At 64.6% G+C, this 55637-nt stretch carries 56 protein-coding genes (1 of these 56 running past the window's edge); 21 read left to right on the top strand and 35 right to left on the bottom strand.

Annotation, left to right across the window (positions count from 1 at the left end):
• A protein-coding gene (locus IE100_RS00280) for a muconate/chloromuconate family cycloisomerase (protein WP_189372068.1) crosses the window boundary here: on the bottom strand, positions 1-281 show its beginning. 829 nt of this gene lie to the left of the window's left edge; only the first 281 of its 1110 coding nucleotides appear in the window; the start codon lies at positions 279-281; its stop codon lies off the left edge, out of view.
• 111 nt (positions 282-392) lie between these two features.
• Here IE100_RS00280 and IE100_RS00275 point away from each other — a divergent pair, with 111 nt between their 5' ends.
• Positions 393-1298, top strand: coding sequence for a LysR family transcriptional regulator (locus IE100_RS00275; RefSeq protein ID WP_189372067.1), 906 nt, complete (start codon positions 393-395; stop codon positions 1296-1298).
• Here IE100_RS00275 and IE100_RS00270 read toward each other — a convergent pair.
• The 6 genes from IE100_RS00270 to IE100_RS00245 form a co-directional block, all read right to left on the bottom strand.
• Positions 1292-1759 carry a hypothetical protein gene (locus IE100_RS00270; RefSeq protein ID WP_189372066.1) on the bottom strand — a complete coding sequence of 156 codons (468 nt, stop codon included), beginning with the start codon at positions 1757-1759 and terminating at the stop codon, positions 1292-1294. The two genes, IE100_RS00275 and IE100_RS00270, sit on opposite strands and share 7 nt — an antisense overlap.
• A gap of 141 nt (positions 1760-1900) precedes the next feature.
• Positions 1901-3280 (bottom strand): MFS transporter, encoded by a 1380-nt coding sequence (locus IE100_RS00265; RefSeq protein WP_189372065.1) that lies wholly within the window; start codon positions 3278-3280, stop codon positions 1901-1903.
• 315 nt (positions 3281-3595) lie between these two features.
• Entirely contained in the window at positions 3596-4375 is a 780-nt protein-coding gene (pcaD, locus tag IE100_RS00260; protein ID WP_189372064.1) for a 3-oxoadipate enol-lactonase, read from the bottom strand.
• Positions 4376-4461: 86 nt separating this feature from the next.
• A complete protein-coding gene (pcaF, locus tag IE100_RS00255; protein WP_189372063.1) occupies positions 4462-5664 on the bottom strand; it encodes a 3-oxoadipyl-CoA thiolase in 1203 nt (400 codons plus the stop codon).
• A 10-nt stretch (positions 5665-5674) separates the two neighbouring features.
• Positions 5675-6340 (bottom strand): 3-oxoacid CoA-transferase subunit B, encoded by a 666-nt coding sequence (locus IE100_RS00250; RefSeq protein ID WP_189372062.1) that lies wholly within the window; start codon positions 6338-6340, stop codon positions 5675-5677.
• A 12-nt stretch (positions 6341-6352) separates the two neighbouring features.
• Complete coding sequence (locus IE100_RS00245) at positions 6353-7039, bottom strand: 3-oxoacid CoA-transferase subunit A (RefSeq protein WP_189372061.1); 687 nt, start codon at positions 7037-7039, stop codon at positions 6353-6355.
• Between the two features lie 42 nt (positions 7040-7081).
• On the opposite strand from IE100_RS00245, the gene IE100_RS00240 reads away from it, so the two are divergent.
• Both IE100_RS00240 and IE100_RS00235 read left to right on the top strand, forming a co-directional pair.
• Positions 7082-7342, top strand: coding sequence for a hypothetical protein (locus IE100_RS00240; RefSeq protein WP_189372060.1), 261 nt, complete (start codon positions 7082-7084; stop codon positions 7340-7342).
• A 135-nt stretch (positions 7343-7477) separates the two neighbouring features.
• Positions 7478-8425: a GGDEF domain-containing protein gene (locus tag IE100_RS00235; protein WP_189372059.1), complete on the top strand. Its 948-nt coding sequence runs from the start codon at positions 7478-7480 to the stop codon at positions 8423-8425.
• A gap of 212 nt (positions 8426-8637) precedes the next feature.
• Here the strand turns inward: IE100_RS00235 and groL are convergent, their stop codons facing one another.
• Both groL and IE100_RS00225 read right to left on the bottom strand, forming a co-directional pair.
• Positions 8638-10245, bottom strand: a complete 1608-nt coding sequence (groL, locus tag IE100_RS00230; protein ID WP_189372058.1) for a chaperonin GroEL — start codon at positions 10243-10245, stop codon at positions 8638-8640.
• 584 nt (positions 10246-10829) lie between these two features.
• Positions 10830-11516: a LysE family translocator gene (locus tag IE100_RS00225; protein WP_229800154.1), complete on the bottom strand. Its 687-nt coding sequence runs from the start codon at positions 11514-11516 to the stop codon at positions 10830-10832.
• 120 nt (positions 11517-11636) lie between these two features.
• Between IE100_RS00225 and IE100_RS00220 the strand changes: the two genes are divergently transcribed.
• Positions 11637-12488 (top strand): LysR substrate-binding domain-containing protein, encoded by an 852-nt coding sequence (locus tag IE100_RS00220; protein ID WP_189372057.1) that lies wholly within the window; start codon positions 11637-11639, stop codon positions 12486-12488.
• 325 nt (positions 12489-12813) lie between these two features.
• Here IE100_RS00220 and IE100_RS00215 read toward each other — a convergent pair whose 3' ends face one another.
• From IE100_RS00215 to IE100_RS00205, 3 genes are all read right to left on the bottom strand, one after another.
• Complete coding sequence (locus IE100_RS00215) at positions 12814-13359, bottom strand: antibiotic biosynthesis monooxygenase (protein ID WP_189372056.1); 546 nt, start codon at positions 13357-13359, stop codon at positions 12814-12816.
• Between the two features lie 71 nt (positions 13360-13430).
• Positions 13431-14057, bottom strand: a complete 627-nt coding sequence (gene ycaC / locus IE100_RS00210) for an isochorismate family cysteine hydrolase YcaC (RefSeq protein WP_189372055.1) — start codon at positions 14055-14057, stop codon at positions 13431-13433.
• A gap of 217 nt (positions 14058-14274) precedes the next feature.
• The gene (locus IE100_RS00205) at positions 14275-15138 is read right to left on the bottom strand and encodes a pirin family protein (protein ID WP_189372054.1); all 864 of its coding nucleotides are present in this window, start codon (positions 15136-15138) and stop codon (positions 14275-14277) included.
• A 95-nt stretch (positions 15139-15233) separates the two neighbouring features.
• On the opposite strand from IE100_RS00205, the gene IE100_RS00200 reads away from it, so the two are divergent.
• The 8 genes from IE100_RS00200 (at position 15234) to glpD (ending at position 24531) form a co-directional block, all read left to right on the top strand.
• Positions 15234-16121 (top strand): LysR family transcriptional regulator, encoded by an 888-nt coding sequence (locus IE100_RS00200; protein WP_189372053.1) that lies wholly within the window; start codon positions 15234-15236, stop codon positions 16119-16121.
• 335 nt (positions 16122-16456) lie between these two features.
• Positions 16457-17062 (top strand): TetR/AcrR family transcriptional regulator, encoded by a 606-nt coding sequence (locus IE100_RS00195; protein WP_189372052.1) that lies wholly within the window; start codon positions 16457-16459, stop codon positions 17060-17062.
• A gap of 230 nt (positions 17063-17292) precedes the next feature.
• Entirely contained in the window at positions 17293-18387 is a 1095-nt protein-coding gene (locus tag IE100_RS00190) for an alkene reductase (protein WP_189372051.1), read from the top strand.
• 61 nt (positions 18388-18448) lie between these two features.
• Positions 18449-19132, top strand: coding sequence for a type 1 glutamine amidotransferase domain-containing protein (locus tag IE100_RS00185; RefSeq protein WP_189372050.1), 684 nt, complete (start codon positions 18449-18451; stop codon positions 19130-19132).
• 101 nt (positions 19133-19233) lie between these two features.
• On the top strand, positions 19234-20172 hold the full coding sequence (locus IE100_RS00180; protein WP_189372049.1) for a diacylglycerol/lipid kinase family protein: 939 nt from the start codon (positions 19234-19236) through the stop codon (positions 20170-20172).
• Positions 20173-20473: 301 nt separating this feature from the next.
• Complete coding sequence (glpK, locus tag IE100_RS00175; protein ID WP_189372048.1) at positions 20474-21976, top strand: glycerol kinase GlpK; 1503 nt, start codon at positions 20474-20476, stop codon at positions 21974-21976.
• A 106-nt stretch (positions 21977-22082) separates the two neighbouring features.
• A complete protein-coding gene (locus IE100_RS00170) occupies positions 22083-22787 on the top strand; it encodes an MIP/aquaporin family protein (protein WP_189353380.1) in 705 nt (234 codons plus the stop codon).
• 220 nt (positions 22788-23007) lie between these two features.
• Positions 23008-24531, top strand: a complete 1524-nt coding sequence (gene glpD, locus IE100_RS00165; RefSeq protein ID WP_189372047.1) for a glycerol-3-phosphate dehydrogenase — start codon at positions 23008-23010, stop codon at positions 24529-24531.
• A gap of 24 nt (positions 24532-24555) precedes the next feature.
• On the opposite strand, the gene IE100_RS00160 is transcribed toward glpD, so the two are convergent.
• The 13 genes from IE100_RS00160 to IE100_RS00100 all read right to left on the bottom strand — a co-directional run bounded on the left by IE100_RS00160 (position 24556) and on the right by IE100_RS00100 (position 36007).
• Entirely contained in the window at positions 24556-25194 is a 639-nt protein-coding gene (locus IE100_RS00160) for a LysE family translocator (protein WP_189372046.1), read from the bottom strand.
• Between the two features lie 58 nt (positions 25195-25252).
• Positions 25253-26056 (bottom strand): SDR family NAD(P)-dependent oxidoreductase, encoded by an 804-nt coding sequence (locus IE100_RS00155; RefSeq protein ID WP_189372045.1) that lies wholly within the window; start codon positions 26054-26056, stop codon positions 25253-25255.
• Positions 26057-26116: 60 nt separating this feature from the next.
• Complete coding sequence (locus IE100_RS00150) at positions 26117-26491, bottom strand: MerR family transcriptional regulator (protein ID WP_189372044.1); 375 nt, start codon at positions 26489-26491, stop codon at positions 26117-26119.
• The gene (locus IE100_RS00145; RefSeq protein ID WP_189372043.1) at positions 26491-27255 is read right to left on the bottom strand and encodes a DeoR/GlpR family DNA-binding transcription regulator; all 765 of its coding nucleotides are present in this window, start codon (positions 27253-27255) and stop codon (positions 26491-26493) included. The genes IE100_RS00150 and IE100_RS00145 overlap by 1 nt, the downstream gene beginning before the upstream one ends.
• Positions 27256-27385: 130 nt before the next feature.
• Entirely contained in the window at positions 27386-27775 is a 390-nt protein-coding gene (gloA, locus tag IE100_RS00140; protein ID WP_189372042.1) for a lactoylglutathione lyase, read from the bottom strand.
• A gap of 110 nt (positions 27776-27885) precedes the next feature.
• Positions 27886-28599: a M48 family metallopeptidase gene (locus IE100_RS00135; RefSeq protein ID WP_189372041.1), complete on the bottom strand. Its 714-nt coding sequence runs from the start codon at positions 28597-28599 to the stop codon at positions 27886-27888.
• On the bottom strand, positions 28574-29329 hold the full coding sequence (locus IE100_RS00130; protein ID WP_189372040.1) for a lysophospholipid acyltransferase family protein: 756 nt from the start codon (positions 29327-29329) through the stop codon (positions 28574-28576). Before IE100_RS00130 ends, IE100_RS00135 begins: the two co-directional genes overlap by 26 nt.
• Positions 29330-29336: 7 nt before the next feature.
• A complete protein-coding gene (gmhB, locus tag IE100_RS00125; RefSeq protein ID WP_189372039.1) occupies positions 29337-29879 on the bottom strand; it encodes a D-glycero-beta-D-manno-heptose 1,7-bisphosphate 7-phosphatase in 543 nt (180 codons plus the stop codon).
• A 168-nt stretch (positions 29880-30047) separates the two neighbouring features.
• On the bottom strand, positions 30048-32108 hold the full coding sequence (glyS, locus tag IE100_RS00120) for a glycine--tRNA ligase subunit beta (protein WP_373295285.1): 2061 nt from the start codon (positions 32106-32108) through the stop codon (positions 30048-30050).
• 2 nt (positions 32109-32110) lie between these two features.
• Positions 32111-32581 (bottom strand): hypothetical protein, encoded by a 471-nt coding sequence (locus tag IE100_RS00115; RefSeq protein WP_189372037.1) that lies wholly within the window; start codon positions 32579-32581, stop codon positions 32111-32113.
• 1 nt (position 32582) lies between these two features.
• On the bottom strand, positions 32583-33473 hold the full coding sequence (glyQ, locus tag IE100_RS00110) for a glycine--tRNA ligase subunit alpha (protein WP_189372036.1): 891 nt from the start codon (positions 33471-33473) through the stop codon (positions 32583-32585).
• A 116-nt stretch (positions 33474-33589) separates the two neighbouring features.
• Positions 33590-34615, bottom strand: a complete 1026-nt coding sequence (gene tdh, locus IE100_RS00105; RefSeq protein ID WP_189372035.1) for an L-threonine 3-dehydrogenase — start codon at positions 34613-34615, stop codon at positions 33590-33592.
• 192 nt (positions 34616-34807) lie between these two features.
• Positions 34808-36007: a glycine C-acetyltransferase gene (locus tag IE100_RS00100; protein ID WP_189372034.1), complete on the bottom strand. Its 1200-nt coding sequence runs from the start codon at positions 36005-36007 to the stop codon at positions 34808-34810.
• 207 nt (positions 36008-36214) lie between these two features.
• Here IE100_RS00100 and IE100_RS00095 point away from each other — a divergent pair, with 207 nt between their 5' ends.
• Entirely contained in the window at positions 36215-36403 is a 189-nt protein-coding gene (locus IE100_RS00095; RefSeq protein WP_189372033.1) for a hypothetical protein, read from the top strand.
• Positions 36404-36450: 47 nt separating this feature from the next.
• On the opposite strand, the gene hemB is transcribed toward IE100_RS00095, so the two are convergent.
• The 6 genes from hemB to grpE form a co-directional block, all read right to left on the bottom strand.
• Positions 36451-37449: a porphobilinogen synthase gene (gene hemB, locus IE100_RS00090; protein WP_189372032.1), complete on the bottom strand. Its 999-nt coding sequence runs from the start codon at positions 37447-37449 to the stop codon at positions 36451-36453.
• A 240-nt stretch (positions 37450-37689) separates the two neighbouring features.
• The gene (locus tag IE100_RS00085; RefSeq protein WP_189372031.1) at positions 37690-37875 is read right to left on the bottom strand and encodes a hypothetical protein; all 186 of its coding nucleotides are present in this window, start codon (positions 37873-37875) and stop codon (positions 37690-37692) included.
• Between the two features lie 70 nt (positions 37876-37945).
• On the bottom strand, positions 37946-39436 hold the full coding sequence (locus tag IE100_RS00080) for an alanine/glycine:cation symporter family protein (protein ID WP_189372030.1): 1491 nt from the start codon (positions 39434-39436) through the stop codon (positions 37946-37948).
• 280 nt (positions 39437-39716) lie between these two features.
• Complete coding sequence (dnaJ, locus tag IE100_RS00075) at positions 39717-40838, bottom strand: molecular chaperone DnaJ (RefSeq protein WP_189372029.1); 1122 nt, start codon at positions 40836-40838, stop codon at positions 39717-39719.
• A 106-nt stretch (positions 40839-40944) separates the two neighbouring features.
• Positions 40945-42861, bottom strand: a complete 1917-nt coding sequence (dnaK, locus tag IE100_RS00070; RefSeq protein WP_189372028.1) for a molecular chaperone DnaK — start codon at positions 42859-42861, stop codon at positions 40945-40947.
• A gap of 132 nt (positions 42862-42993) precedes the next feature.
• Entirely contained in the window at positions 42994-43524 is a 531-nt protein-coding gene (grpE, locus tag IE100_RS00065) for a nucleotide exchange factor GrpE (RefSeq protein ID WP_189372027.1), read from the bottom strand.
• A 230-nt stretch (positions 43525-43754) separates the two neighbouring features.
• Here grpE and IE100_RS00060 point away from each other — a divergent pair, with 230 nt between their 5' ends.
• Both IE100_RS00060 and aceA read left to right on the top strand, forming a co-directional pair.
• A complete protein-coding gene (locus IE100_RS00060; protein ID WP_189372026.1) occupies positions 43755-43946 on the top strand; it encodes a hypothetical protein in 192 nt (63 codons plus the stop codon).
• Positions 43943-45241, top strand: a complete 1299-nt coding sequence (aceA, locus tag IE100_RS00055) for an isocitrate lyase (RefSeq protein WP_189372025.1) — start codon at positions 43943-43945, stop codon at positions 45239-45241. The genes IE100_RS00060 and aceA overlap by 4 nt, the downstream gene beginning before the upstream one ends.
• A 243-nt stretch (positions 45242-45484) precedes the next feature.
• Here aceA and IE100_RS00050 read toward each other — a convergent pair whose 3' ends face one another.
• Together IE100_RS00050 and IE100_RS00045 are read right to left on the bottom strand one after the other, a co-directional pair.
• Entirely contained in the window at positions 45485-45775 is a 291-nt protein-coding gene (locus IE100_RS00050; protein ID WP_189372024.1) for an RnfH family protein, read from the bottom strand.
• Positions 45768-46205 (bottom strand): type II toxin-antitoxin system RatA family toxin, encoded by a 438-nt coding sequence (locus IE100_RS00045; RefSeq protein ID WP_189372023.1) that lies wholly within the window; start codon positions 46203-46205, stop codon positions 45768-45770. Before IE100_RS00045 ends, IE100_RS00050 begins: the two co-directional genes overlap by 8 nt.
• Positions 46206-46354: 149 nt before the next feature.
• On the opposite strand from IE100_RS00045, the gene smpB reads away from it, so the two are divergent.
• From smpB to IE100_RS00015, 6 genes are all read left to right on the top strand, one after another.
• A complete protein-coding gene (gene smpB / locus IE100_RS00040) occupies positions 46355-46801 on the top strand; it encodes an SsrA-binding protein SmpB (protein WP_047965770.1) in 447 nt (148 codons plus the stop codon).
• A 3-nt stretch (positions 46802-46804) separates the two neighbouring features.
• Positions 46805-47131: a hypothetical protein gene (locus tag IE100_RS00035; RefSeq protein WP_189372022.1), complete on the top strand. Its 327-nt coding sequence runs from the start codon at positions 46805-46807 to the stop codon at positions 47129-47131.
• Positions 47132-47218: 87 nt separating this feature from the next.
• Complete coding sequence (gene guaA / locus IE100_RS00030) at positions 47219-48796, top strand: glutamine-hydrolyzing GMP synthase (RefSeq protein ID WP_189372021.1); 1578 nt, start codon at positions 47219-47221, stop codon at positions 48794-48796.
• 389 nt (positions 48797-49185) lie between these two features.
• Positions 49186-50034, top strand: a complete 849-nt coding sequence (serB, locus tag IE100_RS00025; protein ID WP_189372020.1) for a phosphoserine phosphatase SerB — start codon at positions 49186-49188, stop codon at positions 50032-50034.
• A 17-nt stretch (positions 50035-50051) separates the two neighbouring features.
• Entirely contained in the window at positions 50052-50564 is a 513-nt protein-coding gene (locus IE100_RS00020) for a PilZ domain-containing protein (protein ID WP_189372019.1), read from the top strand.
• The gene (locus IE100_RS00015) at positions 50561-52426 is read left to right on the top strand and encodes a sensor domain-containing diguanylate cyclase (protein ID WP_189372018.1); all 1866 of its coding nucleotides are present in this window, start codon (positions 50561-50563) and stop codon (positions 52424-52426) included. The genes IE100_RS00020 and IE100_RS00015 overlap by 4 nt, the downstream gene beginning before the upstream one ends.
• A 45-nt stretch (positions 52427-52471) precedes the next feature.
• On the opposite strand, the gene mpl is transcribed toward IE100_RS00015, so the two are convergent.
• Together mpl and IE100_RS00005 are read right to left on the bottom strand one after the other, a co-directional pair.
• Positions 52472-53851, bottom strand: a complete 1380-nt coding sequence (gene mpl, locus IE100_RS00010; protein ID WP_189372017.1) for a UDP-N-acetylmuramate:L-alanyl-gamma-D-glutamyl-meso-diaminopimelate ligase — start codon at positions 53849-53851, stop codon at positions 52472-52474.
• A 96-nt stretch (positions 53852-53947) separates the two neighbouring features.
• Positions 53948-55342, bottom strand: coding sequence for a sodium:proton antiporter (locus IE100_RS00005; RefSeq protein ID WP_189372016.1), 1395 nt, complete (start codon positions 55340-55342; stop codon positions 53948-53950).
• Positions 55343-55637 lie beyond the last annotated feature (295 nt).

Below are 55637 nucleotides of genomic sequence, written 5' to 3'. Positions count from 1 at the left end.
ATCGCCTTGCGGATGCGGGCCATCACCAGCGCCACCTTGGCCGCGTCCATGCCGACGATCTGCGGCGCGATATGGGTGTCGATATTGGCCTTGATGCTCTCCGGGCTTTCCTCGCCGTAGCTCAGGCCACCGATGGTGGTCGCCTCGCCCCAACCCTCGATCCCGTCATCGCAAAGGACGCGGACCAGGACCAGCGTTTGGGTGCTCATCGTGGCCACCGACAGCTTGTGAGGGCGGATGGTGGGCACGTCTGCGAGTATGGTTTCAATTGAGCGGATCATGTTTTTTCGGTATAAAATTCGTGTTGGAAATCTCAAAATCAACAATACACGGCTAAAATTGCCGCGACCAACACCGATTTAGTATGTTTTTTATACCTTGGAGGTATGAACATGGATCTGCGCCATTTGCGCTATTTTGTGGTGGTCGCGGAGGAGGGAAACATCACCCGCGCCGCCGAACGCCTGCATATCGCGCAGCCGCCGCTGAGCCGGCAGATACAGCAGCTGGAAGAGGAACTGGGGGTGCCCTTGCTGGTGCGCGGTTCGCGACCGCTGACGCTGACCGAGGCTGGCCAGTTCTTCTATGCCCACGCCCGCCAGCTGCTGTCGCAGACCCGCGAGCTGGAGGCGATGACGCGCCGCATCGGCACCATCGAGCGCAAGCTGTCGATCGGTTTTGTCGGCTCCACCCTGTACGGCATGCTGCCCAAGGTGATCCGCCGCTTTCGCAGCGAACAGAACACCACCGAGCTGACGCTGCACGAGATGACCTCGATGGAACAGATCAGCGCGCTGAAGGAAGGCAAGATCGACGTCGGCTTCGGCCGCATCCGCCACGAGGACCCCAATGTGCGCCGCATCGTGCTGCGCGAGGAGCGCCTGGTCGCGGCGCTACCGTCGGGCCATGCGCTGACCGAGCGGCCGGTGATCAGCCTGCTGGATCTCGTCGACGACACGCTGATCGTGTTTCCGAAGGCGCCTAGGCCCAGCTTCGCCGACCAGATACTGGCCTCGTTCCACGACCGCGGCCTGGAGCCGAAAAAAGTGTACGAGGCGCGCGAGCTGCAGGTCGCCATCGGCCTGGTGGCCGCCGGCGAAGGCGTCGCCATCGTGCCCGCCAGCGTGCAGGGGCTGAAGCGCGAGGACGTGTGCTACCTGCCGCTGCAGGACCACAACATGGTCTCCCCCATCATCCTCAGCACCCGGCTGCTGGATGAGTCACGCGAGATCAAGCTGCTGATCGAGATGATCATCCGCATCTACGAAGAAGAGAAAATCGACTACATCCGCTACTGAGCCACGGCGCCGGCCGGCGTGGCCGCGGCCTGCGCCGGCGACAGGCTGCCGGACGACCTGGCGATACTGCTCGCCCGCTCCATGTCGTGCCACGACTGCGCCAGCAGCGCAGTCAGCTGCGCCGCATCGTCGGCCAGCTTGCCGGCCGCCTCGTCCGGCAGCACGGCCGGCGACGGCGGCGCGGGACGATCCTGCTCGCTGGCAGCCGGCTGTATCTCCGTCCGGAAGCGCAACGCCGGCAAGGCCATCGCCACCGGCGCTACTGCCGCCACCGCCGCCTGCCGCCGCCGTTCAGCGCGCTGTTGCCAGCCCCCGTGCAGCCATTGCGCCAGCGCCAGCACCCCGGCCAGCAACAGCGCGCCGCGCGCGACACCATCCCCGACCCAGAACTGCGCCACCACGCACAGCAGCAACTGCAGCGCCGGCCATACGCGCAAATAAGTCGCGCCCAGTCTTTCCATCGTGATTCCTCCCTTGCCTGTCGATTGCGAAGCCGCGGCCGGCGAACGCCAGCCGGGAAAACCGCGCGCCCGCGACCAACGTTGGCCGCGAGCGCGGGGCAAACCTTCCGCCGGCGACGGTTCGCGCCGCCCGGCTATTTCTTAGCTGGCGGAACGCACCAGTTCACCGCTGGCGGCGGCATCCGCCGCCGGGCGCCCGGTCCTGGCCGACAGCAGCCACAGCGCCAGCATCGCCAGCGCCGCCGGGATCGCCAGCAGCACCACGATCTGGCTGAACGGCAGCTTCATCGACAACAGTACGCCACCCAGCAGCGCACCACTGATACCGCCAAAGCGGCCGATGCCCAGCATCCACGCCATGCCGGTGGCGCGCGCGGCGGTCGGGTAAATCGGCGCCGCCAGTGCCGGCAGCGAGGCCTGGGCGCCGGTCACCATCACCCCGGCCAGGAAGATCAGCACCGCAAACACGGCCACGTTGTCCATGCTCTGCCCGACCGCAATCAGTAACAACGCGGCCAGCACGTAGACAACACTCAGCACCCGCCCTGGGTTGAACTTGTCCATCAGTACCCCGCTGACCAGGGTGCCGATGCCGCCGCCCAGCGGGAAGATCGCGGTCAGCAGCGCCGCCTTTTCGATCGAGAAGCCGGCATCCTTCATCATCAGCGGCATCCAGCTGGTCAGCAGGTAGAAGATCAGCAGGCCCATGAAATAGGTAACCCACAGCATCAGCGTGCTCAGCACATAGGAGCGCGACAGGATCAGGCGCAGCGAGGAGTCGCTGGCCTTGGCCGGCGCTTCCGCGAGCACGAACTGCTCTACGTGGCCCAGGTCGCAGCGGCAGATGCGCTCCAGCACCGCCCGGATGCGGGGCAGCGGATAGCCGCGCGCGGTCATGTAGGACACCGACTCCGGCAGCGAGCGGATCAGGAACGGCAGCAACATCAGTGGCAGTACGCCGCCGAGGATGAAGATGCCCTGCCAGCCGTAGTGCGGGATCAGCCACGCCGAGACAAAACCGCCCGCCGCCGCCCCCAACGGAAAGCCGACATAGACGGTATTGATCACGAAGGAGCGGCAGCGCGCCGGCGCCAGCTCCGCCATCAGCGTCACCGCATTGGGCATCGCCGCGCCCAGACCCAGCCCGGTCAGGAAGCGGATCAGCGCCAGGCTGGTAATGTCATGGGCCAGCGCGGTCAAGAGGCTGAACAGCGCGAAAAACACGGTCGCCACGATCAGCGTCACCTTGCGGCCAAAGCGGTCGGCACAGGGGCCGGCGGCCAGCGCGCCAAACGCCAGCCCGAACAGCGCGGCGCTCAGCGCCGGCGCCAGCGCGGAGCGCTCGATGCCCCACTCGGCCACCAGCAGCGGCGCGATATAGCCAACGGCGGCGGTATCCAGCCCGTCCAGCGCGAGGATGGAAAAACAGAAAAACAACACCAGCTTCTGGTAGCCGGACAATCCCTGCTCGTTGATCAAGGTCTGCACATTGACCGTTTTCTTGACGTGTTCCTGACTCATGACGCTCTCCGCGTGTAATGACAACAAACTGGTGAGAACGGGAAATCTCTTGCCGGATTTCTCCGCCACCTGAATAACCGGCACACCAAGCGGTGCCCGATATGGAAATCATGCTGCGGTCAAATAAAAACGGCGTCTAATACTGATTTAGTATCCGATAATACCCGCGCAGTATTCACGCGAGCGCGGCTGCCAATAAAACAAAATGAAAATAACAGACGTGCTTATTCGCCACTTTTATTTGAATAAATAAACATGGCGAATAAGCGCGAAACGGTTAACGGGCGGCGGGACCGGCCGGCGGCCGGCTCGGGGTCAGGCGTTCAGGAAGCGCAGCAGCACGTTGTTGAACGCCGCGGCGGCCTCGATGGAGGACAGGTGCGAGGCCAGCAGGTCGACGCGCTGTGCGCCTGCGATCCGGCCGGCGATGAAGTCGGCGTCGACCGGCGTCGTGACCGGGTCCTGCCGGCCGGCGATCACCAGCGTTGGCAGCGTGATGCCGGCGATGGCGTCGCGCAGGTCGGCCGTCGCCAGCGCGTCGCAACAGGCGGCGTAACCCGCCGCGTCGCACTCCGCCAGCTGCCGGATCAGGCCGGCCACCGCCGTCGCCTCGGCGGCGAGGTAGTCGGCGGTGAACCAGCGCGCGGCGGCGCCGGCGGCGACCTCGGCCATGCCGCTCTGCCGCACCAGCGCCGCGCGGCTGTGCCAGCCTTCGGCACTGCCGATGCGCGCCGCGGTATTGCACAACACCAGCTTGTGCAGGCGCTGCGGCGCGTGCACGCCCAGCCACTGCCCGGTCAGGCCGCCCATCGAGATGCCGCAGAAGTGCACGCGCTCGATGTCCAGCGCGTCCAGCAGCGCCAGCACGTCGCCGCCCAGCTGCGCGAGGCTGCAGGCGCCGTCGCCCAGGGTGGAGCCGCCGTGGCCGCGGGTGTCGTAGCGCAGCAGGCGATAGCGCTGGCCCAGCGCCGCCAGCTGCGGCTGCCACATGTCCAGGGTGGTGCCCAGCGAGTTGGACAACAGCAGCACCGGTGTGCCGGCCGTGCCGTCGAGGCGGTAGTGCAGGCGCCGGCCGTCAAGATCGAGATAAGGCAAGATGATGCTCCGGGTGGCGGCCCTGCCGGGTTGCGGCCAACCCTCATGTCACAAGGTTGGCCGCAACGGCCGGCGGGGCCGGTGGATTAAACGCGTTCGATGATCAGCGCGATGCCCTGCCCCACGCCGATGCACATGGTGCACAGCGCGTAACGGCCGCCGCTGCGCGCCAGCTGGTAGGCGGCGGTGGTCACCAGCCGCGCGCCGGAGGCGCCCAGCGGATGGCCGATGGCGATGGCGCCACCGTTGGGGTTGACGCGGGCGTCGTCGTCGGCAAGGCCGAGATCGCGCGTGACCGCCAGCGCCTGCGCGGCGAAGGCCTCGTTCAGCTCGATCAGGTCGATCTGGTCCAGCGTCAGCCCGGCCACGGCCAGCACCTTGCGCACCGCAGGTGCCGGGCCGAAGCCCATGATGCGCGGCGCCACGCCGGCGGTGGCCATCGCCACGATGCGCGCGCGCGGCGTCAGCCCGTAGCGCGCCGCCGTCGCGGCATTGGCCAGCAACAGCGCACAGGCGCCGTCGTTGACGCCGGAAGCATTGCCGGCGGTCACGGAGCCGTCGGCCCGCACCACGCCCTTGAGCTTGGCTAGCGCGTCCGGCGTGGTGGCTCGCGGGTGCTCGTCCTTGGCAAACAGCAGCGGTTCGCCTTTTTTCTGCGCGATGCTGACCGTGATCAGCTCGTCGGTAAAACGGCCGCACTCGTGAGCGGCGGCATAACGCTGCTGGCTGCGCAGTGCGAAGGCATCCTGGTCGGCACGGCTGATGTTGAAATCGGTAGCCACGTTTTCGGCGGTTTCCGGCATCGAATCGACACCGTACTGCGCCTTCATCAGCGGGTTGACCAGGCGCCAGCCGATGGTGGTGTCCTCGATCTTCATATTGCGCGAGAAGGCGGTATCGGCCTTGCCCATCACGAACGGCGCGCGGCTCATGCTCTCGACGCCGCCGGCGATCAAGAGCCCGGTCTCGCCGCTCTTGATCGCGCGCGCGGCAATACCGATGGCGTCCAGGCTGGAGCCGCACAGGCGGTTGACGGTGGTGCCCGGCACGTCCTGCGGCAGGCCGGCCAGCAAGGAGGACATGCGCGCCACGTTGCGGTTGTCTTCGCCGGCCTGGTTGGCACAGCCGTAGATCACGTCGTCGATGGCGCCCCAGTCGACACTGGGGTTGCGCGCCATCAGCGCCTTGAGCGGCAAGGCGCCCAGATCGTCGGCACGCATGCCGGACAGGGTGCCGCCGTAGCGGCCGAACGGGGTGCGGATCGCATCACAGATGTAAGCCTGTTCCATGGTCATCCCCTTACGCGGCCACGGTGGTGGCGGCCGTTGCGGCCAACGTTAGCGGTACCGGCGTCAGGCGCTGCAGCTCGGCAAAGTCGAGGCCGTCGACCATTTCGCGCACCAGCAGGCCGTGCGCGGTGATGTCGATCACCGCCAGATCGGTGTAGATACGGTCGACGCAGCCGATGCCGGTCACCGGGTAAGTGCAGAACGGCACGATCTTGCATTCGCCGCTCTTGCTCAGGTGCTCCATCATCACGAACACCTGCTTGGCGCCGATGGCCAGATCCATCGCCCCGCCCACCGCCGGAATCGCATCCGCGGCACCGGTGTGCCAGTTGGCCAGATCGCCGCCGGCCGACACCTGGAAGGCGCCCAGCACGCAAATGTCGAGATGGCCGCCACGCATCATGGCGAAGGAATCGCCGTGATGGAAAAAGGCGCCGCCTTGCAGCAGCGTCACCGGCTCCTTGCCGGCATTCATCAGCTCCGGGTCTTCCATGCCCGGCGCCGGGGCCGGCCCCATCCCGAGCAGGCCATTCTCGCTGTGCAGGAAGATCTCGCGGTCGGCGGGCAGATAGTTGGCCACCCTGGTCGGCAGGCCGATGCCGAGGTTGACGTAGGCCCCCTCCGGAATGTCCTGCGCCACGCGGGCGGCCATCTGGTTACGGTTCAGTCTGTTCATGCGCTTGCTCCCTCAGGCGACGCGCGCCTGGGCGAGGCCCGGCACTGCCACGACGCGTTGTACGAAAATGCCGGGGGTGACGATGGACTCCGGGTCCAGCGCGCCCAGCGGCACCACTTCGCCGACCTGGGCGATGGTCACGGTCGCAGCGGTGGCCATGATCGGGCCGAAGTTGCGCGCCGCCTTGCGGTACACCAGATTGCCCCAGCGGTCGCCGCGGAAGGCCTTGATCAGCGCGAAGTCGGCGCGGATCGGGTACTCCAGCACGTAGTGCCGGCCGTCGATCTCGCGCGTCTCCTTGCCCTCGGCCAGCAGGGTGCCGTAGCCGGTCGGCGTGTAGATGGCGCCAAGGCCGGCGCCGGCCGCCTGGATGCGGGCCGCCAGATTGCCCTGCGGCACCAGCTCCAGCTCGATTTCGCCGGCGTGGTACAGCGCGTCGAACACCTGGGAGTCCGCCTGGCGCGGGAAGGAACAGATGATCTTCTTCACCCGCCGCGCCCTGAGCAGCGCAGCGAGGCCGATCTCGCCGTTGCCGGCATTGTTGTTGACGATGGTGAGGTCGCGGGCACCGTGGGCGATCAGTGCGTCGATCAGCTCGGCCGGCTGGCCGGCGATGCCGAAGCCGCCGATCATCACCGTGGCCCCGTCGAAGATGCCGGCCACGGCCTCCTCAAGGGAAGAAACAGTCTTGTCTATCATGCTCTCTCTCGCGTCATCCGCTGCCGGATGCAGATGTGTCGTGTGTCCGCCGCAATCCGGCGAACCGTTGGTCTGGATGGAGGGTGTGCCCCCTCCTGCCTGTTGAACCTGGGTTCAAAAGCAAATTACCAACAATTCCATACCCGCGAGGTATTTAATAAATACCCTGACCATATTGAAAACAGGAGATTGGCAAAGAAGAAAAAACACGCCACAAAAACAAAAGCACGAAAAAATAAAGAATCATTCTCCAGATCAAGCAACGGAAAAAATAAGGATTTTATTAAACAAGCAAGCTATTAACATAGTGCCGCCATCGAACACGCTGCCGCGCGGCAATGGCATACTGTGGCCTGCGCCATGGGCAGGCCGCGGCGTTCGGCCCCGACCAATGCGCCCAGCCGCCCCGACCCGACACCGTTCAAGCAGAGGTGAATCATGTCCGACGTCAGCGAACTCAGCAGCGACAACGCGGTTTATAAAACCCTTCTGGAGTCGACCAAGGCCATCCCGTGGAAAATCGACTGGGCCACCATGCAATTCGCCTACATCGGCCCGCAAATCGAGGCCTTGCTGGGCTGGAGCCAGGAAAGCTGGGCGTCCGCAAACGACTGGGCGCAGCGCATCCATCCGGAGGACCGCGACAAGGTGGTGAACTTCTGCGTGGCGCAATCCCAGGCCGGGGTCGACCACGAAGCCGACTACCGGGCGCTGACCAGGGAGAACGGCTACGTGTGGATACGCGATGTCGTCCACGTGGTGCGCAACGCACAGGGCGAGGTCGAATCGCTGATCGGCTTCATGTTCGATATCAGCGAGCGCAAGAAGACGGAAGAAAAACTGCTGGTGCTGCAAAAAGAGCTGGAAGCGCTGTCGTTCAAGGACGGACTGACCGGCATCGCCAACCGGCGCCGCTTCGACAGCGGCCTGGAAATGGAATGGGAAAGCATGCGCAACAGCCGCCTGCCGCTGTCGCTGATCCTGCTCGATGTCGACTTTTTCAAGCAGTTCAACGACCTGTACGGGCACATCGCGGGCGACCAGTGCCTGACCCGCATCGCGCAGACGCTGAACCTGGCGCTGGCCGGCCCGCGCGATCTGGTCGCGCGTTACGGCGGCGAGGAATTCATCATCATGCTGCCGGAAACCGACGCCAGCGGGGCGCAGCGCGTCGCCGAGCGCTGCCAGCGCCTGATCGAGAAACTGGCGATCGCCCACTCGCAATCGCCGCACGACGAGCGAGTCACCGTCAGCATCGGCGTCGGCACCGTGCTGCCCGGCGACCGGCTGACCACCACCGACTTCATCCAGGCGGTGGACCGGCAACTGTATGTCGCCAAGCAAAACGGCCGCAACCGGATCGAGACGCTGCAGATCGCGTCCTGAGGTGGGGGATGGGTGGGTGGCGATTGCACGCACGGGGGAGGAATCATGGCGGTTGCGCGGTAACGGACAACCCGCCATTGGGCCTGAGCGGCCACTTGTGCTGCCTCAATTTTTCGTGGAATGTCCCACATCACGGTGCAGTAAGCTGCCCCCCTCTCAGATGCGGGCTGTAGTGGTCAAGCATGTCCGCACATGGATAAAGGTGCCCCCCTTCAATACTCACCCATTTCTCCCACGCCCAACGGCACCGGCAGTTCGGCGATCATGCAGTCGGTGGTCAGCAGCAGGCCGGCAATCGACGCCGCGTTCTGCAAAGCCGAGCGGGTGACCTTGGCCGGATCGATCACCCCCATCTCGAGCATGTCACCGTAGAGGTCTTCGGCCACGTTATAGCCGAAACCGCTCTCGCCTTCATCCACCTTGTGCACGATTACCGACGCATCCAGGCCGGCGTTGGCGACGATCTGGCGCAGCGGCTCTTCCAGAGCGCGGTACACAATCTTGACACCGGCATCTTGCTCTAGGTTTGGGCTGCGCAAATGCTCCAACACGCGGCGCGCACGCAACAGCGCCACACCGCCCCCTGGTACGATGCCCTCTTCCACCGCCGCACGTGTCGCATGCAGCGCATCGTCCACACGTGAGCGACGCTCCTTCATCTCGGTTTCGGTGGCTGCGCCCACCTTGATCACCGCCACACCGCCGGCCAGCTTGGCTAGCCGTTCCTTGAGCCTGTCCCTGTCGTAGCCCGGCTTGCTTGTTTCCAGCTCGGCACGCAGCTGGGCGATGCGCGCATCAATGCGTTCGCGTGGGCCGGCGCCATTGACGATAGTGGTATTGTCTTTGTCTATCTCGATGCGCTTGGCCTCGCCGAGCTGTTCGAGCGTGACATGGTCAAGCACCAACCCCGTTTCCTCCGACACCAATGTGGCGCCGGTGATGGCTGCGATGTCCTCCATCATGGCGGCGCGCCGGGCCCCGAAGCCGGGAGCCTTAACCGCACAAGTCTTGAGCGTGCCGCGCATGCTGTTGACCACCAGTGTGGCGAGTGCTTCGCCCTCCACGTCCTCAGCCACAATCAACAGCGGCTTGCCGGTCTTGTGCACGGCATCGAGCATGGGCAGGATGTCCTGGATCGAGGAGATTTTCTTGCTGTAGAGCAGCACGAAGGCATCTTCCAGCACCGCGTTCTGCTTGTCCGGGTTGTTGACGAAATACGGCGACAAGTAGCCACGATCGAACTGCATGCCCTCGACCACTTCGAGCTCGCTGGACAAGCCCGAGCCCTCTTCCACCGTGATGGCGCCATCCGGGCCGACGTGGTCCATCGCCTCGGCGATCAACTGGCCGATGGCCAGGTCCGAGTTGGCCGAGATCGCGCTCACCTGGGCGATAGCCTTGCTACCGCGACATGGCTTGGCCAAGCGCTTGAGTTCGGCCACCACCGTATCCACGGCCAACTCGATGCCACGCTTGATGTCCATTGGGTTGAGGTCGGCCACCACGTATTTCATCCCCTCGTTAACGATGGCTTGTGCCAGCGTGGTGGCGGTTGTGGTGCCGTCGCCGGCCACGTCGCTGGTGCGGCTGGCGACCTCCTTGAGCATCTGTGCGCCCATGTTCTCGAACGGGTCAGCCAACGTGATATTGCGCGCCACCACTACCCCGGAGTTGGCCACCAGCGGCACGGAGCCCTGGTCGATGATCACGTTTCGCCCGCGCGGCCCTAGCGTAATCTTGACCGCGTCAGCCAGCATGTTGACGCCGGCCACCATCTTGGCGCGTGCCTCATCGTGAAAGATTAGGGATTTGGTAGGCATGGCAGAACCCTCCGAGAGGTCGTGCCTGCCATGAACGGTATCACCAGCCACTGGTGCCTTCGTCTGTAGCGCGATTCACAACAGGCTTTGTGGTTCCTTTCAACTTAGCACGTAGCTACCCAATCGCCTTGATCCAGCCCAGAAAGCCGAGGCGAAGATAGCTCATGGAAGTCATGCTCACCCAACCTGATGCAAGGTGGGTCTATCCCACGGCCCGATGCGTTCATGGCAGCTTTCACCTCGAAAGCCGCCATCTTTACTTTGGAGAAGGAAGGTCGGTTTTGGCCGACTCACAAGAGGGCAGAGGCAGATCATCGGCCAAAGCGACCTCCTGCACCATCTGCCCCGAGCGACCGCTCAGAGCCACCTATCTGCCATTGCCTTTACTTCGAAGCCGAAGGTCTGCTTTCCGTCCCTTAGACCGCGAACCATGTCGTCTGCGTGCTAATTATCAGTAGCTGGCCAGCACAAATACGCCCGAGGTCGCGATGCATTCGAGGCACAGCCCTCTGGCAAGTACAGCCAAATCAATACTTGTCCTTGATACCGTGTGCGGCGTCGTGATGGTGTTGCACGGTGTGGACTCAGCGCCAAGCCTGCAGTGCCATTTCCCCGCTGAGGGCAAGCAGAGTTCCCCCCATCAGCAAACGCTGCACGAGTAGCCAACCCGGGCGACAAGACAGAAACTGCGCCATCCTGCCGGAAAATAACGCCACACTGCCATTGACCAAGGCAAACACCACAATCAGCAAGGAACCCAACAACAAGGATTGCTGTAGGACATGACCACGCTGGTGGTCGATGAATTGCGGCAGTAGGGTCAGGAAAATCATCGCCAGTTTGGGATTGAGCAGGCTGGTGCTGGCGCCCATTACAAACAGCTTGCTTGGACGCTCCTGCGGCAACTGTCCGCGAATCTGCAAGGGCGACTGACCACCCGGCCGGATGGCATGCCAGCCAAGGTAAGCCAGATATGCCGCCCCCCCTGCACCCAGGACGCGGGCAGCATAGGGCAGCGTTTGGAAGAAAGCGGTGATACCAAATGCTGCGCCAAACATATAGAACAGATAGCCAATGAGCACGCCACCGAGCGAAATCAGCCCAGCCCTCCGTCCCTGCGCAATGGAGCGAGAAATCACATAGACCATATTGGGACCCGGTGTGATCGCCATCATGGTGCCAACCGTCAGAAATCCATAAAGCGAAGCAGCTTCTTGCATCTTGATCGCTCCCATCCGTTTTTCGCGAATATCCGTAAAAAGTTCTTGCACACATCAGTCGAAAGACCAGCCGTAGCGCATCGAACTTGGTCAATGGCAATGAGTATTCGACGCCGACATGATTTAGTAAAACCAATTAAACTTAACTGATTATTCAGATTTGCTGATCAAATGAAAAAACTGGATTTGGACGTACTCGCCATGCTGGTAGCCGTGGCAGATAGTGGCAGCTTCATTGCCGGTGCCGAGCAGGTACACCGCTCGCCATCTGCACTCAGCATGCAGATCAAGGCGCTGGAAGCCGCACTGGGGAAGCCATTGTTCATTCGAAACACCCGCAATCTGGTGCTAACGCCAGATGGCCATACCCTGCTGGGCTATGCCCGCCAGATGCTGGCGTTGCGCGATGAGGCATGGGCCGAGATGGTCCGTCCGGAAATCAGGGGCCGCGTACGCATAGGCATGCCGGACGACTATGCCGCCTCCCTGCTGCCACCGGTATTGAGGAAGTTCTCGGTCACTTACCCCAGAGTCGAGATTCAGGTCGTCGGCCGGCCCAGCCATGAGTTGGCGCTGCAAATCAAAGACAACACGCTCGACCTAGCGTGCATCACCAGAACCAAAGGCTGCGCAGGGGAGTTCATCCGCCTGGAACCCATGGTATGGGTTGGATCGGCAGCAAGCCGACCAATATGGAAGGAGCGCCCTCTGCCCATCGCCGTGTTTGCTGAAGGCAGCGTCGCCCGCGCCAACGCCATCAAGGCGCTGCAGGGGGCCAGCATCCCCTATCGCATGTCGTACGAAAGCCCCAGCATTCAAGGTCTGGTGAGCATGGTCGATGCCGGTCTGGCGATTGCTCCGCTGGCACGTTGCGGGGTCCCTGCGCATTTGATTCAGCTGGGCGTGGCCGAGGGCTTGCCTCGCCTGGCGGAACTGGAAATGGTCCTGGCGCGCAGTGCACACTCCACAAGACCACCTTGCGATTTTCTTGCCGAATTGATTTTCCAGGAATTGCGGTATTGAACGCCCGGAGTGGCGCCATCGCGCCGGCATGCCTTAAGCCCCGAAAAACGAACACGTGGTGCCGTGACGGTAGGCTAAATTTGGGATGGTGTGGCAGGACACTTTTGGCCCGTCAGCTGCCACGCTAGCTCAAGCTCATGAAGGCCTGCTTCGGCCGACTTACTGCCAGCCACAGGGAACAGAGGCAGATCATCGGCAAAGCCGCCCTTCGCATGCCACCTGAAAGGTGGTTGCTTTCATAATGAAGGCAGCCATGAAAGTATCTGGCAAACAAGGGGCGATTCACACCGGCGAAGGTCATGGTGGCAGTCCAGCAAGTCACCTTTCAGTGGAACAGCCAACGTGCCACTAGGCGCGTGTAGCGGGGCATGATGACGTAGACCATCAGATAGACAATGACCAACACAACGATCAATCCCTGCACGGGTGGCCACTGCCGCAGGGGAGCCAAGTTCAGTAGCGGTGACAGCAGCCAGGGCACAATCTGTGTCAGCGGGTAGATGGCCGACAGGGTGATGAGAAACTGCTTGAATGGTTTGGCGCGCAGCGGCACAACACTGGGGGGCGTGAACCAGAATTCCAGACCGGTCTCGACCTCCGACTCCTGTACCGATTCCAGCCAGGGATGCGCACGCTCCATGAAACTGTTGCGCGTGGCAGAGTCGATCCAGTCTGCCAGGTGCTCATGGCTGTCGAAGCGTAATAGCATGGTGTAGGGTGTGCCCGCCCCATGTGGACGGATGATGGAGACTCCCATGTGACCAGGAAACTGCCGACCCGCCTTAGCGATGTCTTTCAGCCAGGCTTCGTATTCGGGCACCGCGTCGGTGCGCACATGGTGCTGGATCAGGAGGGTGACGGAGTGGTCCATATTGCTCTCAATTCGGGTACGGTGGTGATGCTCAACGGCGGCAGGCCCCGGTCACCCGGGGCCATTGTTGTTTACTTGCTGTTTTGGACGGTGGTGTAGCTGTTGATCAGGTTGCGGTAGTCGGGGATGTGGTTGGCAAACAGCGTGCCCAGACCCTCAATATCGTTGCGCCAGTCGCGGTGCAGTTCGCAGGCGACGCCGAACCAGGTCATCAGCTGGGCGCCGGCGCTGGACATGCGATCCCAAGCCGAGTGACGGGTCACTTCATTGAAGGTGCCGGAGGCATCGGTCACCACGAATACCTCGTAGCCTTCCGCCAGTGCGGACAATGCCGGGAAGGCGACGCAGACCTCGGTGACGATGCCGGCGATGATCAGCTGTTTCTTGCCGGTGGCCTTCACCGCCGCCACGAAGTCTTCATTGTCCCAGGCGTTGATCTGACCAGGCCGGGCGATGTAGGGCGCGTCCGGGAAGGTGTCCTTCAGCTCGCTCATCAGCGGGCCGTTCGGACCGTTCTCGAAGCTGGTGGTCAGGATGGTGGGCAGCTTGAAGTAGCTAGCCAGATCCGCCAGCGCCAGCACGTTGTTGCGGAACTTGTCCGGGTCGATGTCCCGAACGAGGGAAGACAGACCGGCCTGGTGATCGACCAGCAGCACGGCGGCGTTGTTCTTGTCGAGTTTGACGTAGGGCTTGCTCATGGGAATGCTCCTTTTCACAGGTGAACCGTACTGCGGGAAATCCGACACGGTGGTGCTTTTCCCGGCTTGCGTTGCCTGGCCGTCGCGGGCGATCAGCAACAGGTAAACCGGGAAAATTCTGGTATTGATCTCCACCACGCACTGCCAGCATCAGACGAACCGATGCCGGACAGGCGGGGGGCGGCTGAGCGCATGCTCCTGCCGTTGTCGCATGGGGCTAGCCGATGCGCCCGAAGCGGCCACTATTGAAGTCATCGATTGCCTGGCGGATTTCCGCTTCGCTGTTCATCACGAAGGGGCCGTAGCCCACCACGGGCTCACCCAGTGGCTCGCCGTTGAGCAGCAGCAGCGTGCTGTCTTCGAGCACGTCAAACACCAGGCGGCTGCCGGCGCGCTCCATCACCGCCAGTTCGGCACCGTGAACCTCGTGCTGATCACTGAGACGGATGGCCCCGTGCCGCACGAACAAGGCCGTGGCGTGTCCTTCCGGCAGCTCGAACGCCACTTGATGGCCGGCCTTCAGCCGCAGATCCCAGACATTCATCGGCGTGAAGGTGTGCGCCGCGCCGGCAGTGCCGTCGTAATTACCGGCAATTACGCGTGCCTGGCCGGCTCCGTGCGGCAACGCCACGGTGGGGATCTGCCCGGCGGTAATGCCCTGGTAGCCGGGTGCGGCCAACTTGTCCTTCGCCGGCAGGTTGACCCACAGCTGGATCATCTCGAAGGCGCCGCCCTGGCTGGCGAAATCGGGGCTGTGGTATTCCTCGTGGATCAGGCCGGATGCCGCGGTCATCCATTGCACATCGCCCGGGCCGATGGTGCCGCCGCCACCCGACGAGTCGCGGTGCGATACGCCGCCTTCGTAGACGATGGTTACCGTTTCGAAGCCGCGGTGCGGGTGCTGGCCAACACCGAGCTTGCTGGTGGTGGGCGGAAAGGTGGCCGGGCCGGCGTAGTCCATCAACAGGAACGGGGACATTTCCTCGGCGATATCGCGATAGGAAAAGATGCCCCTGACCGGGAAGCCATCCCCGACCCAATGACTGCCGCTGCCGCGTTTGATGAATGCCAGCTGTTTCATGACTGCTCTCCTTGAGTGGATGCAGTTACTGTAGAAGGCTGACTGATCGCGCACTAGATGGTTAAATACGAAAACATTTTCCAACTGGTTGCATAATGGATCTCAATCAAGCAGCGGTATTCGTCAAGGTGGTGCAGGTTGGCAGTTTCAGTGCCGCCGCCCGCCTGCTAGGCCTGCCGACCTCCACGGTGAGCAATCGGGTGGCGACCCTGGAAAAACGGCTGGGGGTGACGCTGCTGCAACGCACGACGCGGCAGCTCAAGCTGACCGAGGCCGGCGAGCTGTACTACGAACACGCGTCTACCGGCCTGGCGCACATGCTGGATGCGGAATCGGTGGTGACCGAATCGATTGGCGAGCCAAGGGGTGTACTGCGTGTCACCGCGCCTGCCGACCTTGGCGACCAACTGCTGTCCCGCATCGCCCAGCAAGTGCGGCACCACTACCCGAAAGTCAGCATCGACATGCTGCTGGTGGATCGCTACGTCGACCTGATCGCCGAAGGGGTGGATGTGGCCATTCGTACCGGAGCACTCAGGGACTCCAGCCTGATCGCCAAGTATGCGGGCGTTGCGCAGTGGGTACCGTTTGCCAGCCCCGACTATCTGAAAACCGCGCCGCTACTCGATATGCCGCAGGCGCTGCGGCATCACCGCTGCCTGCAGTTCACTCCGCTGGGCAGGGACAGCTGGACCCTGAAAGGCGAAACCGGCAGTGTGACAGTGCCGATGACCGGCCAGGTGCAGGTCAACGATATCCGGGTGATTCGCGCCCTGGCACAGGCGGGAGAAGGAGTTGCCCTGCTGCCGCTTTACCTGTGCAAGGAAGACTGCGCGGAAGACCGCCTGGTGCGCGTGTTACCGGAGTGGTACGCCAAGGCAGACCCTGTCCACATCGTCTACCCCCGCCAACGCTTCATGGCGCCGAAACTGCGGGCCTTTATTGACCTGGCCATACAAGAGCTGGCCTTGTGGCTGGCATGAGTCATATTGGCCCGCCCCCCTGATCAGCCCCCATCGAGCTATACCGGCCAAAACAGGGTGCATCGCCCCTCGTTTACTAGATACTTTTACGGCTGCTGCCTGATTGGAGGCAGCCATCTTTTATCTGGCATGCGAAGGACCGCTTCGGCCGAACTTCAGACGCACGCTCAATGATCAAGATCGTTCACCAAGACTCGATAAAGACTACTGGCATTCGCCTCCCCAGCACTGGTTTTCGACTTCACTGTCTTGTTTTTGGCTTCATTTGCACGGAAAACCACCCTGCCCCAATACAGTGCTTGACAACAAGACGACCGGTCTAATAAATTGAAGGTATGTCACGTCAAAGCCTATACCCCGATACCCGCGAACACATCCTTGCCGTCGGCGAGGTGCTGATCCACGGCCGCAGTTTTACCGCGCTGGGCCTGTCCGAGCTGCTGGCTGAGGCCAAGGTGCCGAAGGGGTCGTTCTATCACTACTTCAAGTCGAAGGAAGACTTCGGGGTGGCGTTGCTGGCGCGCTACTTCTCCGCTTACCGCGAGCGGGTTGGCGATCTGCTGACCGATAGCCAGCAGGGCAATGGCCGCGAACGGCTGCTGGCCTACTTCCAGCAATGGCTGGACAACCACGCCAGCTGCGAATCGCAAAGCTGCCTGGCGGTGAAACTGGCGGCCGAGGTGTCCGACATGTCGGAGCCGATGCGCGTGGCGCTGAGCGAGGGCATGGACGCCATCGTGCGCAAGCTGGCAGCCTGCATCCGCAGCGGCCAGCAGGACGGCTCGATCAAGCCGCAGCTGCCGGCCGATGACACCGCCTATGCGCTGTACAGCCTGTGGCTGGGCGCGGCGCTGATGTACAAGACCCAGCACAGTCTGGCGCCGCTGCAGGCGGCGATGGTCCACACCCAAGGCCTGCTGTTGCCCTGCAACGCCGCCTGAGACACGCAGTACCGTTCGCCGCGGGCGAGCGGTTTTTTATGGCCCCAACTTAGACGACCGGTCTATTAGTTGATTTGGAAATCTGATGCCAGCAACCAGGCAACCGCAGCCAGCCCGCGCAGCGCGCGGCCAACGTTGGCCGCAAACCGTTTTACCCACCCCTGCCCGCCGGCGGGGGCCTTAGCCACACCCGCATTGCCGCCTCTTTAACCGAAAAAGGACCACGCCCCATGCAAGCCGACAAACTGCTGACCCCGCTGCACCTCGGTGCCGTTACCCTCGCCAACCGCGTGCTGATGGCGCCGCTGACCCGCCTGCGCAATACCGAGCCGGGCGACGTGCCGACCGCGCTGGCGACCGACTACTACCGCCAGCGCGCCGGCGCCGGCCTGATCATCAACGAAGGCACCCACATCTCGCCGACCGCCAAGGGCTACGCTGGCGCGCCGGGCATCTACAGCGAGGAACAGGTGCGCGCCTGGCGCGAGGTGACCGACGCGGTGCACGCCGAAGGCGGCAAGATCGCCATCCAGCTGTGGCACACCGGCCGCATCTCGCACAGCAGCCTGCAGCCGAACGGCGACGCGCCACTGGCGCCGTCGGCCATCAAGGCCGACAGCAACACCAATATCCGCGACGAGAACGGCCAGCTGGTGCGCGCCCCCACCTCCACCCCGCGCGCGCTGGAAACCGCCGAGATCGCCGACCTGATCGAGGACTACCGCCGCGCCACCGACAACGCGCGCCGCGCCGGCTTCGACCTGGTGGAGATCCACGGCGCCCACGGCTACCTGCTGGACCAGTTCCTGTCGCCTGCGGCCAACCAGCGCACAGACCAGTACGGCGGCAGCGTCGAGAACCGCGCCCGCATCGTGCTGGAAGTGCTGGATGCGGTGATCGCCGAGTGGGACGCCACCCACGTCGGCATCCGCCTGTCGCCGCTGGGCGTGTTCAACGGACTGTCCGAGACCGACCAGCAGGAGATGGCGCTGTACCTGATAGCCGAGATCGCCAAGCGCAATATCGCCTTCCTGCACCTGTCGGAGCCGGACTGGGCCGGCGGCCCCGCGTGGCCGGACGAGTTCCGCCGTGCCGTGCGCGCCATCTATCCACACCCCATCATCGCCGCCGGCGGCTATACCGTAGACAAGGCCGAGCAACTGATCGGCGCCGGGCTGATCGACGCGGTGGCCTTCGGCCGTCCGTTCATCGCCAACCCGGACCTGCCGGCCCGCTTCGCCCGCGGCGCCGAGCTGAACCCGCCGCGCCCGGAAAGCTTCTACGGCGGCGGCGCCGAAGGCTACACCGACTACCCGGCGCTGTAATGCCCCCAGGGTTGGCCGCAACGCTTGCGGCCAACCTGGTACCCGATTACTGGAGACGCCCATGAAACACGTACTGTTTGTCCTCACCAGCCACGACCGGCTCGGCGACAGCGGCCACAAGACCGGCTTCTGGATCGAGGAATTCGCCGCCCCCTACTACGCGCTGGCCGATGCCGGCGTCGCCATCACCCTCGCCTCGCCGCGCGGCGGGCAGCCGCCGATCGACCCGAAAAGCGCCGACCCCGCGTTCGGCACCCCGGCCACCGAGCGCTTCAATGCCGACGCCACGCTGCAGGCGCGGCTGGCGGAAACGCTGCCGCTGGACAGCATCGACGCCGGCCTCTACGACGCGGTGTTCTACCCCGGCGGCCACGGCCCGCTGTGGGATCTGGTCGACAATGCCGACTCGCAGCGCCTGATCGCCGCCACCGTCGCCGCCGGCAAACCGGTGGCCGCGGTGTGCCACGCGCCGGCGGTGCTGGTCAATGTCGTGGGGGCCGACGGCAAGGCGCTGGTCGCCGGCAAGCGCGTCACCGGCTTCAGCAACAGCGAGGAAGAGGCGGTGCAGCTCACCGGCATCGTGCCGCTGCTGCTGGAAGACGCCTTGCAGGCACGCGGCGCCCGTTACGAGAAAGGCGCCGACTGGGCGCCGTTCCTCGTCGAGGACGGTCTGCTGATCACCGGCCAGAATCCGGCCTCGTCCGAAGCCGTCGCCCACGCGCTGCTGGCCAGGCTGAACGCCTGAGTCCGCCCCAAGGTTGGCCGCAACGCTTGCGGCCAACCTTGCAGCATTGCACGAGCGCGCGATGGCGGCATAATGGCGCGATCTGCATCGCGGTTCCCACCATGTCCCCGTCTACGCCCGCCTCCCGCATCGTGTTCATCATCCACGGCCGCCACTGCCCCGACGGCCTGCCGCAGCAGCTGCTGCAACCGTTTCGCGACCGCTTTGCCGTCGACGTGCTGCTGACCACCTCGGCCAGCAGCGCCACCCGCCTCGCGCGCGAGGCGGCGCTGTCCGGCGCGCGCTGGGTGATCGCCGTCGGCGGCGACGGCACCGTGCACGAGGTGGTCAACGGCCTGATGAGCGTGCCGGCGGCGCAGCGGCAGCAGCTGGCGCTGGGAGTACTGCCCAGCGGCACCGGCAACGACTTCGTGCGCACGCTGGGCAGCGGCCGCCACAGCGACGACTTGCTGGCGCTGATCGCCGCCGGCCACGCCTACCCGCTGGACCTGATCCGCGTCACCACCCGCGGCAACGACGGCCAGCCGCAGGTGCGCTGGTGCAACAACATCGCCTCGCTCGGCATCAGCAGCGACATCGTGCGGCGGGTCAAGCGGCTGCCGGCGTGGCTGCCGGCCAGTGCCGCCTTCTCCAGCGCGGTGCTGGCGGCGCTGCTGCGCTTCCGGCCGCGACCGATGCGGCTGACGCTGGATGGCGAGGCCATCGCCGGCCGTTTCCTGTGCCTGTCGGTGGCCAACGGCCGCTACTTCGGCAGCGGGCTGGGCATTGCGCCGCAGGCCAGCGTCAACGACGGCCTGTTCGAGCTGGTGCTGATCCGCGACGGCAACGGTCTGGACTTCCTGCGCCTGCTGCCGCAACTGCGCGCGGCGCAGCCGCTGCGCGACCCGCGGGTGCGCTACCTGCGCGGCCGCCAGCTGCAGGTGGACGGCGCGGCGGCGGACTGCCCGCTGGAGCTGGACGGCGAGCTGTGCGGCAGCGCACCGGTCACGTTCGAACTGGTGCCGGCCGCCTTGCGGTGCCTGATGCCGCCACCCGGCTGAGGCCTTGCGGCCAACCTTTGCACTGCAACATCCGCACAACGCCCGTTCTGCGCGTTCCATGCCGTTTTCCGCACCGGAAAACGGCATTTTTGCCTTGCATCGCAACAACTTGTAGCCGCGCGACTACACCACACTCCGCACCGCAACATCCGGGCTTTGTGTCAATTTTTTGACGACGCGAATTGACAGCGACTTTGGCGGCACTACAATTCGAACGAAAGCAAAAACAACAAAATAAACACAAAAACAAACAGCAAAGAAACAACTCACAACACGGCCAGCGGCCGAGGAGACTTCTCAAATGCAAGATCAATTCATTCTGGCGCTGGATCAGGGCACGACCAGCTCCCGGGCAATTGTATTCAACCGCAGTGGCGACATCGTCGCCTCGGCACAGAAGGAATTCCGCCAGATCTACCCGCAGCCGGGCTGGGTCGAGCACGACGCGATGGAGATCTGGGCCGGCCAGGTCGGCGTGGCCGCCGAGGCGCTGGCGCGCGCCGGCATCCCCGGCAGCAAGATCGCCGCGGTCGGCATCACCAACCAGCGCGAAACCACGGTGGTGTGGGACCGCGACACCGGCCAGCCGGTGTACAACGCCATCGTGTGGCAGGACCGCCGCACCGCGCCGTTCTGCGACGAGATCCGCGAGCGCGGCCTGGCCGACACCATCCGCAACAAGACCGGCCTCCTGGTCGACTCCTACTTCTCCGCCACCAAGGTGCGCTGGATCCTGGACAACGTGCCCGGCGCCCGCGAGCGCGCCAACGCCGGCAAGCTGGCCTTCGGCACCATCGACAGCTGGCTGATCTGGCAGCTGACCCACGGCGCGGTGCACGTCACCGACGTGTCCAACGCCTCGCGCACCATGCTGTACGACATCCACCGCCTGCAGTGGGACGACGAGCTGCTGGACATCATGGGCATCCCGGCCAGCATGCTGCCGCAGGTGAAAAGCTCCAGCGAAGTCTACGGCCACACCCACGCCGCGCACCTGGGCGTGTCGATCCCGATCGCCGGTGTCGCCGGTGACCAGCAGGCGGCGCTGTTCGGCCAGCAGTGCACCCTGCCTGGCATGGTGAAGAACACCTACGGCACCGGCTGCTTCATGATGATGAATACCGGCGACACCCCGATCGCGTCGCACAACAAGCTGCTGACCACCATCGCCTGGCAGGTCGGCGACAAGGTGCAGTACGCGCTGGAAGGCAGCATCTTCATCGGCGGCTCGGTGGTGAAATGGCTGCGCGACGGCCTCGGCATCATCAAGCACTCGCACGATGTCGGCCCGCTGGCGGCCGGGGTGAAGGACAGCGACGGCGTATACCTGGTACCGGCCTTCGCCGGGCTGGGCGCCCCGCACTGGAACTCCGACGCGCGCGGCACCCTGGTCGGCATGACGCAGGGCACCGGCGCCGCCCACATCGCCCGTGCCGCGCTGGACAGCATCGCGTTCCAGACCATGGACGTGCTGGGTGCGATGCAGGCCGACTCCGGCATCACCATCGCCGAGCTGCGCGTGGACGGCGGCGCCTGCGTCAACAACGTGCTGATGCAGTTCCAGAGCGACATCCTGGGCACCCAGGTCGCACGGCCGAAGATCACCGAGACCACCGCGCTGGGGGCGGCCTACCTCGCCGGCCTCGCCGTCGGCTACTGGCAGGGCACCGACGACATCCAGGGGCAGTGGCAGCTGGACACCCGCTTCTCGCCGCAGCTGGATGCCGCCACCGTCGATCGCTACGTCGCCGGCTGGCAGCGCGCCACCCGCGCCGCGATCAGCTGGGCCAACGACGTGGCCTGATCCAGACGCCGCGCCGGATAGCCTGACGCTGCCGGCGCGGCGCCCCGCCTATCCTGTTTTCCCGCGGTGGCAGCGTACTGCCCCGCGTTCGCGACGGAGTTTCAACATGAATCCACTATTCGGCGAATTCATCGGCACCGCGCTGCTGGTGCTGCTCGGCAACGGCGTGGTTGCCAACGTGATCCTGAAAGGGACCAAGGGCCATAACAGCGGCCTGATCGTGATCGCCTTCGGCTGGGCGATGGCGGTGTTTGTCGGCGTGTTCAGCGTCGCCGCCATCAGCGGCGCCCACCTCAACCCGGCGGTCACCGTCGCGCTGGCGGTGGCCGGCAAGTTTGCCTGGGCCGACGCACCCGGCTATATCGCGGCGCAGATGCTGGGCGGCATGGCCGGCGCGCTGTTGATGTGGCTGATCTACCGCGACCACTTCGACCATACCGACTGCGCCGACACCAAGCTGGCGGTGTTCTGCACCGGCCCGGCGATCCGCAGCACCGGCGGCAACCTGCTGTCGGAAGTGCTGGCCACCTTCGTGCTGGTGTTCGCCATCCTCAGCATGGTGGCGCCCAAGGTGTCGCTGGGCGCGATGGACGCGCTGCCGGTGGCCCTGCTGGTGCTGGGCATCGGCGTGTCGCTGGGCGGCACCACCGGCTACGCGATGAGCCCGGCGCGCGATCTGGCGCCGCGCATCATGCACGCCATCCTGCCGATCAAGGGCAAGCGCGACAGCGACTGGCGCTACAGCTGGGTGCCGGTGATCGGCTCGCTGCTGGGCGCAACGTTGGCCGCGGTGGCCCACAGCGTGGCCTGAGCCTGACACTGACGGCCCGCGCCACCGCGGCGCGGCCGTCCAGACGGACTGCACTCTCCCTCGACGCCTTCGGGCGTCTTTTTTTGCGCCGAACAAAAACACAAAACAAACATTTTTGATCGTTTAATGTTGCTTTTGTGTTCGTTTTTATCTATCTTCTATTATCAAGAGACAACAAGCGTCACGCCGTCAGGACGGGGCGCCGTGCAAAGGAAAGCTCGTGGAAAATTATGATCTGCTCGTGATCGGTGGCGGCATCAACGGCGCCGGCATCGCCCGTGACGCCGCCGGCCGCGGCCTGAAAGTGCTGCTCTGTGAAAAGGACGACCTGGCGGCGCACACCTCGTCGGCCAGCACCAAGCTGATCCACGGCGGCCTGCGCTACCTGGAATATTACGAATTCTCGCTGGTGCGCAAGGCGCTGCAGGAACGCGAAGGGCTGCTGGACGCCGCGCCGCACATCATGTGGCCGCTGCGCTTCGTGATGCCGCACGACGCCGAACAGCGCCCGGCGTGGCTGATCCGCTGCGGCCTGTTCCTGTACGACCACCTCGCCCGCCGCAAGCGCCTGCCCGGCAGCGAACGCATCCGCTTCGAGCACCACCCGGCCGGCAGCCCGCTGAAAAGCCGCTACCACCAGGGCTTCGTCTACTCCGACGGCTGGGTCAACGACGCGCGACTGGTGGTGCTCAACGCGATGGACGCCGCCGAGCGCGGCGCCGGCATCCGCACCCGCACCGCCTGTGTCGCCGCCCAGCGCGACGGCGACGGCTGGCTGTGCACGCTGGATGGCGAGCACGGCCGCCAGCAGGTGCGCGCCCGCGCGCTGGCCAACGCCGGCGGGCCGTGGGTGCAACAGCTCTTGGGCGGCGTGATCCACGCGCCGGCGCGCAAGGCGATCCGCCTGGTGAAGGGCAGCCACATCATCGTGAAGAAGCTGTTCGATCACGACTTTGCCTACATCTTCCAGAACCCGGACAAGCGCATCATCTTCGCCATTCCCTACGAACAGGACTTCACCCTGATCGGCACCACCGACGTCGAATACCACGACGATGCCGCGCGCGTCGCCATCGACAGCGACGAGATCGCCTACCTGTGCGCGATGAGCAACCGCTACTTCGCGCAGCAGATCGGCCCCGCCGACGTGGTCGCCACCTACTCCGGCGTGCGCCCGCTGCTGGACGACGAACACGACAACGCCAGCGGCGTCACCCGCGACTACGCGCTGGAGCTGGACAGCGACGGCGCGCCGCTGCTGTCGGTGTTCGGCGGCAAGATCACCACCTACCGCAAGCTGGCGGAACAGGCGGTCGACCAGCTGGCGCCGCTGTTGGGCAACACGCGCCCAAGCTGGACCGCCGGCCAGCACCTGCCCGGCGGCGACCTGCCCGGCGGCGACTTCGACGCCTTCGTGCGCAGCCTGCAGCAGGCCAAACCGTGGCTGCCGCCGGCGCTGGCCACGCGCCTGGCGCGCGCCTACGGCAGCCGCGTCTATCCGCTGCTGGGCACTGCGGCCAACCTTGCGGCGCTGGGCGCGGAAATCCAGCCCGGGCTGTTTGAAGCCGAGCTGCGCTATCTGGTGGACAAGGAGTGGGCGACGACGGCGGAAGACATCCTGTGGCGGCGCAGCAAGCTGCGCCTGCACCTGCCGGCCGGCGCCGAGGCCGCGGTAGAACGCTGGCTGGCGGCGTACCGCAACAGCCAGCCGGCAGGCAGTGTGCGCGAGACGCAGCCACACTGAGGGTAAAAGGTTGGCCGCAGCGTGTTACCCGGCACGCTGCGGCTGCAGCGCCATGCGTACGGCCAGCGCAGCCAGCACGCTGCCCATCACGTAGCGCTGCGCCGCCAGCCAGCGCGGCCTGGCGGCAAAGCCCGCGGCCAGACGGGCGGCAAACAGCACGATCAGCAGGTTGACCGCAAAACTGATGGCAATCTGAGTCAGCCCCAGCAGCAGGCTCTGCCGGAACACGCTGCCCGCCCCCGGCACGATGAACTGCGGCAGGATGGACAGGTAAAACACCGCGATCTTGGGGTTCAGCACATTGGTGAGGAAGCCCATCATGAACAGGCGCCGTGGCGAATCGGCCGTCAGGCTGCGCGTGGCAAAGGGCGAGCGCGCCCCCGGGCGCAGCGCCTGCCAGGCCAGCCACATCAGATAGGCGGCGCCCCCCCACTTCAGCACGGCATAGGCCAGCGGCACGGCCAGGAACAGCGCCGTCAGCCCCAGCGCGGCGGCCAGCATGTGCAAGAGGAAGCCGGCGACCACGCCCAGCAGCGAGATCATGCCGGCCTGGCGTCCCTGGCACAGGCTGCGCGACAGCAGGTAAAGCATATTGGGACCGGGGGTCAGCACCATCAGCAGTGCCGCACCGGCAAACAGCCACCACTGGGCTGAAGTCGCCATCTTGTTTCCTTTCAGGTAAGCGCATCCGTCGTCCGGCGGGCCGCACGCCCGCCGCCCCTCACGATACCTTTGGCATAATGCGTTTGGCAAACAGCGTCGCGACCAGCCGCGTCACCTGCCGCCGCGTCAGCCAGCGCGGCAACTGGACGGTCAGGTAGTTCATCCGGCCCGGCACGTGGTAGTGCCGCCCCGCGTCCAGCGCCCGCAGTGCCGACGCCACCACCGACTCCGGCGAGGCCGCCGCCATGCCCGACACGTCGGCGTTGGCCACCTCGGTAAAGCGGGTGCGGGTATTGCCCGGGCACAGCGCCAGAAAGCGCACGCCGCTGCCCTCGTACTCGGTGGCCAGCGCCTCGGTCAGGTGCAGCACGTAGGCCTTGGACGCGCCGTAAACCGCGATATACGGCAGGGGCTGGAACGCCGCAGTCGAGGCCACGTTGATCACCGCCCCCAGCCGGCGCGCCTGCATCGGCGGCAGCAACAGCCGCGTCAGCTCGGTCAGCGCCACGATGTTCAGCATCAGCATGCGCTGGTAGGTGTCGGCGCTTTCGTCGAGAAAATGGCGCCATTTGCCGAAGCCGGCATTGTTGACCAGCAGGTCCACCGTCCAGCCCGCGGCCGTGATCTCGGCGTACAGCGCGGCCGCCGCACCGGCTTGTGCCAGATCGGCGGGGATGACCAGCACCCGGATGCCGTGCCGGGCCCGCAGCTGCGCGGCCAGCTGTTGCAGCGCGTCGCCGGAACGGGCGGTGAGTATGAGGTGGCAGCCGCGCTGCGCCAGCGCCTCGGCAAAGCAGCGGCCGATACCGGAAGAGGCGCCGCTGACCAGCGCGGTCATGCGTGCAAAAGGCAGGGATGTCATCGCAAATGCTCCTGATGGGATAAGGAAGCATCAGCGTAAAGCTTGCCCTACAGGGCAAGGTCAAGTGCAGGTGACGGGGGCGGCGCCGTAATTCTGCAGCAGCTCGGCCTCCAGCTGCGCCAGCTGCTGCTGCAAGGCCTGCAGCCGTTGCAATTCCTGCTGGAAATGCCGCTGTTTCTGCCGGATCAGCTGCTGCGCCACCGCCAGCGGAAAACTGCCGGAGGCGGCCTTCAGTACCGCCAGCTCTTTCAGCTCCGCCAGGCTGAAGCCCACCGTCTGCGCGCGGCGGATCATGCCGACCAGGTGCACGTCCAGCGGCTGATAGACGCGGTAGTTGCCACGGCGCTGCGGCACCGGCAGCAAGCCCTGCGCCTCGTAGAGGCGGATCGCCTTGCGCGTGGCGCCGGTCAGCGCCGCCAGTTCGCCGATCAGCATCAGGCCGCCACCACCAGCCGGGTGTCGCCGGCGGCCAGCACCTCGGCCATTTCCGCGCTCACCGGCTGGTCGGTAAACAGCGCGTCCACCTGCGACAGGTGTCCCAGCTCCACCAGCGCCGGGCGGTCGAACTTGGAATGGTCGGCCGCCAGCCACACCTGGCGCGACTGCTGCATGATGGCCTGCGTGGTCAGCACCTCGCGGTAGTCGTAGTCGCGCAGCACGCCGCCGTGCTCGATACAGGACACGCCGATGATGCCGTAGTCGACCTTGAACTGGCGGATGAACTGCACCGTCGCCTCGCCGGTCAGGCCGCGGTCGCGCTTGCGCAGCGCGCCGCCGGCAACCAGCACCTCGCAGTCGGGGTAGTCGCACATCAGGTTGGCGATGTGGAAGTTGTTGGTGATCACGCGCAGGCCGCGGTGCTGGGAGAGCGCCTTGGCGACCTCCTCGGTGGTGGTGCCGAGGTTGATGAACAGCGAGGCGTTGTCGGGGATTTCCGCCGCCAGCGCGCGTGCGATGCGGCGCTTTTCCTCGATCATCAGCACCTGGCGCGCGTCGTAGGCGACGTTCTCGACGCTGGACAGCACGCTGGCGCCGCCGTGGTAGCGCTGCAGCAGCTTGTGTTCCGCCAGCAGCGTGATGTCGCGGCGGATGGTCTGGTGGGTGACGGCGAAATGGGCGGCCATTTTCTCGACCGCGACATAGCCCTCGCGGTTAACCCAGGCCAGCAGGTCTTTCTGACGTTGATTGAGGATCAGCATGCAAGCGGCACTTCCCTTATCCGAATGGCGTCCATTGTAACCGAGTCGCCGCCGCCGCTGCCCGCCGGCATGCAGACGGCACAACGGCCAGCCGCAGAACTGCGACTGGCCGTTGCTTATCCGTGTCGGCTTAGCGGGTGCCGCGCTGGATGAATTCGATCTTGTAGCCGTCCGGGTCCTCGACAAAGGCGATCACGGTCGTGCCGTGCTTCATCGGCCCCGCCTCGCGCACCACCTTGCCGCCCTTGGCGCGCACCGCGTCACAGGCGGCGTAGGCGTCGGCCACTTCCACCGCCAGGTGGCCGAAGGCGTTGCCCAGCTCATAGCTGTCGGTATCCCAGTTGTGGGTCAGCTCGATCACGCTGTTGCTGTCCTCGTCGCCGTAGCCGACGAAGGCCAGGGTGAAACGGCCGTCGGGGTAGTCGTGCTTGCGCAGCAGGCTCATGCCCAGCACCTCGGTGTAGAAGGCGATGGAGCGGTCGAGGTTGCCGACGCGGATCATGGTATGCAGCAGGCGCATGGTGTTCTCCGGAAAAGGTTGGCCGCAACAGGCAGCGAGGCAGATCAGATGGGGACGGCGGGCGCGAAAGCAAAGCCCGCGCCGGCCAGAACAGTGTGTTTGCGGGTCGCTCAGCCGTAGCGGAACAGGCTGTCGCCATGCTGCTTCAGCCACTGCCGCGCACCCTGCCAGCCGGGATAGAGGCGGCCGACCTCGGCCCAGAACGCCGGCGAATGGTTCATGTGCAAGAGGTGGGCCAGCTCGTGGGCGATCACGTAGTCGAGCACCGATTCCGGCGCCTGCACCAGCCGCCAGTTGAGGCGCACCACGCCGCGGCCGGTGCAGCTGCCCCAGCGCGTGCGTGCCGAGGACAGGCCCCAGCCGGACAGCGGCCGCGCCGCGCGCGGCTGCCACAACGCCAGCCGCGCGGCAAAGCGCTGCCGCGCCTCCTGCTGCAGATAGCCGACCACGCTGGCGGCCAGCCGTGCCGGCTGCTCCAGCATCGGCCCGGCCAGGTGCAGGGTGTCGCCGATCAGCTGCGCCTGGTGGCGGCTGGCGGCGACGCAGTGCAGGCGGTAGCTCTCGCCGCCCAGCAGCACCTGGCCCTGCGTCAGCGCGCGTTCGTCCTGCTCGGCGTGGTGGCGCGCCAGATGGCGAGCGATCCAGTCGCGCTTGCTGGCCAGCACCTCTTGCAGGTAGGCCAGCGGCACCGCCGGCGGCGCGATCAGCTCCACCTCGCCGTGTTTGATGCGGATGCCGACGCTCTGCCGCGCGCGGCGGATCAGACGCACCGTCACCGCGCCGTGCGGCAGCTGCAGGCTAAGCGGCGCGGGCTTTGCGTTCATCGGGGTGGGCAAACGGGCCGACGCCGCCGATCTCGCGCTGGCGCGCCTCGATCCACGCCTCCGCCTGCCGCGTCATCGCCTCCGGGCCGACATCGTCGCGCGGATAAATCGCCGGGCCGATCACCAGCGTGATCTCGCCCGGATGCTTAAGGAAGGCGTTGCGCGGCCAGAATTCGCCGGCGTTGTGCGCCACCGGCACCAGCGGCATGTCCAGCTGCTTCGCCATCCGCGCCGCGCCCAGCTTGTACTTGCCGGCCACGCCAGGACGGGTGCGGGTACCTTCCGGAAACACGCTGATCCAGAAGCCGTGCTGCTTGCGGTTGGTGCCCTGCTCCAGCATGCGGCGGTTGGCATTGGCGCGGTCGGAACGGTTGATGGTGATCGGGTTGGTCAGCGCCAGCCCCCAGCCGAAGAACGGGATCCACAGCAGTTCCTGCTTGGCGACGAACACCTGCGACGGGAAGATCTCCTGTAGCGCTAGCGTTTCCCAGCCGGACTGGTGCTTGGCGCAGATGATCGCCGGCTCCTTGACGATGTTCTCGGCGCCGATCACGCGATAGCGCAGGCCGACCACGTGCCACAGCAGCCAGGTCAGCAGCCGCGCCCAGCTCTCGCCGATCACGTGGCGGGTACGGCGTGGCAGCGGTGCGCCGATGAACAGACCGAGGAAGAACAGCGGCGTGACGATGGCCACCAGCAGCCAGTAGATCAGGTTACGAATCAGCAACATGGGCAGTTCAGTTTTCCAGGTTAATCAGGTAGTCGGCGGCGGCGAACAGGTTGTCGAACACCTGCGTGCCCTCCGGCAGGCCGCCCTTTTCCAGCGTGCGCAGGCCCTTGCCGGTCTTCACCAGCAGTGGCCGGCCGCCGACCGCGGCAATCGCCTGCAGATCGCGCAGGCTGTCGCCGATCATCGGCAGGCCTTCGCCGCGCACATTGAAGCGCGCCATGATGTCTTCGACCATGCCCGGCTGCGGCTTGCGGCAGCGGCACTGGTCGTCGGCGGTGTGCGGGCAGAACACCACCGCGTCGATGCGGCCACCGGCCTGCCCTACCAGCCGGTGCATCTTCTCGTGCATCGCGTTGAGCGCGTGCATGTCGAACAGGCCGCGACCGATGCCGGACTGGTTGGTGGCGACCACCACGTGCCAGCCGGCCTGGGTCAGGTTGGCGATGGCGTCGCAGCTCTTCGGCAGCGGCTGCCATTCCATGGTGTTTTTGACGAAATCGTCGCGATCTTCGTTGATCACGCCGTCACGATCGAGGATGACGAGTTTCAAGCAACACTCCTAGTTCTGGCCACGGTCACGACCGCAAGCCCCACAAAACCGGCAGCGTACCGCCGGCCATCGTGCCCGCCGCCCTGGCAACACAAACCGGAGCATCGTGCGATGCCCCGGTTTGCGGGGAGCCGGTCAGGCGGGTGCTGGCGCCAGCGGCGCCAGTCCTTACTCGGCCAGCAGCGAGATGTCGGCCACGCGGTTGAACAGTGCGGCCAACCTTGCCAACAGCGCGATGCGGTTGCCGCGCACCGCCAGGTCGTCGGCCATCACCATCACGCCGTCGAAGAAGGCATCCACCGGTGCACGCAGCGAGGCGAGCTGGGTCAGCGCGCCGGCGAAGTCGTGGGCAGCGAACTTGGCGTCCACCGCCGGTGCCAGCGCTTCCACCGCCGCGAACAGCGCGCGCTCGGCGTCCTCGGCAAACAGCGCCGGGTTCACCGCGGCGATGTCGCCCTCGGTCTTCTTCAGGATGTTCTTCACGCGCTTGTTGGCTGCGGCCAACGTGGCCGCTTCCGGCAATGCCTTGAACTGCGCGACGGCAGCCAGGATGGCGCCGACTTCGTTCAGCTGCGTCGGCGCCAGCGCCAGCACGGCGTCGATCTCGTCGCCCTTGTAGTCGTTGGCGAGGTAGTTCTTCAGCCGTTCCAGGCAGAAGGCGTACACCTCGTCCACCACGGTGGCGGACAAGAGGCCGGCCGGGAAGGCGTCGGCGGCGTCGCTGATCAGCGCCTTCAGGTCCAGCGGCTGCTCCAGCACCATGCGCAGCACGCCCAGCGCGGCGCGGCGCAGCGCGAACGGATCCTTGTCGCCGGTCGGGATCAGGCCGATGCCCCAGATGCCGACGATGGTTTCCAGCTTGTCGGCCAGCGCCACCGCGGTGGCAATCTCGCCCTGCGGCAGGCTGTCACCGGCAAAGCGCGGGTGGTAGTGGCCCTCGATGGCGTCGGCCACCACCTCGTCCTCACCGTCCAGGCGCGCGTAGTAGCGGCCCATGATGCCCTGCAGCTCCGGGAATTCGCCGACCATGTCCGACACCAGATCGGCCTTGGCGAGGTAAGCGGCGCGGCCGGCCAGCGAGCTGTCGGCGCCCAGCTTGGCGGCAATCGCGGAGGCGATGCTGGTCAGGCGGGTGATGCGTTCCAGCTGGTTGCCGATCTTGTTGTGGTAGACCACGTGTTCCAGACGCGGCAGGCGGCTGTCGAGGCGGTGCTTCTGGTCCTGCTCGTAGAAGAACTTGGCGTCGGACAGGCGCGCGCGCAGCACGCGCTCGTTACCGCCGATGATGTAGCGCGGGTCGGCGGCTTCCAGGTTGGACACCAGCAGGAAGCGGTTCATCAGCTTGCCATCCGCATCAAGCAGCGGAAAGTACTTCTGGTTCTGCTGCATGGTCAGGATCAGGCATTCCTGCGGCACATTCAGGAACTCGGCCTCGAAGCCAGCCTCCAGCACCACTGGCCACTCCACCAGGCCGGTCACTTCATCGAACAAGGCGTCCGGCGCGGCGATGGTGGCGTTCAGCCTGGCGGCGGCGTGCGACAGGCGCTGGCGCACCAGTTCGCGGCGGGCGAGGAAGCTGGCGATCACCTTGCCCTCTTCCGCCAGCGTGCGCGGGTAGGCGTCGGCGCTCGGGATGCTCACCTCGCCGGCGGACAGGAAGCGGTGGCCGCGGGTGACGTTGCCGCTTTGCAGCCCCAGCACCTCGCCGGCGACGACCTGTTCGCCGTGCAGCATCATCAGGCCGTGTACCGGTCGCACGAACTGCACGTCGAGGTCGCCCCAGCGCATCAGCTTCGGCGCCGGCAGCTTTTTCAGCGCGGTGGCGACGATGCCGGACAGCACCGCGGACAGGCTCTCGCCGGCCTTGGTCGATTCATGGGCGTACACGTCCTGCTTGCCGTCGTGCACGGTGGTGAGCTGGCTCACTTCCACGCCGCAGGAGCGGGCGAAGCCGGCCAGTGCCGGGGTCGGCTGGCCGTCCTTCATGCCGCTGGCCACCGCCGGGCCGCGGCGCACGCTGTGCTGCTCGGGCTGGATGGCGGCGACGGACGGGATCTGCACCGCCAGACGGCGCGGGCTGGCGAACACGTGCGACTGCACGTTGCTGGCCACGAACTGCAGTTTTTTCAGTTCGTCGGTAATGGTGTCGGCAAAGCTGGCGGCCAGCTTTTCCAGTGCTTTCGGCGGCAGCTCTTCGGTGAGCAGCTCGATCAACAGGGTAGCAGTCATGGTCATTCAATCTTCAAGCTAGGAGCATTGGGGGCGAGTCGGCACACCAGGCGCAGCATGGTATCGGCCGTCGAATCGGCGACCACCGGCACGAAGGTCCAGTTGAAACGCTGCAACGGGAACATCTGCGTGTACACGTGCTGGCCGCTGGCGGTCCAGTACGAGGCGCCGATGAACGCATACTGGCGCGCATTGCAGTCGGCACGGCCTTCGAGGCGGCGGATGTGATAGCGGATGCCCAGCTCTTTCTGGGTCTTGCGCTCGCTGAACCGCTCCTGGTTGACGAAACGGACAAGGCCGTCCTTGACGTTGGCGATGGAAGCCAGCTCCAGCGACAGCTCCAGGCCGGTACCGCTCTGGTACACCTGGAACTCGCCTTCCGGTTGTGGCTCCGCCTGCTGACTGCGCACATACCAGCTGAGCGCGGCCAGCGTGGCCAACAGCACAAAGAACAGCGCTGCCCACGTCTTCATGTCAGTCTTTCTTGCACATCGGGAAGCCCAGCGCCTCGCGCGCGGCGTAGTAGGCTTGCGCCACGCCACGGGCCAGGTTGCGGATGCGGCCGATGTAGGCGGCGCGTTCGGTCACCGAGATGGCGCCGCGCGCGTCCAGCAGGTTGAAGGTGTGGCCGGCCTTCAGGATCATCTCGTAGCCCGGCAGCGGCAGGCCGGCCTCCAGCAGGCGCTTGGCCTCGGCTTCGTAGTCGCCGAACTGCTTGAACAGCAGCTCGACATTGCTGTGCTCGAAGGCAAAGCGCGACTGCTCGACCTCGTTCTGGAAGAACACGTCGCCGTAGGTGACCGGCGTGCCGTCCGGCAGGGTGGTCCACACCAGCTCGTACACGTTCTCGATGTCCTGCAGGTACATCGCCAGACGTTCCAGGCCGTAGGTGATCTCGCCCAGCACCGGCTTGCAATCGAGGCCGCCGACCTGCTGGAAGTAGGTGAACTGCGTCACTTCCATGCCGTTGAGCCACACTTCCCAGCCCAGACCCCAGGCGCCGAGGGTCGGATTTTCCCAGTCGTCCTCGACGAAACGGATGTCGTGCATGGTCGGATCGATGCCCAGCTCGCGCAGCGAGCCGAGGTACAGGTCCTGGATATTCGGTGGCGACGGCTTCAGTACCACCTGGAACTGGTGGTGCTGGAACAGGCGGTTGGGGTTCTCGCCGTAGCGGCCGTCTTTCGGGCGACGGCTGGGCTGCACGTAGGCGGCGTTCCACGGTTCCGGGCCGAGGGCGCGCAGGAAGGTGGCGGTATGCGAGGTGCCTGCGCCCACTTCGGTATCGTACGGCTGGAGCAAGGCGCAGCCCTGACGGTTCCAGTAGTGCTGCAGGGTGAGGATGATTTCCTGAAAAGTGAGCATGTCGCGGCGTTTCAAAGATGAAAAACAAGGCACGATTCTAACCGCATCGTGCCTTGCTCTGCCATCCATTGCGGCCAACCTTGTGCCAAAGGTTGGCCGCAAACATCATATTCCGCTTACTGCCAGTCCAGAATCACCTTGCCGCTCTGCCCGGACAGCATGGCGGCGAAGCCGGCTTCGAAATCGTCGACCTTGAAGTGGTGGGTGATGATCGGCGAAATATCCAGACCGGACTGGATCAGTGCCACCATCTTGTACCAGGTCTCGAACATCTCGCGACCGTAGATGCCCTTGATCTCCAGGCCCTTGAAGATCACCTGGTTCCAGTCGATCGAGGTGTTGGCCGGCGGGATACCCAGCAGCGCCACCTTGCCGCCGTGGTTCATCGTTTCCAGCATCTGGCGGAAGGCGTGCGGGTTGCCGGACATTTCCAGGCCCACGTCGAAGCCTTCGCTCATGTGCAGTTCCTGCATCACGGTTTTCAGGTCTTCGCGGCCGACGTTCACCGCGCGGGTGGCGCCCATCTTGCGCGCCAGATCGAGGCGGAAGTCGTTGACGTCGGTGATCACCACGTGGCGGGCGCCGACGTGCTTGGCAATCGCCACCGCCATGATGCCGATCGGGCCGGCGCCGGTGATCAGCACGTCCTCGCCGACCAGGTTGAACGACAGCGCGGTGTGCACCGCATTACCGAACGGGTCGAAGATCGAGGCCAGATCGTCGGAGATGTCGTCCGGGATCGGGAAGGCGTTGAAGGCCGGGATCACCAGGTATTCGGCAAACGCGCCTTCGCGGTTGACGCCGACGCCGGTGGTGTTGCGGCACAGGTGGCGACGGCCGGCGCGGCAGTTGCGGCAGTGGCCGCAGGTGATGTGGCCTTCGCCGGACACGCGCTGACCGATCTTGAAGCCCTGCACCTCCGAGCCCATGCCGGCGACCACACCGACGTACTCGTGGCCGACGTGCATCGGCACCGGGATGGTCTTCTGCGCCCACTCGTCCCAGTTCCAGATGTGGATGTCGGTGCCGCAGATCGCGGTCTTGCTGATCTTGATCAGCAGGTCGTTGTGGCCGACTTCCGGCATCGCAACGTCGGTCATGGACAGGCCGGGAGCGGCCTGCAGTTTGGCTAGTGCTTTCATTTCAGAGTCCCCTATTGCCACAGAATCCACAGAACAACACAGAAAACGCCTGGCCACGAAGCCCACGAAAGACACGAAGCTGCGCCGCACCATCACTCAAATGGCCGCTGCCAACCCGCTTTGCCGGTGTCTTCCGTGGTTTCGGTGGCGAATATTCTCGTGCCTTTTCGTGGCGTTCGTGGCCGAAAATAATCAGATCACGCCCAGTTCGCGGCCAACCTTGATGAAGGCGGCGACGGTGTGCTGTACCTGTTCCAGTGTATGGCCTGCTGACATCTGGGTGCGGATGCGCGCCTTGCCTTTCGGCACCACCGGGTAGGAGAAGCCGGTGACGAACACGCCCTCGGCCAGCAGCGCCGCGGCCATCTCGCCGGCCAGCTTGGCGTCGCCCAGCATCACCGGAATGATAGGGTGCTGGCCCGGCACCAGAGTGAAACCGGCCTCGCTCATCGCCTGACGGAAGTAGTCGGCGTTGCGCTTCAGGTTGGCGCGCAGCGCGGCGCCCTCTTCCGTGGCCAGGATCTGCAGCACCTTCACGCTGGCGGCGGCGATGGCCGGCGCCAGCGTGTTGGAGAACAGGTAGGGCCGCGAACGCTGGCGCAGCAGGTCGATGATGGGCTTGCGTCCGGAGACGTAGCCGCCGGAAGCACCGCCCAGCGCCTTGCCCAGCGTGCCGGTGTAGATGTCGACACGGTCGGCGACGCCGCACAGCTCCGGCGTGCCGGCACCGGTTTCGCCCATGAAGCCGACGGCGTGCGAATCGTCCACCATCACGATGGCGCCGTAGCGCTCGGCGACGTCGCACAGGGTCTTGAGGTCGGCAATGATGCCGTCCATCGAGAACACGCCGTCGGTGACGATCAGCTTGAAGCGGGCACCGGCCTCTTCGGCGGCCTTGAGCTGGGCTTCCAGATCGGCCATGTCGTTGTTCTTGTAGCGGAAACGCTTGGCCTTGCACAGGCGCACGCCGTCGATGATGGAGGCGTGGTTCAGCTCGTCGGAGATCACCGCGTCGTCTTCGGTGAGCAGGGTCTCGAATACGCCGCCGTTGGCGTCGAAGCAGCTGGAGTAGAGGATGGTGTCCTCGGTGCCGAGGAAGCCGGAAATCGCCGCCTCCAGGTCCTTGTGCACCTGCTGCGTGCCGCAGATGAAACGCACCGAGGCGCAGCCGTAGCCGTAGTCGTCCAGGCCCTGCTTCGCCGCCGCGATCAGGCGCGCGTCGTCGGCGAAGCCCAGGTAGTTGTTGGCACAGAAGTTCAGCACCTCGCGGCCGCCGGACAGGGTGATGTCGGCACGTTGCGGCGTGGCGATCACGCGCTCCGGTTTCTCGAAACCGTCGGCGCGGATTTGCGCCAGCGTGGCTTGCAGATGGGCGAGATAGGTGTGGTTCATGCGGGGGGCTTCCCTGTTGTTCAGCGTGGAGGCCGGTACGCCAAGCGGTGCCGGCAAGCGATGTTCTGTCACCATTCTAGACCCGCGCCGACGACATTATCAGGGACAGTTGCGCACGATTTTCACCGGGTGAGTGTTACCCCCGTCCGGCCGGCAATGGCACGGCTGTGCGACAATCCGCTTTCCATTCCCGCGCCGAACCCGACCGTGAACCGCCCCAGCTCTCCTGTGCCGCATTGCCGCGCCTGCGCCCACTACTACATCACCCACGACGCCCGCTTTCCCTACGGCTGCCGCGCGATGGACTTCAAGAGCAAGCGGCTGCCGCTGCAGGACGTGCGCGAGGCGACAGGGCGCGACTGCCTGACGTTCAGCGCCAAAACCACGCGCCCATGAAAAATGCGGCCAACGTTGGCCGCATTTTGCTGTGGAAGCTGCGCGTATCAGCGACGCAGCAGTCGCGCCGCGTCCAGCGCGAAGTAGGTGAGGATGCCGTCGGCGCCGGCGCGCTTGAAGGCGAGCAGGCTTTCCATCATGCACTTCTCTTCGTCCAGCCAGCCGTTCTGCGCGGCGGCTTTCAGCATCGCGTACTCGCCGGACACCTGGTAGGCGTAGGTCGGCACCTTGAAGGTGTCCTTGATGCGGCGGATCACGTCCAGGTAGGGCATGCCCGGCTTGATCATCACCATGTCGGCGCCCTCTTCCAGGTCCATCGCCACCTCCTGGATCGCCTCGTCGAGGTTGGCCGGGTCCATCTGGTAGGTGTACTTGTCGGCCTTGCCAAGGTTGGCCGCAGAGCCGACCGCATCGCGGAACGGGCCGTAGAAGGCCGACGCGTACTTGGCGCTGTAGGCCAGGATCCTGGTGTGGATGTAGCCGTCTTCTTCCAGCGCGCTGCGGATGGCGCCGATGCGGCCGTCCATCATATCGGACGGGCCGAGCACGTCGGCGCCGGCCTCGGCATGGCACAGCGCCTGCTGCACCAGCACTTCGGTGGTTTCGTCGTTCAGCACGTAGCCGCTGTCGTCGAGCAGGCCGTCCTGGCCGTGGATGGTGTACGGGTCGAGCGCGAGGTCGGTCATGACGCCCAGCTCCGGAAAGCGCGCCTTCAGCTCACGCACCACGGTCGGCACCAGCCCGTCCGGGTTGTAGGCTTCCTTGCCGGAATTGTCCTTGCCGGTTTCCACCACCGGGAAGATGGACAACATCGGGATGCCCAGCTGCAGCGCGTCTTCGGCGGTAAACAGCAGCTTGTCCAGGCTCTGGCGCACCACGCCCGGCATCGACGTCACCGCCTGCTCGCGCCCCTGCCCTTCCAGCACGAATACCGGATAGATCAGGTCGTTGGTGGTCAGCACGTTTTCGCGCATCAGGCGGCGGGAGAAGTCGTCACGGCGCATGCGACGCAGACGGGTCGCGGGGAAGTAGCGGTTGGCAAACATGAGGGTCTTTCGCGGCAAACGGTTCAGAAGGAAGGCGCTAACGATAGCAAGACTGGGACAGCGGGCACAGCAGAAGTTCAGCGGCATTTGCGGCAGCGCAAGCTTAGAGCCACTAACAAAACCCCTGATCCTGCGTTGCGCCTCCTTGCCGTACGACTGGTACTGTCTGCGTCGGCGCGCCTTGGCTCAGGTGCTCTGCGAGGTTTTGTTAGCGGCTCTTAACCGCAACGAAGCGGAGCGTCAGCGCGACGCCGCGTTCTCATCCTGCTCGGCCTGCTCGCGGCGGGCGTAGGTGCCCGGCGCCACGCCCGGCGGCAGCTCGATCGGCGGCTGTTTTTGCGACAGCCGCGCCAGGGTGCCGAGTACGGTGCCCAGCGGCGCGCCGATGATCACGATCCAGAACCAGGTGCTGTGCAGTAAATCCATGTCGGTGGTCCAAATGAAAAAACGCCGGGTTGCCCCGGCGTCAATGATGATGCGGATTACTGCAAGTCTATCAAACTCGGTCGTAGACCGGTTGACCGCCGTGCTTGCGCTCTTCTTCCAGATTGTCTTCCGACTGATGGCCGGTCCAGTAGTCGGCGCCCTTGATGCCCAGTTTTTCTGGGTGGAACACCGGATCCACACCTTTGGCCAGCTGTGCCTCGTAGTCGCGCAGTGCGATGAAGGCCGGCTTCTGCAGCAGCAGGATGGCGGCGATGTTCATCCATGCCATCATGCCGACACCGATATCACCCAGGCCCCAGGCCAGATCGGCAGTCTTCACGGTGCCGTATACCACGGTCGCCATGATGCCGACTTTCAGCACCAGCGTCAGCCAAGGACGGTTTACCTTGCGGCTCAGGTAGGCGATGTTGGTTTCGGCGATGTAGTAGTAGGCGATGATGGTGGTGAAGGCGAAGAAGAACAGTGCCACGGCCACGAAGATGGAGCCGAAACCAGGCATGATGTTTTCCATCGCGGTCTGCACGTAGCCAGGACCGGCTGCCACACCGGCGATACCGGTATGCAGAACCTGACCATCCGGGCCCTGTACGTTGTACTGGCCGGTAATCAGCAGCATGAAGGCGGTAGCGGAGCACACGAACAGGGTGTCGATGTAGACCGAGAACGCCTGTACCAGACCCTGCTTGGCAGGATGCGATACCGCAGCGGCGGACGATGCGTGCGGGCCGGTACCCTGACCAGCTTCGTTGGAGTACACGCCACGCTTCACGCCCCACTGGATCGCCATGCCGAGGATGGCACCGAAGCCAGCGTCAAAGCCGAATGCGCTCTTGAAGATCAGAGCCAGTACGTCAGGCAGCTGATGGATGTTCAGTGCCACGATCACGCAGGCCACCAGGATGTAACCCAGCGCCATGAACGGCACCACGATTTCGGCAAAGGAAGCGATACGCTTCACGCCACCGAAGATGATGAAGCCCAGCATCAGCGCCAGGATGGCGGCGGTCACGTTCGGGTCAATGCCCAGCGCGTTCTGCAGGCCGGCACCGATGGAGTTGGACTGGGTACCCGGCAGCAGCACGCCGCAGGCAAAGATGGTCGCGATGGCGAATACGATCGCGAACGGCTTCATGCCCAGGCCCTTCTCGATGTAGAAGGCTGGACCGCCGCGGTATTCACCGTTGATCTTTTCCTTGTAGATCTGGCCGAGCGTGGACTCGACGAAGGCCGAGCTGGCGCCCAGGAAGGCAACCATCCACATCCAGAACACGGCACCCGGGCCGCCGAAGGTGATCGCGGTGGCCACACCGGCGATGTTACCGGTACCGACACGGCCGGCCAGCGTCATGGCCAGCGCCTGGAACGACGACACGCCGCTGTCGCTGGACTTGCCGTCAAACATCAAACGGATCATTTCGCCGAAATGGCGGACTTGCGCAAAACGAGTGCGGATGGAAAAAAACAAACCAACGCCCAGGCAAAGGAAGATCAGTCCCTTGCTCCAGATCCAGCCATTCAGAAAATCAACTGCTGCCTGCATGTTTACTCCTCAGTTTCAAGGGAGGGTCAGTACCCGCTCCGACGGTGTTGTGGCCACCACAGCCCAGTAAGCTGTAGCGTGCTATCGCACAGGTCATGCGCCTGTTTCGCGAGAGCAGAACATTACTGAAACAAGTTCCGCGTGAACAGTGGCCTGGATACATTAGCCATTATTTGTCCGACAATCCGCAAAATAACGGCACATCCTTGCGCCAAAAAACAAAACACGCCGTCAAACTTGCTTGACGGCGTGCCCTTGAAACCGCTGAAAGCGATGCTGATCAGCCAAAAAAGTCTTTCAGTTTGTCCATGAACGAGTTGGCGCGCGGGTTGTGCGTCGCAACATCGCCCTGGCTGATGGCCTCGAACTCGCGCAGCAATTCCTTTTGCCGTTCGGTGAGGCTGACCGGCGTTTCGACGATGACGTGGCACATCAGGTCGCCGACGTCATGGCCGCGCACCGATTTCACGCCCTTGCCGCGCACGCGGTAGACCTTGCCGCTCTGCGTTTCCGCCGCGATCTTGACCTTGACCATGCCGTCCAGGGTCGGGATCTCCACCTCGCCGCCCAGCGCCGCGGTGGCGAAGCTGATCGGCATTTCGCAATGCAGGTCCATGCCGTCGCGCTCGAACACGCTGTGCTTCTTGATGTGGGTGACCACGAACAGGTCGCCGGCCGGACCGCCGTTCTGGCCCGGTTCGCCTTCGCCGGACAGGCGAATGCGGTCGCCCTCGTCCACGCCGGCCGGGATCTTCACGTTCAGCGTCTTGTGCGTCTTCACCTGGCCCGCGCCGTGGCACTTGTGGCACGGATCGGTGATCTGCTTGCCACTGCCGTGGCAGGTCGGGCAGGTCTGCTGGATGGAGAAGAAGCCCTGGCTCATGCGCACCTGGCCGTGACCGCCGCAAGTGGTGCAGGTCTTGGGCTGGGTGCCCGGCTTGGCGCCGGAGCCGTGGCACACGTCGCAGTTTTCATGCGACGGGATGCGGATCTGCTTCTCGCAGCCGCGCGCCGCCTCTTCCAGCGTGATCTCCATGTTGTAGCGCAGGTCGGAGCCGCGATACACATTGGAACGGCCACCGCCGCCGCCACGCTGGCCGCCGAAGATGTCGCTGAAGATGTCGCCGAAATCGAAGCCGCCAAAGCCGGCACCGCCGCCGCCCATGCCGGCCTGCGGGTCTACCCCGGCGTGGCCGTACTGGTCGTAGGCGGCACGTTTCTGGCCGTCGGACAGGATTTCGTACGCGGCCTTGACCTCCTTGAACTTTTCTTCGGCGTCCTTGCTGTCCGGATTACGGTCCGGGTGGTACTTCATCGCCAGCTTGCGATAGGCCTTCTTGATGTCGTCGTCCGACGCATCGCGATTGACGCCCAGTACCTCGTAAAAGTCCTTTTTAGCCATGCTGTCTCACCAGTGCGCCCAACCGCAAAAGGTTGGCCGCAAGTTTTACCAATGAAAAAGCACAGCGCCCGCGCGCGAGCCCTGTGCCTTGTCTTCCGTCAGCCGATTACTTGTCTTTCTTCACTTCTTCGAACTCGGCGTCGACCACGTTGCCGTCGTCCTGCTTGCCTGCGTCCGCTTCGGTGTTGGCGGCACCTTCCGCACCCTGCGCCGCGTACATCTGCTCGGCCAGTTTGTGCGATGCCTTCATCAGCACTTCGATCTTGGCATCGATGGCCTCCTTGTCGTCGCCCTTGACCACTTCTTCCGCCTCTTTCAGCGCGGCTTCGATCGCGGTCTTCTCTTCGGCGGAGATCTTGTCGCCGTGCTCGGCCAGCGACTTCTTCACGCTGTGGATCAGGCCTTCACCCTGGTTGCGGGCCTGTACCAGCTCGTGCAGCTTCTTGTCCTCTTCCGCGTTCAGCTCGGCGTCGCGCACCATCTGCTGGATTTCGTCTTCGGACAGACCGGAGGAGGCCTGGATGGTGATGTTGGCCTGCTTGCCGGTGGCCTTGTCCTTGGCGGACACGTGCAGGATGCCGTTGGCGTCGATGTTGAATTCCACTTCGATCTGCGGCACGCCACGGGCGGCGGCAGGGATGTCACCCAGGTTGAACTGGCCCAGCGACTTGTTGGCGGAAGCCTTCTCGCGCTCGCCCTGCAGCACGTGGATGGTCACCGCGGTCTGGTTGTCTTCGGCAGTGGAGAACACCTGCGACGCCTTGGTCGGGATGGTGGTGTTCTTCTGGATCAGCTTGGTCATGATGCCGCCCATGGTTTCGATACCCAGCGACAGCGGGGTCACGTCCAGCAGCAGCACGTCCTTGCGATCGCCGGACAGTACCGAACCCTGGATCGCGGCGCCCACGGCCACGGCTTCGTCCGGGTTCACGTCACGACGTGGCTCCTTGCCGAAGAAGGCCTTCACGGCTTCCTGTACTTTCGGCATGCGGGTCTGACCGCCGACCAGGATCACGTCGGTGATGTCGGCCAGCGATACGCCTGCGTCTTTCAGTGCCACTTTGCAAGGCTCGATGGAGCGCTGTACCAGGTCGTCGACCAGGCTTTCGAACTTGGCGCGGGTGATCTTCATCGCCAGGTGCTTCGGACCGGTAGCGTCCATGGTGATGTACGGCAGGTTCACTTCGGTCTGGGTCGCGGACGACAGCTCGATCTTGGCTTTCTCGGCAGCCTCTTTCAGACGCTGCAGGGCCATCACGTCGTTCTTCAGATCGACGCCCTGGTCCTTCTTGAACTCGGTCACGATGTAGTCGATCAGGCGCTGGTCGAAGTCTTCGCCGCCCAGGAAGGTGTCACCGTTGGTGGACAGCACTTCGAACTGGTGCTCGCCGTCCACGTCGGCGATTTCGATGATGGACACGTCGAAGGTACCGCCGCCCAGGTCATAGACGGCGATCTTGCGGTCGCCTTCCTGCTTGGCCAGGCCAAAGGCCAGCGCGGCCGCGGTCGGTTCGTTGATGATGCGCTTCACGTCCAGACCGGCGATGCGGCCGGCGTCCTTGGTCGCCTGACGCTGGCTGTCGTTGAAGTAGGCCGGCACGGTGATCACCGCTTCGGTCACTTCTTCGCCCAGATAGTCTTCGGCAGCCTTCTTCATCTTGCGCAGCACTTCGGCGGAGATTTGCGGCGGCGCCATTTCCTTGTCGCGCACCTGTACCCACGCATCGCCGTTACCGGCCTTCTTGATCTGGAAAGGCATCAGGTCGATGTCTTTCTGCACTTCCTTGTCTTCGAAACGACGACCGATCAGGCGCTTCACCGCGTACAGGGTGTTCTTCGGGTTGGTCACCGCCTGACGCTTGGCCGGCGCACCGACCAGGATTTCGCCGTCTTCCATATAAGCAATGATGGACGGGGTGGTACGCGCGCCTTCGGCGTTCTCGATCACCAGCGGGTTGCCGTTCTCGACAACGGCCACGCAGGAGTTGGTGGTGCCCAGGTCAATACCGATAATTTTGCCCATAGTGCTGAATCCTTTCGATTTGATCTCGATTTAATCTGTTTGCTTGCCCGTCGCAGCCCGTGGTGCGCCGGGGGGTTGTCTTGCCAGATATTGGCTATTTCCGCGTTTTCAAGAGGGTTAGTCGTCGCAATCTCAGCTCTTGGGCTTGGCGACCACCACCATCGCCGGACGCAGCACGCGATCGGCGATCAGATACCCTTTTTGCATTACGCGCACCACCGAATTCGGCTCGGCGTCGGACTCTTCGGTGCTGATGGCCTGGTGGCGATGCGGGTCCAGCTTCTCGCCCAGCGGGTTGATTTCGCTGATCTGGCCCTTCTCGAAGGCGGCCAGCAGCTGCTTCAGCGTCAGGTCGACGCCGAATTTGAGGTTTTCGAACTGGCCGGACTGGTCCAGAAGCGCCATTTCCAGGCTGTCCTTGACCGCGATGAGTTCGGAGGCGAATTTTTCGATGGCAAACTTTTGTGCCTTGGCCACTTCTTCCACGCCACGACGGCGCTGGTTTTCAGTTTCGGCCTTGGCGCGCAAAAACTGCTCTTTCATTTCTGCTAGTTCAACTTCCAGCTGGGCGACACGCTCCGCGTCACTGACGACGGCGCCTTCGGCCGGGTTGGCAACTTGCTCAAGCACTTCTTCCGCTTGGGGATTTTGATTTTCCTGCATGATCGCTTCCGTTTGGCTGAATTCACAAAGACCTCAGGTAAATAAGGCCAAGCCGTCCGTTTTCAAGATCTTCCCCACAATAAGTAAATGGTCATTTAGTTACTTTTATTTTCGTTAACGATCAGGATCGGCGCCCGGCCGAGATTCATTTTTGTGCACCTTTGTTAGCTTTTGAAAACAAAGGATTTTTTTGTGCTGCAGTGCACACAACGCAATTTTTTTATGCTTAAATGATTCCACAACAGCGCTACTGCACGGCCCGCCAGCACTGGATCCGGGGCGGTTTCCGGCAGTCAGACCCGCCACCAGAACAGGCGGGTCAGCAACGCACCAAGACCGGCATCACCGGCCTGCAGCAAGAGAAACTGGGAGCGCCGGTTTATCCGGCAAAACGAAACTATCAAGTGAAGGGTTTACCATGACTACTCGCGAACAACGTATCGCCGCCATCCAGCACGACTGGGATACCAACCCGCGCTGGAAAGGCATCAAACGTGGCTACACCGCTGCTGACGTTGAGCGCCTGCGCGGCTCCGTACAGGTAGAGCACACCCTGGCCCGCAACGGTGCCGAGAAGCTGTGGAATCTGGTGAACAACGAGCCGTACATCAACTGTCTGGGCGCGCTGACCGGCGGTCAGGCGATGCAGCAGGTGAAGGCCGGCATCAAGGCGATCTACCTGTCCGGCTGGCAGGTTGCCGCCGACAACAACGAATACTCCGCCATGTACCCGGACCAGTCGCTGTACCCGGTGGACTCGGTGCCGAAGGTGGTCGAGCGCATCAACAACGCCTTCACCCGCGCCGACGAAATCCAGCACTCCAAGGGCCTGGAAAAAGGCGATGCCGGTTTCGTTGACTACTACGCACCGATCGTGGCCGACGCCGAAGCCGGTTTCGGCGGCGTGCTGAACGCCTACGAGCTGATGAAGGCGATGATCCGCGCCGGCGCCGGTGGCGTGCACTTCGAAGACCAGCTGGCCTCCGTGAAGAAGTGCGGCCACATGGGCGGCAAGGTCCTGGTACCGACCCAGGAAGCGGTACAGAAGCTGATCGCCGCGCGTATGGCTGCCGACGTCTACGGCGTGCCGACCCTGGTGATCGCCCGTACCGACGCCGAAGCCGCCGACCTGCTGACCAGCGACTACGACGAGAACGACAAGCCGTTCCTGACCGGCGAACGCACCGCAGAGGGCTTCTACAAGACCAAGAAGGGTCTGGAGCAAGCCATCAGCCGCGCCGTGGCCTACGCCGACTACGCCGACCTGGTATGGTGCGAGACCGGTACCCCGGATCTGGAGTTTGCCCGCCGCTTCGCCGAAGCCGTGCACGCCAAGCATCCAGGCAAACTGCTGGCCTACAACTGCTCGCCGTCCTTCAACTGGAAGAAAAACCTGGACGATGCCACCATCGCCAAATTCCAGCGCGAGCTGGGCGCCATGGGCTACAAGTACCAGTTCATCACTTTGGCCGGTATCCACTCCATGTGGTACAACATGTTCGATCTGGCGCAGGACTACGTGGCACGCGGCATGTCCGCCTACGTGGAGAAGGTGCAGGAGCCGGAATTCGCGGCCCGCGACCGCGGCTACACCTTCGTGTCGCACCAGCAGGAAGTCGGCACCGGCTACTTCGACGACATCACCACCGTGATCCAGGGCGGCAAGTCCTCAGTGACCGCGCTGACCGGCTCCACCGAAGAAGAACAGTTCCACTAAGCGTTCGACTTTACGGCACCTCGACCCTGCCGTCTGCGTCAAACAGCCCCGCCCGACACTGCCCGCAGTGTCCGTGCGCGGGGCAACCAGACCGCCTGCAACCCTGTTGCGGGCGGTTTGCTTTTTTGCCGCCGACACCAGCACCGTACCGACAAGCACCGGAGCGCTCAGAAACGACAACGCCAGCGGCAAGCCGCTGGCGTATTCAAGGTTGGCCGCAAGCACCGGCGGCCGTGCGCCCCGCTACTCCGCCTTGCCGGCCTCGGCCCGGCGGCGGCGCACCTCCTTCGGATCGGCCTGCAGCGGGCGGTAGATCTCCACGCGGTCGCGGTCGCGCAGCACGTGCTCCGCCGGCACCGCCTTGCCGAACACGCCCAGCTGCAAGCGCGTAAGGTCGATGTCCGGAAACTCGCCGGCGATACCGGACTGCAGCACCGCCTCGCGCGCGGTGGTGCCGGCCGGCAGCGACAGTTTGACGATCAGCTGCCGCTCCGGTCGCGCGTAGGCGACCTCCAACTGCAGCCACTCAGTCATCGCCGTACACCCTGTCGGCTTCCTTGATGAAGGCATCGACCAGCGTGCCGGAGATGTGGCCGAACACCGGCCCGATCAGCGTCTCCAGGATCTTGCTGGAGAACTCGTAGCTGAGGCGGAACTCCACCTTGCAGCCGACATCGCCCAGCGGCAGGAAGTACCAGCGCCCCTGCAGGTGCTTGAACGGCCCGTCCACCAGTTCCATCAGGATGCTGCTGTACGGCTCGTTCACATTGCGGGTGGTGAAGTGCTGCCGCACCTTGAGGTAGTCGATGTGCAGGCTGGCGACCAGCTGGTCGCCGTCGCGGGAGTGCTCCTCCCCCTTGCTGCACCACGGTAAAAAGCGCGGGTAGTGCGCCACGTCGTCCACCAGGCGGAACATCTGTTCCGGGGTGTGGGCGACCAGGACATTTTTCTCGACAACTTGCATGATGAAAACTGTGTGGAGGTCCGTAAAAGGCCGGCGCGGCGGCAACGCAAGGTTGGCCGCAGCAAGCCCATGAATTTTCGATACTTTGGCGATGCGCTTTGTTCTGGTAGAATACCGGGTTTACTGCTTCGTCTTTCCGCCACGCCGCCATGAGCATCATCGACAACCGCAAAGCGTTTCACGATTACTTCATCGAAGAAAACATCGAGGCCGGTCTGGTACTGGAAGGCTGGGAAGTCAAAGCCATCCGCGCCGGTCGCGTGCAGCTGAAAGAAAGCTACGTCATTTACCGCAACGGCGCATTCTACCTCGTCGGCTGCCATATTACCGCACTGCAATCCGCGTCGACCCACATCAAGCCCGATCCGATCCGCGACCGCAAGCTGCTGCTGAAGCAGGAACAGATCAGCCGCCTGATCGGCAAGGTCGAGCGCGCCGGCTACACCATCGTGGCGCTGAACCTGCACTACAGCAAAGGCAACATCAAGGTCGACATCGGCCTCGCCAAGGGCAAGAAGCAGCACGACAAGCGCCAGTCGGAAAAGGAACGCGAATGGGCGCGCGAGAAGCAGCGCCTGATGCGCGACAAGGGCTGAACCATGAAACCCAGCGCCACCCTGGCCTTCGTCCTCATCATCCTCGGCGCCCTGTGGCTGCTGAAAAGCACCGCGCTGCTGCCGGACACCACCACGCTGCTGGCCATCCTGCTGGCCGGCGCCGGCGCCGGCCTGCTGCTGATCGACGGCATCACCAAGTCCAGCATTGTGACCAACCCGATGCTGATCTATACCGGTGCGGCCATCTACCTGTTTGACACCAGCAGGCTGCGCCTGAGCCACAGCCTGGCACTGGGCATGATCCTGCTTGGCCTCCTGATGCTGATCGCGCGCAGCGACCGCATCCCGGAGCGGCGCCCGAGAAAGTGAGCGGCAACCCGCACTTGCCGTCGCACGGAATTAACGCATTCAAATCCGACTGGTGACCCGACCAGTCTTTTACATTCAAGGACAGTCATGGACAAAATCCTCATCCTCGATTTCGGCTCCCAGGTTTCCCAGCTGATCGCCCGCCGCGTGCGCGAAGCGCACGTCTACTGCGAACTGCACCCGTTCGACATGCCGCTGGCCGACATCCAGGCCTTCGCCCCGAAGGCCATCATCCTGTCCGGCGGCCCGAACTCGGTGTACGAATCCGACTACCAGGCTGATCCTGCCATCTTCTCGCTCGGCCTGCCGGTGCTGGGCATCTGCTACGGCATGCAGTTCATGGCGCAAAGCCTGGGCGGCAAGGTCGAGGCCGGCGACACCCGCGAATTCGGCTACGCCGAAATCCAGGCCCGCCACCACTCCAAGATCCTGGAAGGACTGCAGGACCGCGTGGACGACGCCGGCAACGGCTTCCTCGACGTGTGGATGAGCCACGGCGACAAGGTGACTGAGCTGCCGGCCGGCTTCAACGTCATCGCCGAGACCCCGTCCTGCCCGATCGCCGCGATGGCCGACGAGGACCGCGGCTTCTACGCGGTACAGTTCCACCCGGAAGTAACCCACACCAAGCGCGGCACCGAGATGCTGCACCGCTTCGTGCTGCACGTGGCCGGCGCCAAGCCGTCCTGGACCATGCCGAACTACATCGAGGAAGCGGTACAGAAGATCCGCGAGCAGGTCGGTGACGAAGAAGTCATCCTCGGCCTGTCCGGCGGCGTGGACTCCTCCGTTGCCGCCGCGCTGATCCACCGCGCCATCGGCGACCAGCTGACCTGCGTCTTCGTCGACCACGGCCTGCTGCGCCTGAACGAAGGCAAGATGGTGATGGAGATGTTCGCGCAGAACCTGGGCGTGAAGGTGATCCAGGTCGACGCCAGCGAACAGTTCATGGGCAAGCTCGCCGGCGAATCCGACCCGGAGAAGAAACGCAAGATCATCGGCGCCGAGTTCGTGGAAGTGTTCCAGCGTGAATCCGGCAAACTGGTCAACGCCAAGTGGCTGGCCCAGGGCACCATCTACCCGGACGTGATCGAGTCCGCCGGCGCCAAAACCGGCAAGGCCCACGCGATCAAGAGCCACCACAACGTCGGCGGCCTGCCGGACGACATGAACCTCAAGCTGCTGGAACCGCTGCGCGACCTGTTCAAGGACGAAGTGCGCCAGCTGGGCGTGGCACTAGGCCTGCCGCACGACATGGTCTACCGCCACCCGTTCCCGGGCCCGGGCCTGGGCGTGCGCATCCTCGGCGAAGTGAAAATGGAATATGCCGACCTGCTGCGCCGCGCCGACGCCATCTTCATCGAAGAGCTGCGCAACACCGTCGACGAGAAAACCGGCAAGAACTGGTACGAGCTGACCAGCCAGGCCTTTGCCGTGTTCCTGCCGGTGAAATCGGTGGGCGTGATGGGCGACGGCCGCACCTACGACTACGTGTGCGCACTGCGCGCGGTGGTAACCAGCGACTTCATGACCGCCCACTGGGCGGAGCTGCCGTACAGCCTGCTCGGCCGCGTCTCCAACCGCATCATCAACGAAGTCCGCGGCCTCAACCGCGTGGTCTACGATGTGAGCGGCAAGCCGCCGGCAACCATCGAGTGGGAGTGATCTGACGCTGCCCGCCGGCTGACGACGGACAACGCCACACCCTGCCACCCCGCGCCACGGCGCGGGGTTTTTTGCGCCCGGCGGCCGGGCATAACGAGCCCCGGCCGACCCGTATTCACCCTGCCCGGAATCTTGCGGGCATGCGGTAATGAATCGCCGCCGCAGTGGACTGAGGGCGGCAATGCGCATTTCATGACCATTATCCCCGGCCATTCAGGAGAAATAGCATGTCCCTATCCAGCCCTCTGCTTGCCTCCGCCCTGACCGCCGTCATCGCCATGAGTGCGCCCGCCCCGGCTGGCTGTCGCCGGACGCGCTGATCAGGCGCCAGTACCGGCTGTGACATGGCATAATCGTCGGCACCGTTCACTCTCGACCCCTGCCCACGCATGAGCACGCCACAGACCCTGGTATTACAAGCCCTCACCCTCGACCAAGCCCGCCTCACCGAGCTGGCCGCCCTGTCCGGCGCCGGTGACAGCCGCAGCGTTGCGGCCAACGTTGTGCGTCTGGACGGTGTCGATCCCGCCCGCCGCGAGCTGGTGCTGGCGCGCGCCGAGCGCCTGAGCGTGGACGCCAACTACGTCGACAGCGCGCGCCGCTTTGCCGATTTCGGGCTGCTGGTCTCGGACATGGATTCGACGCTGATCACCATCGAGTGCATCGACGAGATCGCCGATATGCAGGGGCTGAAGCCGCAGGTGGCGGCCATCACCGAGCGCTCGATGCGCGGCGAGCTGGACTTCAGCGAATCGCTGAAGGCGCGCGTCGCGCTGCTGGCCGGGCTGCCGGAAACGGCGCTGGCCAGCGTCTACAATGAGCGCCTGCAGCTGATGCCCGGCGCCCGCGAGCTGCTGGCCGCCTGTCGCGAGCACGGCGTGAAATTCATGCTGGTTTCCGGCGGCTTCACCTACTTCACCGAGCGGCTGAAGGCGGAGCTGAACCTCGACTACTGCCACGCCAACCAGCTGGAAATCGTCGACGGCAAACTCACCGGCCGCATCGTCGGCGACATCGTCGACGGTAGCGCCAAGCGCCAGCTGCTGATCGCGCAGCGCGAGGCGCTGGGCCTGCGCGCCGACCAGGTGATCGCCATCGGCGACGGCGCCAACGACCTGCTGATGCTGGCCGAGGCAGGTGTCGGCGTCGCCACCCACGCCAAGCCGGTGGTGCGCGCCCAGGCCCGCTACACCCTCAACCACGTCGGACTGGATGGCATCCGCCACCTGTTCCTGTAGCCAGCGGCCAACCTTGTATGCCACTGCCCGAACTGGACACCGTCTACTTTGACAGCTGCTTCCCGCTGCGCTTCCACCCGGCACCGGACGCGGCCACCCGCCACGCCGCGCAGCTGGAAACCGGCCTCGCGCTGGCGGTGCTCGCCGCGCCGCAGGACCAGGACAGCGACGGCAGCCCCCTGCTGCAACGGCTGGAGGCCAAGCTCGACTTCGTGCTGGAGCTGGGCCTGCTGGCGCGCTACCCGCAACTGCCGCTATCCCGCCCCTGCCGCATCGGGCTGGAGGCGGTGGCGTGGCAGGACGAACAGGCCGCCGCGCCCGGTGACAGCGGCCTGCTGCAACTGCATCCGCACGCGCCGTCCGGCTGCCCGCTGTACCTGTTTGTGACCATAGCAGCCAGCGAGGCCGGCCCCGACGGCTACCGGCACCTGGCCCGGCTGCAGCCGCTGCGCCACGACAACGACACCCGCCGCTGGGAGCGCTGGGTGTTCCAGCAGCATCGCCAGCACATCGGCAAGGGCAAGGCATGACGCAGCCCCTGCCCCCGGAACAGCACGCACCGGAAGCGCAGCGCGCGCGACGCCTGCTGCGCCTGTCGTGGGTGCTGGCGCTCCTGGTACTGGCGGTGATGTGGGGTGGCGTGATCGAGGGACTGCGCCAGCGCCAGTCGCTGCTCAGCGCCCAGCAACAGACGCAGCAGGCCGAATGGCTGCGCCTGTCCAGCGCGGCGGTGGATGACCGCCTGCGCAATCTGTACAAGGAATTGCAGCTGTTCGCCAACGACCAGCCCAGCCTGGCCCGCGACGCCACCCAGCTGTTCCCGCTGCAGGACGGCAAGCTGTGGCTGGTGGACACCACCCGGCAACAGCCGCTGCGCGGGCAGCAGCCACTGAGCGCGCCTGCCGCGCAGCAAGTGCGGCAATGGCTGCAAAGCCCGGCGGTCCACCCGGCGCTGACCGTGCTGCCGCTGCCGGTAATCGACAAACACCCCGGTAACAGCGAGCTGCTGCAGGTGGTCTTGCCGCTGTGCGACCTGCAGCGCTGCCACAGCGCGCTCACCGGCTTCCTGCGCGTCAGCGAACTGCTGGACCCGGAACAGCTGGTGGATCACCCCGCCTACGCCGTGCTCGACATCAACGGCAGCGTTCTGGCCAGCAATGGCAGCATGGATTTCAACGGCCACAACCTGACCCAGGTCGCCACCACCCGCCTGAGCCAGGTGCCGCTGCTGCTGGCGGCCAACTACCGCAGCAGCCAGATCATCCGCAGCTTCAACCTGTTCGCGCTGAGCCTGCTCGGTGTCGCGCTGGTGCTCAGCTGCCTGTTGTTGCTGCTGATGTGGCGCATCAGCCAGATCCTGCTGCACGTCGAGCACAGCAGCAGCCAGTTCAGCCACGCGCAGCAGCTGCTGGCGCTGACCAACAGCAGCCTGCGCGACAAGATGCGCACCCTGATCGACGAACAGCGCGACCAGCAGACGCTGATCGAAACGGTGCAGGTCGGCGTGCTGATCGTCGACGCCGGCGAGCTGTCCATCCTCACCAGCAACGATGCCGCCGCGCGCATGCTGGGCATGTCGCGGCAGATGCTGCAGCGGCAGACGCTGCCGGCGCTGTTCCACAATCCGCAGCGCTGCGAGGAGCTGCTGGCGGTGCTGCAGGAACAGCAGATCGTCACCGACCGCGAAGCGCAGCTCAACAACCACAACCACAAGGTCTGCTGGAGCATGACCTCGATGCGTTACCTGCAATTCCGCGAACGCCACGCCATTGCCGTCAGCCTGATCGACATCACTGAGCGCATCGCCCACGCCCAGCGGCTGCAGGACGAGAAGCAGGCCACCGAACGCGCACTGGCGCAGCTGCAGGCCACCCAGCACGAGCTGTACCAGCGCGCCACGCTGGACGACCTCACCGGGCTGGCCAATCGCCGCCACTTCCTGTCCTTCGCCGGCAAGGCGCTGGAGCGCGCACGGCTGGCCGACGACACCGTCGCCGTGGCGCTGATCGACCTCGACCACTTCAAGAACATCAACGACCGCTACGGCCACGCCGCCGGCGACGCCGCGCTGCAACACTTCGCCAGCAACCTGCGCACGGCACTGCCAAACAGCGCGATGGCCGGGCGCATGGGCGGCGAGGAGTTTGCGCTGCTGCTGCCGGATACATCTCTAGGCGAGGCGCACGCCATCGTCGACGTGCTGCGCAACGGCATCGCCGCGCAGTCGTTCCACACCGACGGCCAGTTGCTGCAGCTGACCTTCTCCGCCGGCGTCGCCGCCAGCCGCAACGGCCACACGCACGACCTGTCCGAGCTGCTGAAACAGGCCGACAAGGCGCTGTATCGCGCCAAGGCCAACGGCCGCAACTGCGTGGAAAGCATCGCGCCATAAAAAACGCCAGACCTCGGTCTGGCGTTTTTGTTTGCAACAGGATGTTCAGCCAGCCAGCGCGCTCAGCAACTTGCCGTGAATGCCGCCAAAGCCGCCGTTGCTCATCACCAGCACCTGGTCGCCGTCGCGCGTCTCGGTCACGATGGCGGCCACCAGCGCGTCGATGTCGTCGAAGCAGCGCGCCTTGGCGCCCAGCGGCGCCAGCGCTTCGGCCACGCTCCAGCCCAGATCGGCCGCGCCGTAGCAGAACACTTCGTCGGCCTCAGCCAGCGAGCCCGGCAGCGCCGCCTTCATGGTGCCCAGCTTCATGGTGTTGGAGCGCGGCTCCAGCACCGCCAGGATGCGGGTATTGCGGCCAACCTTGTGGCGCAGGCCGGCGATGGTGGTGGTGATGGCGGTGGGGTGATGGGCGAAGTCGTCGTACACGGTCACGCCGCGCACGCTGCCTTTCACTTCCATGCGCCGCTTCACGCTCTTGAAGCGCGACAGCGCGTCGATGGCCACTGCCGGCGTGACGCCCACGTGACGCGCGGCGGCAATGGCCGCCACCGCGTTCAGGCGGTTGTGTTCGCCCGGCACGTCCCACTGCACGCGGCCAAGCCGCTCGCCGTGCAGCAGCACGTCGAAGCTGCCGTCGGCATCCGCCGCGCCGGCCTGCCAGCCGGCATCGCTGCCGAACGGTTCCACCGGTGTCCAGCAGCCACGCGCCAGCACCCGCTGCAGGCTGGCCTCGCGGCCATTGCTCACGATCAGGCCGTTGCCGGGCACGGTGCGCACCAGGTGGTGGAACTGGGTTTCGATGGCGGCCAGATCGGCAAAGATGTCGGAGTGGTCGAACTCCAGGTTGTTCAACACCGCGGTGCGCGGGTGGTAGTGCACGAACTTGCTGCGCTTGTCGAAGAAGGCGGTGTCGTATTCGTCGGCCTCGATCACGAAGAACGGGCTCACGCTGGCCGCATCCTGGCGCGGAGTGCCCGGCAGGCGCGCGGAGATGCCGAAGTTTTCCGGAATGCCGCCGATCAAGAAGCCCGGCTCCAAGCCGGCATCCTGCAGGATCCACGCCAGCATCGAGGTGGTAGTGGTCTTGCCGTGGGTACCGGCCACCGCCAGCACCCATTTTTCGTGCAGCACGTTCTCGGCCAGCCACTGCGGGCCGGAGATGTACGGCAGGCCGCGATTCATGATCTCTTCCATCAGCGGCTTGCCGCGCGTCACCACGTTGCCGATCACGAACACGTCGGCGCCGATGTCGGCCTGCTCGGCACCAAAGCCCTGCAGCAGCTCGATGCCCATGGCTTCCAGCTGGGTGCTCATCGGCGGGTAAACGTTGGCGTCGCAACCGGTGACCTTGTGGCCGGCGGCCTTGGCGATGGCGGCGATACCGCCCATGAAGGTGCCGCAGATACCGAGGATATGGATGTGCATGACAGAATCGCGAAAACGGAAAAACAGCAAGGATACCGGATTTCAAGCAAAAAAGGCTGCCACAGCGGGCAGCCTTGATCGCGCAAGATGCTTGGCTTACAGCACGATCAGCGTCAGCAACAGGAACAGCGGCAGCAGGATGCCGAACGACCAGGCCATGTAGCCGAAGAAGCTGGGCATCGCGATACCGCGCTGCTGGGCGATGGCCTTGACCATGAAGTTGGGTGCGTTGCCGATATAGGTGCACGCACCCATGAACACGGCACCCATCGAGATCGCCAGCAGCGTCGGTGCCAGTGGCCCCATCAGCGTGGCCGCATCGCCCGATGCCAGATTGAAGAACACCAGATAAGTCGGCGCGTTGTCGAGGAAACTGGACAGCAGGCCGGTCAGCCAGAAATACATCACATTGTCCGGGGTGCCTTGTGCGGTGGTCACCAGCTGCACCAGACCAGCCAGCGCGCCCTGCTCGCCGGCCTGCAGCACCGCCAGCACCGGCCCGATGGTAATGAAGATGCCGGCGAACAGCTTGCCCACTTCCAGCATCGGATCCCAGTTGAACTCGTTGCCTTCACGGATGGCTTGCGGCGTCAGCCACAGCGACAGCGCGGCGATGCCCAACAACAGCAGGTCGCGCACCAGGTTCTGCAACGCCACCGGCGTACCCATGACGTCGAATACCACACCCGGTTTCCAGATACCAGACAGCAGTACCGCCGCAATCACCGCACCCAGCAAGGGCAGATTCTGCAGACCACTGATGCGAAGCGGCGAGTCTGGCGTCCGGTCACGCGGCAGCACGCCTTCTTTGCGGAACAGGTAGCTGTCTATCGTATAGAAAATCAGCAGCAAGGCCAGCGCCATCAACAGGACCGGCAGCGCCATCGCCTGCAGCGTCCAGCCGAAATCGACGCCTTTCAGGAAGCCGAGGAACAGTGGCGGATCGCCCAGCGGCGTCAGGCCGCCGCCGATATTGGCGACCAGGAAGATGAAAAAGACCACCACGTGAACATTGTGGCGACGGTTGTCGTTGGCCTTGATCAACGGCCGGATCAGCAGCATCGCCGCCCCGGTGGTTCCCATGACCGAGGCCAGCACCGTGCCCAGCGCCAGCAGGCCGGTATTCAGCGCCGGCGAGCCGTGCAGATTGCCCGCCACCAGAATGCCGCCGGACACCGTGTACAGCGCGAACAGCAGCACCACGAAGGGAATGAACTCGGCCAGCATCGCGTGCACCACTAGCCCGGCCGCAGTGGCACCGCCAAAGCTCAGCGTGAAGGGCAGAAGGAACAATAGGGTCCAGCCGGCGGTGATCTTGCCGAAGTGATGGTGCCAGAACTCCGGCGCCACGATCGGAAACAAGGCAATCGACAGCAGAATGCCGGCGAAGGGAACGCCCCACAACAGGCTCAGGCTGGCGCCATCCAGTGCAGCCGCATGGGCCAGCAACGGCGTACAGCACAGCATGATCAGGGCAATCAGACGGGACATTTTTTCTCCTCTTGGCCGGTATCGCTATAGCGGTTTCTGTGCAAGGCACGCCGACCGTACAGCAAACAACGTGTGTTGACTCTAGTTATTCAAATCAGCCTTACTAGACTAATTTTTCACAAAAAGATTCAACCGATCTTGCTGTTTCAACACAACTGATGACATAGGAGTTTAATGGGATCGTGGGAACTAACAATCACAGAACCATTTGGAAGCGCCCCCAAGGTTGGCCGCAAAGCCAAGCCCGGCCGTCAGGCCGGGCTTTCCATGTTCCGTATTCGAGCGCGCCACAAAG

This window comes from Vogesella alkaliphila (genome assembly GCF_014652475.1).
Lineage (GTDB): Bacteria > Pseudomonadota > Gammaproteobacteria > Burkholderiales > Chromobacteriaceae > Vogesella > Vogesella alkaliphila.
This window is presented reverse-complemented; position numbering and strand designations above follow the sequence as displayed.

What these genes read in the sequence shown, in the direction of transcription:
- guaA (WP_189372021.1), top strand. Translation starts at nt 47,219, where the DNA reads ATGGACAAAATCCTCATCCTCGATTTCGGCTCCCAGGTTTCCCAGCTG.
- gloA (WP_189372042.1), bottom strand. Translation starts at nt 27,775, where the DNA reads ATGCGCCTGCTGCATACCATGATCCGCGTCGGCAACCTCGACCGCTCC.
- glpK (WP_189372048.1), top strand. Translation starts at nt 20,474, where the DNA reads ATGCAAGATCAATTCATTCTGGCGCTGGATCAGGGCACGACCAGCTCC.
- IE100_RS00275 (WP_189372067.1), top strand. Translation starts at nt 393, where the DNA reads ATGGATCTGCGCCATTTGCGCTATTTTGTGGTGGTCGCGGAGGAGGGA.
- serB (WP_189372020.1), top strand. Translation starts at nt 49,186, where the DNA reads ATGAGCACGCCACAGACCCTGGTATTACAAGCCCTCACCCTCGACCAA.
- groL (WP_189372058.1), bottom strand. Translation starts at nt 10,245, where the DNA reads ATGCCTACCAAATCCCTAATCTTTCACGATGAGGCACGCGCCAAGATG.
- IE100_RS00200 (WP_189372053.1), top strand. Translation starts at nt 15,234, where the DNA reads ATGGATCTCAATCAAGCAGCGGTATTCGTCAAGGTGGTGCAGGTTGGC.
- IE100_RS00190 (WP_189372051.1), top strand. Translation starts at nt 17,293, where the DNA reads ATGCAAGCCGACAAACTGCTGACCCCGCTGCACCTCGGTGCCGTTACC.
- IE100_RS00100 (WP_189372034.1), bottom strand. Translation starts at nt 36,007, where the DNA reads ATGAACCACACCTATCTCGCCCATCTGCAAGCCACGCTGGCGCAAATC.
- hemB (WP_189372032.1), bottom strand. Translation starts at nt 37,449, where the DNA reads ATGTTTGCCAACCGCTACTTCCCCGCGACCCGTCTGCGTCGCATGCGC.
- dnaJ (WP_189372029.1), bottom strand. Translation starts at nt 40,838, where the DNA reads ATGGCTAAAAAGGACTTTTACGAGGTACTGGGCGTCAATCGCGATGCG.
- IE100_RS00060 (WP_189372026.1), top strand. Translation starts at nt 43,755, where the DNA reads ATGATTCCACAACAGCGCTACTGCACGGCCCGCCAGCACTGGATCCGG.
- mpl (WP_189372017.1), bottom strand. Translation starts at nt 53,851, where the DNA reads ATGCACATCCATATCCTCGGTATCTGCGGCACCTTCATGGGCGGTATC.
- IE100_RS00155 (WP_189372045.1), bottom strand. Translation starts at nt 26,056, where the DNA reads ATGACATCCCTGCCTTTTGCACGCATGACCGCGCTGGTCAGCGGCGCC.
- dnaK (WP_189372028.1), bottom strand. Translation starts at nt 42,861, where the DNA reads ATGGGCAAAATTATCGGTATTGACCTGGGCACCACCAACTCCTGCGTG.
- glyS (WP_373295285.1), bottom strand. Translation starts at nt 32,108, where the DNA reads ATGACTGCTACCCTGTTGATCGAGCTGCTCACCGAAGAGCTGCCGCCG.
- IE100_RS00235 (WP_189372059.1), top strand. Translation starts at nt 7,478, where the DNA reads ATGTCCGACGTCAGCGAACTCAGCAGCGACAACGCGGTTTATAAAACC.
- IE100_RS00050 (WP_189372024.1), bottom strand. Translation starts at nt 45,775, where the DNA reads ATGACTGAGTGGCTGCAGTTGGAGGTCGCCTACGCGCGACCGGAGCGG.
- IE100_RS00035 (WP_189372022.1), top strand. Translation starts at nt 46,805, where the DNA reads ATGAAACCCAGCGCCACCCTGGCCTTCGTCCTCATCATCCTCGGCGCC.
- IE100_RS00265 (WP_189372065.1), bottom strand. Translation starts at nt 3,280, where the DNA reads ATGAGTCAGGAACACGTCAAGAAAACGGTCAATGTGCAGACCTTGATC.
- IE100_RS00080 (WP_189372030.1), bottom strand. Translation starts at nt 39,436, where the DNA reads ATGCAGGCAGCAGTTGATTTTCTGAATGGCTGGATCTGGAGCAAGGGA.
- IE100_RS00150 (WP_189372044.1), bottom strand. Translation starts at nt 26,491, where the DNA reads ATGCTGATCGGCGAACTGGCGGCGCTGACCGGCGCCACGCGCAAGGCG.
- smpB (WP_047965770.1), top strand. Translation starts at nt 46,355, where the DNA reads ATGAGCATCATCGACAACCGCAAAGCGTTTCACGATTACTTCATCGAA.
- IE100_RS00145 (WP_189372043.1), bottom strand. Translation starts at nt 27,255, where the DNA reads ATGCTGATCCTCAATCAACGTCAGAAAGACCTGCTGGCCTGGGTTAAC.
- IE100_RS00250 (WP_189372062.1), bottom strand. Translation starts at nt 6,340, where the DNA reads ATGAACAGACTGAACCGTAACCAGATGGCCGCCCGCGTGGCGCAGGAC.
- IE100_RS00160 (WP_189372046.1), bottom strand. Translation starts at nt 25,194, where the DNA reads ATGGCGACTTCAGCCCAGTGGTGGCTGTTTGCCGGTGCGGCACTGCTG.
- IE100_RS00180 (WP_189372049.1), top strand. Translation starts at nt 19,234, where the DNA reads ATGTCCCCGTCTACGCCCGCCTCCCGCATCGTGTTCATCATCCACGGC.
- tdh (WP_189372035.1), bottom strand. Translation starts at nt 34,615, where the DNA reads ATGAAAGCACTAGCCAAACTGCAGGCCGCTCCCGGCCTGTCCATGACC.
- glyQ (WP_189372036.1), bottom strand. Translation starts at nt 33,473, where the DNA reads ATGCTCACTTTTCAGGAAATCATCCTCACCCTGCAGCACTACTGGAAC.
- IE100_RS00270 (WP_189372066.1), bottom strand. Translation starts at nt 1,759, where the DNA reads ATGGAAAGACTGGGCGCGACTTATTTGCGCGTATGGCCGGCGCTGCAG.
- IE100_RS00195 (WP_189372052.1), top strand. Translation starts at nt 16,457, where the DNA reads ATGTCACGTCAAAGCCTATACCCCGATACCCGCGAACACATCCTTGCC.
- IE100_RS00085 (WP_189372031.1), bottom strand. Translation starts at nt 37,875, where the DNA reads ATGGATTTACTGCACAGCACCTGGTTCTGGATCGTGATCATCGGCGCG.
- IE100_RS00045 (WP_189372023.1), bottom strand. Translation starts at nt 46,205, where the DNA reads ATGCAAGTTGTCGAGAAAAATGTCCTGGTCGCCCACACCCCGGAACAG.
- IE100_RS00020 (WP_189372019.1), top strand. Translation starts at nt 50,052, where the DNA reads ATGCCACTGCCCGAACTGGACACCGTCTACTTTGACAGCTGCTTCCCG.
- IE100_RS00115 (WP_189372037.1), bottom strand. Translation starts at nt 32,581, where the DNA reads ATGAAGACGTGGGCAGCGCTGTTCTTTGTGCTGTTGGCCACGCTGGCC.
- IE100_RS00015 (WP_189372018.1), top strand. Translation starts at nt 50,561, where the DNA reads ATGACGCAGCCCCTGCCCCCGGAACAGCACGCACCGGAAGCGCAGCGC.
- IE100_RS00005 (WP_189372016.1), bottom strand. Translation starts at nt 55,342, where the DNA reads ATGTCCCGTCTGATTGCCCTGATCATGCTGTGCTGTACGCCGTTGCTG.
- grpE (WP_189372027.1), bottom strand. Translation starts at nt 43,524, where the DNA reads ATGCAGGAAAATCAAAATCCCCAAGCGGAAGAAGTGCTTGAGCAAGTT.
- IE100_RS00170 (WP_189353380.1), top strand. Translation starts at nt 22,083, where the DNA reads ATGAATCCACTATTCGGCGAATTCATCGGCACCGCGCTGCTGGTGCTG.
- IE100_RS00215 (WP_189372056.1), bottom strand. Translation starts at nt 13,359, where the DNA reads ATGGACCACTCCGTCACCCTCCTGATCCAGCACCATGTGCGCACCGAC.
- pcaF (WP_189372063.1), bottom strand. Translation starts at nt 5,664, where the DNA reads ATGGAACAGGCTTACATCTGTGATGCGATCCGCACCCCGTTCGGCCGC.
- IE100_RS00245 (WP_189372061.1), bottom strand. Translation starts at nt 7,039, where the DNA reads ATGATAGACAAGACTGTTTCTTCCCTTGAGGAGGCCGTGGCCGGCATC.
- IE100_RS00185 (WP_189372050.1), top strand. Translation starts at nt 18,449, where the DNA reads ATGAAACACGTACTGTTTGTCCTCACCAGCCACGACCGGCTCGGCGAC.
- IE100_RS00205 (WP_189372054.1), bottom strand. Translation starts at nt 15,138, where the DNA reads ATGAAACAGCTGGCATTCATCAAACGCGGCAGCGGCAGTCATTGGGTC.
- IE100_RS00130 (WP_189372040.1), bottom strand. Translation starts at nt 29,329, where the DNA reads ATGTTGCTGATTCGTAACCTGATCTACTGGCTGCTGGTGGCCATCGTC.
- aceA (WP_189372025.1), top strand. Translation starts at nt 43,943, where the DNA reads ATGACTACTCGCGAACAACGTATCGCCGCCATCCAGCACGACTGGGAT.
- IE100_RS00135 (WP_189372041.1), bottom strand. Translation starts at nt 28,599, where the DNA reads ATGAACGCAAAGCCCGCGCCGCTTAGCCTGCAGCTGCCGCACGGCGCG.
- ycaC (WP_189372055.1), bottom strand. Translation starts at nt 14,057, where the DNA reads ATGAGCAAGCCCTACGTCAAACTCGACAAGAACAACGCCGCCGTGCTG.
- IE100_RS00220 (WP_189372057.1), top strand. Translation starts at nt 11,637, where the DNA reads ATGAAAAAACTGGATTTGGACGTACTCGCCATGCTGGTAGCCGTGGCA.